Annotated in this window: 44 protein-coding genes, 1 tRNA gene and 2 rRNA genes (2 of these 47 cut by a window edge); 18 read left to right on the top strand and 29 right to left on the bottom strand. The window is 68.9% G+C overall.

Annotated features, from left to right (window positions below):
* On the bottom strand, positions 1-994 hold the 5' portion of the coding sequence (locus OOK40_RS33465) for a diaminobutyrate--2-oxoglutarate transaminase family protein (RefSeq protein ID WP_266489141.1). It extends 383 nt beyond the left edge of the window; 994 of the gene's 1,377 nt are visible here — the first part of the coding sequence; its start codon is at positions 992-994; its stop codon lies beyond the left edge, outside the window.
* 297 nt (positions 995-1,291) lie between these two features.
* On the opposite strand from OOK40_RS33465, the gene OOK40_RS33460 reads away from it, so the two are divergent.
* Together OOK40_RS33460 and OOK40_RS33455 are read left to right on the top strand one after the other, a co-directional pair.
* Positions 1,292-2,467, top strand: a complete 1,176-nt coding sequence (locus OOK40_RS33460; RefSeq protein ID WP_266489139.1) for a serine protease — start codon at positions 1,292-1,294, stop codon at positions 2,465-2,467.
* Positions 2,468-2,718: 251 nt separating this feature from the next.
* Positions 2,719-3,876 (top strand): serine protease, encoded by a 1,158-nt coding sequence (locus OOK40_RS33455; protein WP_266489138.1) that lies wholly within the window; start codon positions 2,719-2,721, stop codon positions 3,874-3,876.
* Positions 3,877-3,961: 85 nt separating this feature from the next.
* On the opposite strand, the gene hflX is transcribed toward OOK40_RS33455, so the two are convergent.
* The 6 genes from hflX to miaA all read right to left on the bottom strand — a co-directional run bounded on the left by hflX (position 3,962) and on the right by miaA (position 11,834).
* The gene (hflX, locus tag OOK40_RS33450; RefSeq protein WP_266489135.1) at positions 3,962-5,452 is read right to left on the bottom strand and encodes a GTPase HflX; all 1,491 of its coding nucleotides are present in this window, start codon (positions 5,450-5,452) and stop codon (positions 3,962-3,964) included.
* 166 nt (positions 5,453-5,618) lie between these two features.
* A complete protein-coding gene (locus OOK40_RS33445; protein ID WP_266489133.1) occupies positions 5,619-7,079 on the bottom strand; it encodes a M1 family metallopeptidase in 1,461 nt (486 codons plus the stop codon).
* Positions 7,080-7,145: 66 nt separating this feature from the next.
* A complete protein-coding gene (locus OOK40_RS33440) occupies positions 7,146-9,224 on the bottom strand; it encodes a bifunctional (p)ppGpp synthetase/guanosine-3',5'-bis(diphosphate) 3'-pyrophosphohydrolase (protein WP_266489131.1) in 2,079 nt (692 codons plus the stop codon).
* Between the two features lie 188 nt (positions 9,225-9,412).
* Positions 9,413-10,315, bottom strand: coding sequence for a diaminopimelate epimerase (gene dapF, locus OOK40_RS33435; RefSeq protein ID WP_266489128.1), 903 nt, complete (start codon positions 10,313-10,315; stop codon positions 9,413-9,415).
* A 34-nt stretch (positions 10,316-10,349) separates the two neighbouring features.
* Positions 10,350-10,790, bottom strand: a complete 441-nt coding sequence (locus tag OOK40_RS33430) for a hypothetical protein (protein ID WP_266489125.1) — start codon at positions 10,788-10,790, stop codon at positions 10,350-10,352.
* 105 nt (positions 10,791-10,895) lie between these two features.
* Positions 10,896-11,834 (bottom strand): tRNA (adenosine(37)-N6)-dimethylallyltransferase MiaA, encoded by a 939-nt coding sequence (gene miaA / locus OOK40_RS33425; RefSeq protein WP_266489123.1) that lies wholly within the window; start codon positions 11,832-11,834, stop codon positions 10,896-10,898.
* Positions 11,835-12,017: 183 nt separating this feature from the next.
* On the opposite strand from miaA, the gene OOK40_RS33420 reads away from it, so the two are divergent.
* Positions 12,018-12,347, top strand: a complete 330-nt coding sequence (locus OOK40_RS33420; RefSeq protein WP_266489121.1) for a hypothetical protein — start codon at positions 12,018-12,020, stop codon at positions 12,345-12,347.
* A 31-nt stretch (positions 12,348-12,378) separates the two neighbouring features.
* Positions 12,379-12,633: an antitoxin gene (locus OOK40_RS33415; RefSeq protein WP_266489118.1), complete on the top strand. Its 255-nt coding sequence runs from the start codon at positions 12,379-12,381 to the stop codon at positions 12,631-12,633.
* An 81-nt stretch (positions 12,634-12,714) separates the two neighbouring features.
* Here OOK40_RS33415 and OOK40_RS33410 read toward each other — a convergent pair whose 3' ends face one another.
* Together OOK40_RS33410 and miaB are read right to left on the bottom strand one after the other, a co-directional pair.
* The gene (locus OOK40_RS33410) at positions 12,715-13,419 is read right to left on the bottom strand and encodes a class III extradiol dioxygenase subunit B-like domain-containing protein (RefSeq protein WP_266489115.1); all 705 of its coding nucleotides are present in this window, start codon (positions 13,417-13,419) and stop codon (positions 12,715-12,717) included.
* 45 nt (positions 13,420-13,464) lie between these two features.
* A complete protein-coding gene (gene miaB / locus OOK40_RS33405; protein ID WP_266489113.1) occupies positions 13,465-14,955 on the bottom strand; it encodes a tRNA (N6-isopentenyl adenosine(37)-C2)-methylthiotransferase MiaB in 1,491 nt (496 codons plus the stop codon).
* Between the two features lie 99 nt (positions 14,956-15,054).
* Here miaB and OOK40_RS33400 point away from each other — a divergent pair, with 99 nt between their 5' ends.
* A complete protein-coding gene (locus OOK40_RS33400; protein WP_266489112.1) occupies positions 15,055-16,050 on the top strand; it encodes a TAXI family TRAP transporter solute-binding subunit in 996 nt (331 codons plus the stop codon).
* Here the strand turns inward: OOK40_RS33400 and OOK40_RS33395 are convergent.
* Both OOK40_RS33395 and OOK40_RS33390 read right to left on the bottom strand, forming a co-directional pair.
* Positions 16,040-17,431 (bottom strand): HAMP domain-containing sensor histidine kinase, encoded by a 1,392-nt coding sequence (locus OOK40_RS33395; protein ID WP_266489110.1) that lies wholly within the window; start codon positions 17,429-17,431, stop codon positions 16,040-16,042. The genes OOK40_RS33400 and OOK40_RS33395 overlap by 11 nt on opposite strands.
* Before the next feature lie 15 nt (positions 17,432-17,446).
* Positions 17,447-18,154 (bottom strand): response regulator transcription factor, encoded by a 708-nt coding sequence (locus OOK40_RS33390; protein WP_266489109.1) that lies wholly within the window; start codon positions 18,152-18,154, stop codon positions 17,447-17,449.
* A 261-nt stretch (positions 18,155-18,415) separates the two neighbouring features.
* Between OOK40_RS33390 and OOK40_RS33385 the strand changes: the two genes are divergently transcribed.
* From OOK40_RS33385 to OOK40_RS33355, 8 genes are all read left to right on the top strand, one after another.
* The gene (locus OOK40_RS33385) at positions 18,416-19,198 is read left to right on the top strand and encodes an amino acid ABC transporter ATP-binding protein (protein WP_266489108.1); all 783 of its coding nucleotides are present in this window, start codon (positions 18,416-18,418) and stop codon (positions 19,196-19,198) included.
* 58 nt (positions 19,199-19,256) lie between these two features.
* Complete coding sequence (locus OOK40_RS33380; protein WP_266489106.1) at positions 19,257-20,087, top strand: glutamate ABC transporter substrate-binding protein; 831 nt, start codon at positions 19,257-19,259, stop codon at positions 20,085-20,087.
* Positions 20,088-20,161: 74 nt separating this feature from the next.
* A complete protein-coding gene (locus tag OOK40_RS33375; RefSeq protein ID WP_266489104.1) occupies positions 20,162-20,836 on the top strand; it encodes an amino acid ABC transporter permease in 675 nt (224 codons plus the stop codon).
* Entirely contained in the window at positions 20,833-21,759 is a 927-nt protein-coding gene (locus OOK40_RS33370; RefSeq protein WP_266489102.1) for an amino acid ABC transporter permease, read from the top strand. Before OOK40_RS33375 ends, OOK40_RS33370 begins: the two co-directional genes overlap by 4 nt.
* A 255-nt stretch (positions 21,760-22,014) precedes the next feature.
* A complete protein-coding gene (locus OOK40_RS33365; RefSeq protein ID WP_266489101.1) occupies positions 22,015-23,610 on the top strand; it encodes an FAD-dependent monooxygenase in 1,596 nt (531 codons plus the stop codon).
* A gap of 32 nt (positions 23,611-23,642) precedes the next feature.
* Positions 23,643-23,729 carry a putative leader peptide gene (locus OOK40_RS35505; protein ID WP_319285218.1) on the top strand — a complete coding sequence of 29 codons (87 nt, stop codon included), beginning with the start codon at positions 23,643-23,645 and terminating at the stop codon, positions 23,727-23,729.
* A gap of 70 nt (positions 23,730-23,799) precedes the next feature.
* Complete coding sequence (locus OOK40_RS33360) at positions 23,800-24,351, top strand: cysteine dioxygenase (RefSeq protein ID WP_266489099.1); 552 nt, start codon at positions 23,800-23,802, stop codon at positions 24,349-24,351.
* A complete protein-coding gene (locus OOK40_RS33355) occupies positions 24,348-24,734 on the top strand; it encodes a rhodanese-like domain-containing protein (RefSeq protein WP_266489097.1) in 387 nt (128 codons plus the stop codon). Before OOK40_RS33360 ends, OOK40_RS33355 begins: the two co-directional genes overlap by 4 nt.
* A 106-nt stretch (positions 24,735-24,840) precedes the next feature.
* On the opposite strand, the gene recX is transcribed toward OOK40_RS33355, so the two are convergent.
* From recX to OOK40_RS33335, 4 genes are all read right to left on the bottom strand, one after another.
* Entirely contained in the window at positions 24,841-25,413 is a 573-nt protein-coding gene (gene recX, locus OOK40_RS33350; protein ID WP_266489095.1) for a recombination regulator RecX, read from the bottom strand.
* Between the two features lie 3 nt (positions 25,414-25,416).
* A complete protein-coding gene (recA, locus tag OOK40_RS33345) occupies positions 25,417-26,544 on the bottom strand; it encodes a recombinase RecA (RefSeq protein ID WP_266489093.1) in 1,128 nt (375 codons plus the stop codon).
* A 196-nt stretch (positions 26,545-26,740) separates the two neighbouring features.
* Positions 26,741-27,925 (bottom strand): AI-2E family transporter, encoded by a 1,185-nt coding sequence (locus OOK40_RS33340; protein ID WP_323136144.1) that lies wholly within the window; start codon positions 27,923-27,925, stop codon positions 26,741-26,743.
* A gap of 359 nt (positions 27,926-28,284) precedes the next feature.
* Positions 28,285-28,479 (bottom strand): DUF3046 domain-containing protein, encoded by a 195-nt coding sequence (locus tag OOK40_RS33335; RefSeq protein ID WP_142213313.1) that lies wholly within the window; start codon positions 28,477-28,479, stop codon positions 28,285-28,287.
* A gap of 78 nt (positions 28,480-28,557) precedes the next feature.
* Here OOK40_RS33335 and OOK40_RS33330 point away from each other — a divergent pair, with 78 nt between their 5' ends.
* The gene (locus OOK40_RS33330; RefSeq protein WP_266489089.1) at positions 28,558-29,493 is read left to right on the top strand and encodes a hypothetical protein; all 936 of its coding nucleotides are present in this window, start codon (positions 28,558-28,560) and stop codon (positions 29,491-29,493) included.
* Positions 29,494-29,497: 4 nt separating this feature from the next.
* On the opposite strand, the gene OOK40_RS33325 is transcribed toward OOK40_RS33330, so the two are convergent.
* Entirely contained in the window at positions 29,498-31,357 is a 1,860-nt protein-coding gene (locus OOK40_RS33325; RefSeq protein ID WP_266489086.1) for a TIR domain-containing protein, read from the bottom strand.
* A gap of 243 nt (positions 31,358-31,600) precedes the next feature.
* Here OOK40_RS33325 and OOK40_RS33320 point away from each other — a divergent pair, with 243 nt between their 5' ends.
* From OOK40_RS33320 to OOK40_RS33310, 3 genes are all read left to right on the top strand, one after another.
* Complete coding sequence (locus OOK40_RS33320) at positions 31,601-36,220, top strand: ATP-dependent helicase (RefSeq protein ID WP_266489083.1); 4,620 nt, start codon at positions 31,601-31,603, stop codon at positions 36,218-36,220.
* A 371-nt stretch (positions 36,221-36,591) separates the two neighbouring features.
* Positions 36,592-37,401, top strand: coding sequence for an Fpg/Nei family DNA glycosylase (locus OOK40_RS33315; RefSeq protein WP_266489082.1), 810 nt, complete (start codon positions 36,592-36,594; stop codon positions 37,399-37,401).
* Positions 37,402-37,451: 50 nt separating this feature from the next.
* The gene (locus OOK40_RS33310; RefSeq protein WP_266489080.1) at positions 37,452-38,225 is read left to right on the top strand and encodes an SDR family NAD(P)-dependent oxidoreductase; all 774 of its coding nucleotides are present in this window, start codon (positions 37,452-37,454) and stop codon (positions 38,223-38,225) included.
* On the opposite strand, the gene OOK40_RS33305 is transcribed toward OOK40_RS33310, so the two are convergent.
* The 10 genes from OOK40_RS33305 to OOK40_RS33260 form a co-directional block, all read right to left on the bottom strand.
* Positions 38,173-38,442 carry a hypothetical protein gene (locus OOK40_RS33305; protein ID WP_266489078.1) on the bottom strand — a complete coding sequence of 90 codons (270 nt, stop codon included), beginning with the start codon at positions 38,440-38,442 and terminating at the stop codon, positions 38,173-38,175. The genes OOK40_RS33310 and OOK40_RS33305 overlap by 53 nt on opposite strands.
* A 175-nt stretch (positions 38,443-38,617) precedes the next feature.
* The gene (locus OOK40_RS33300; RefSeq protein WP_266489075.1) at positions 38,618-39,088 is read right to left on the bottom strand and encodes a Dps family protein; all 471 of its coding nucleotides are present in this window, start codon (positions 39,086-39,088) and stop codon (positions 38,618-38,620) included.
* Positions 39,089-39,234: 146 nt separating this feature from the next.
* Positions 39,235-39,618 carry a helix-turn-helix domain-containing protein gene (locus OOK40_RS33295; protein ID WP_019889909.1) on the bottom strand — a complete coding sequence of 128 codons (384 nt, stop codon included), beginning with the start codon at positions 39,616-39,618 and terminating at the stop codon, positions 39,235-39,237.
* 109 nt (positions 39,619-39,727) lie between these two features.
* On the bottom strand, positions 39,728-40,237 hold the full coding sequence (locus OOK40_RS33290; RefSeq protein ID WP_266489070.1) for a CinA family protein: 510 nt from the start codon (positions 40,235-40,237) through the stop codon (positions 39,728-39,730).
* Positions 40,234-40,899, bottom strand: a complete 666-nt coding sequence (gene pgsA / locus OOK40_RS33285; protein ID WP_266489068.1) for a CDP-diacylglycerol--glycerol-3-phosphate 3-phosphatidyltransferase — start codon at positions 40,897-40,899, stop codon at positions 40,234-40,236. The genes OOK40_RS33290 and pgsA overlap by 4 nt, the downstream gene beginning before the upstream one ends.
* Entirely contained in the window at positions 40,896-42,353 is a 1,458-nt protein-coding gene (gene rimO, locus OOK40_RS33280) for a 30S ribosomal protein S12 methylthiotransferase RimO (protein WP_266489066.1), read from the bottom strand. The genes pgsA and rimO overlap by 4 nt, the downstream gene beginning before the upstream one ends.
* A gap of 71 nt (positions 42,354-42,424) precedes the next feature.
* Complete coding sequence (locus tag OOK40_RS33275; RefSeq protein ID WP_266489064.1) at positions 42,425-43,258, bottom strand: helix-turn-helix domain-containing protein; 834 nt, start codon at positions 43,256-43,258, stop codon at positions 42,425-42,427.
* A 189-nt stretch (positions 43,259-43,447) separates the two neighbouring features.
* On the bottom strand, positions 43,448-46,210 hold the full coding sequence (locus OOK40_RS33270; protein WP_266489061.1) for a DNA translocase FtsK: 2,763 nt from the start codon (positions 46,208-46,210) through the stop codon (positions 43,448-43,450).
* A gap of 114 nt (positions 46,211-46,324) precedes the next feature.
* Entirely contained in the window at positions 46,325-47,005 is a 681-nt protein-coding gene (locus OOK40_RS33265; protein ID WP_266489058.1) for a two-component system response regulator, read from the bottom strand.
* A 244-nt stretch (positions 47,006-47,249) separates the two neighbouring features.
* On the bottom strand, positions 47,250-52,733 hold the full coding sequence (locus OOK40_RS33260; RefSeq protein WP_266489055.1) for a HAMP domain-containing protein: 5,484 nt from the start codon (positions 52,731-52,733) through the stop codon (positions 47,250-47,252).
* 268 nt (positions 52,734-53,001) lie between these two features.
* Here OOK40_RS33260 and OOK40_RS33255 point away from each other — a divergent pair, with 268 nt between their 5' ends.
* Positions 53,002-55,656, top strand: coding sequence for a SpoIIE family protein phosphatase (locus tag OOK40_RS33255; RefSeq protein WP_266489052.1), 2,655 nt, complete (start codon positions 53,002-53,004; stop codon positions 55,654-55,656).
* A gap of 46 nt (positions 55,657-55,702) precedes the next feature.
* On the opposite strand, the gene OOK40_RS33250 is transcribed toward OOK40_RS33255, so the two are convergent.
* The 3 genes from OOK40_RS33250 to OOK40_RS33240 all read right to left on the bottom strand — a co-directional run.
* Positions 55,703-55,775: transfer RNA gene (locus OOK40_RS33250), tRNA-Thr, on the bottom strand.
* Positions 55,776-55,953: 178 nt separating this feature from the next.
* Positions 55,954-56,070 (bottom strand): 5S ribosomal RNA (rrf, locus tag OOK40_RS33245).
* Positions 56,071-56,162: 92 nt separating this feature from the next.
* Positions 56,163-57,671, bottom strand: a 23S ribosomal RNA gene (locus tag OOK40_RS33240); it runs 1,615 nt beyond the window's last position.

Here is a 57,671-nt window from a genome sequence, read left to right as displayed (position 1 = left end):
TCTCGCGCACGAAGGCGAGGGTGGCCGCGCCCGCCGCCATCGCGAGCTGGTTGCCGCGGAAGGTGCCGGCGTGGGCGCCGGGCTGCCAGGTGTCGAGTTCGGACCGGTAGACGATCACAGCAAGCGGAAGGGAGCCGCCGATCGCCTTGGAGAGGACCATGACATCGGGCACGACGCCGCTGTGCTCGACCGCCCAGAAGGTGCCGGTTCGGCCGACCCCTGTCTGCACCTCGTCGGCGATCAGGGGGATGGACCGGGCAGCTGTGATCTGCCGCATCCTGCGCATCCAGGTGTCGGGGGCAGGGATGACTCCACCCTCCCCCTGCACGGGTTCCAGGATCATGCCCGCAGGCAGGGGCACCCCGCCCTTGGCGTCGTCGAGGAGGCTCTCGGTCCAGCGGGCGCCGAGTTCGGCTCCTCGCTCGCCGCCGATCCCGAAGGGGCAGCGGTAGTTGTGCGGGAACGGCAGCCGGGTCACCCGTACGTCGGTGGCGCCGCCCGAGGCGTCGAGCGCTCCGGCCGTCATGCCGTGGTAGGCGCCGGTGAAGGAGAGGAGGCCGTTGCGGCCGGTCGCGGTGCGGACGAGTTTGAGGGCCGCCTCGACCGCGTCCGTGCCTGCGGGCCCGCAGAACTGGATGCGGGCGTCGTCGGCCAACTGCCGTGGCAGCGTGGCGAACAGCTCGGTGGTGAAGGTGTCCTTGACCGGTGTGGCGAGGTCCAGGACATGCAGCGGCGCCCCCGAGTCGATGACCTTCTTGATCGCTTCGAGGACCACAGGATGGTTGTGTCCGAGTGCCAGAGTCCCGGCACCCGAGAGGCAGTCGAGATAGCGCCGCCCGTCCGCTCCCTCGATCGTCAGCCCGCGCGCCCGTACGGGAACGATGGGCAGCGAGCGCGCGTACGTACGGGCCGCGGACTCGCGCAGCGACTGCCGCCGCAGGATCCCCTCGTGTGCGGCGGGTGGTGCCACCGGAGCAGGTTCGGTCACGGCCACGGCTGTTGGTCCTCCCGCTGTAACAGTTGCGTTCCACATCGGTACAGCGCTCGCACGCCGCCCGGCCGGGCTGAATGCTGACCTTGCGTACCCCGTACGTACCAACGACGCCGGAAGCCGGGGATCACGGGGCAATCGGAAGATCCTTGCGGGGACGGAACCGCGGACCTGGTGCGCGCCGTCCCCATCGGCACCGGCATAGTGGGGAGCCGCGCTCCGGCTCGGGCACCCGACGCCGGAGGCACGTCAGTTGGTCAAGTCAGCTCAGCAGTACTGAAGTCCCAGGGGGATCACGACATGCGACCCATTCGCCCGACGCTGGCAGCGGCTTCCATCGCCGCCGTCATCGCGCTGGCTGCCACCGCCTGCGGTCCGAGCGAGGACAACGCGGGCGACAAGCCGAGCGCACCGGCCAGCCAGTCCGCCGACGGCAAGATCACTATCCCGGACGATCTCAAGGACCGGCTCAAGGAGCACGGGATCGACCTGGACAAGTGGAAGAACGGCGAGTGGAAGAACTGGGACAAGGACAAGTGGCTGCGTGAGGCCAAGGACTTCGTCAACCCGATCATCGAGGATCTGTGGGACACGGACCGGATGCGCGACGCCGAGAAGCCGCCGGAGAAGCCCGTCGACAACGACATCTCGGGCGACGAGGGTGTCACCGACCCGACGCCCGCGCCGGTCAACGCGCAGGCTGTGAAGGCTCCGTACCACTCCAACGCCGCTGAGGCCGGGAAGGTCTTCTTCGACGGGCCCGAGGGTTCGATGGTCTGCTCCGCGACCGTGGTGAAGGACCCTGCCCACCCCGGCAAGTCCAACCTGGTCTGGACGGCGGGCCACTGTGTGCACGCGGGCAAGAAGGGCGGCTGGTACCGCAACATCATGTTCGTGCCCTCGTACAACGACAGCGCCAAGCCCATCTCCGAGCTGAGGAAGGCGCCCAAGGAGGAGGTCGCCCCGTACGGCACGTGGTGGGGCGACTGGGCGCAGACCTCCGAGCAGTGGATCTCCCAGGGCGCGGCGACCGGCGGCCAGGGCGCTCCGTTCGACTTCGCCGTGATCCATGTCATCCCGGAGAAGGGCGGCACCGGCAAGTCCCTTGAGGAGACGGTCGGTTCGGCGCTTCCGGTGGACTTCAACGCACCGGCCGCGCCGAAGATCGCCAACATGACCGCCACGGGTTACCCGGCGGCGCCGCCGTTCGACGGCCAGAAGCTGTTCCAGTGCGCCGACAAGCCGGGCCGGCTCTCCATCACGGCCGACCAGCCGACGATGTACCGCATCGGCTGCACCATGACCGGCGGTTCGTCCGGCGGCGGCTGGGTGGCCAAGGGCTCGGACGGCAAGCGTGCACTGGTCTCCAACACCTCGATCGGCCCGGTCACGGCCGGCTGGCTGGCGGGTCCGCGCCTGGGCGAAGAGGCCAAGGGCGTCTACAACGCGGTCAGCAAGAAGTACGCGAGCCAGTAGGCGAGTTGCCCCCATGGGGCAGCGCGCTGACGGAAGGACAGGGGCCCGCGGCCGGGTGGCCGCGGGCCCCTGTCTGTTTCCTCGTGGAGACTCCGTGCAGGTGGGACCCCCGTCTCAACGGCACGCCGAGGCAGCCGCCTAGAGTGGTGCCGCAGCAAGGGGCGGCCCCGGAAGGCCGCCCTTTCGCGTGACACGTTCATGGCATAAATCCATTGCACATCAGGCATTGCGCATCAGGGGGAATCGTTTCCATGCGATCCATACGTCCACTGCTGGCTGCCACCGGCATCGCCGCGGCGCTCGCGCTGACGGCCACCGCCTGTGGCCCGGGCGAGGACAAGGGCGCCGGCAAGCCCGCCGCTTCCAGCACCGCTGCCGACAAGGGCGCCGACCTTCCCGGCCTGGCCGACAAGCTCAAAGAGCACGGCATCGACCTGGACAAGTGGAAGAACGGCGAGTGGAAGAACTGGGACAAGGACAAGTGGCTGCGTGAGGCGCAGGACTTCGCCAACCCGGTGATCGACGGCCTGTGGAAGACCGAGCGGATGAAGGAGGCCAAGGACCCCTCGAAGACGCTCGCCACGAAGGACGCCCCGGTCGACTCCGGCACCGACCCGGAGCCCGCGCCGGTCAAGGCCGAGCCGGAGAAGCTCCCTTACCACGACTACGCGGCTCCGGTTGGCAAGGTCTTTTTCGACTCCCCCGAGGGTTCGATGGTCTGCTCCGGCACCGTCGTGAAGGACCCGCGCAACCCCGGCAAGTCCAACCTCGTGTGGACCGCGGGCCACTGTGTGCACGCCGGTCAGAAGGGCGGCTGGTACCGCAACATCGTCTTCGTGCCCGCGTACAACGACAAGGGCAAGTCGGCGGCCCAGCTGGCGAACGCGCAGCCGCAGGAGATCGCCCCGTACGGCTCCTACTGGGCGGACTGGGCCTCGACGTCCAACGAGTGGATCAGCGCGGGCGGCCCGACGGGCGCCGGCGGTGCCCCGTACGACTACGCCGTGCTGCACGTGAAGCCCGAGAGGGGCACCAAGTCCCTGGAGGAGACGGTCGGCAACGCCCTGACGGTCGACTTCTCCGCTCCGGCGGCCTCCACCGTCAGCGCGATGGGCGCGTGGGGCTACCCGGCCGCTCCGCCCTTCAACGGCCTGATCATGCACAAGTGCATCGACCGTCCCGGCCGTCTGACGGTGGTCCCGGGCACGCCCGCGATGTACCGCATCGGCTGCACCATGACGGGCGGTTCGTCCGGCGGCGGCTGGTTCCGGGTCCAGGGCAAGAACACCGTCCTGGTCTCCAACACCTCGATCGGCCCGGTCACCAGCGGCTGGCTGGCCGGCCCCCAGCTGGGCAAGGGCGCCGAGCAGCTCTTCACCGTGATGAGCGAGAAGTACGGCGACAAGTAGCCGGCCTGATGGCGTGAACGCTTGAGGCCCGCCCCCCGAGCGGGGTGCGGGCCTCAAGCTTTGCGACAGTTGCGCCAGGACGAGGTCAGCGAGTCACGGGTAGATACGGCGCCAGCGCGGCGGCCAGCTCCTCATGCACCTGAGCCTTCAGCAGCGTGCCCTCCGTGGTGTGCTCCTCGGAGAGAACCTCGCCCTCGGCATGCACCCGCGAGACCAGCCCGCCCTGGGTGTACGGCACGAGGACCTCGATCTCGACCTCGGGCCGCGGCAGTTCGCCATCGATCAGCGCGAGCAGCTCGTCGATGCCCTTGCCGGTACGGGCCGACACCGCGATCGCGTGCCGCTCAATGCGCATCAGCCGCTGCAGGACGAGCGGATCGGCCGCGTCCGCCTTGTTGATCACCACGATCTCGGGCACGTCCAGAGCGCCCACATCGCGGATCACCTCACGCACTGCGGCCAGCTGCTCCTCCGGTGCCGGATGCGACCCGTCGACCACATGCAGGATCAGATCGGATTCGCCGACCTCCTCCATGGTGGAGCGGAACGCCTCGACGAGGTGGTGCGGCAGATGCCGTACGAACCCGACGGTGTCGGCCAGGGTGTAGATCCGGCCGCTCGGTGTCTCGGCTCGGCGGACAGTCGGGTCCAGGGTGGCGAACAGCGAGTTCTCCACCAGGACGCCGGCGCCCGTGAGGCGGTTGAGCAGCGAGGACTTTCCCGCGTTGGTGTAACCGGCGATCGCGACCGAAGGCACCTTGTTGCGCCGGCGCTCCTGGCGCTTGATCTCGCGGCCGGTCTTCATTTCCGCGATCTCCCGGCGCATCTTCGCCATCTTCTCGCGGATCCGGCGCCGGTCCGTCTCAATCTTGGTCTCACCGGGGCCACGGGTGGCCATGCCGCCACCGCCGCCGCCACCCATCTGCCGGGACAGCGACTGACCCCAGCCACGCAGCCTCGGCAGCATGTACTGCATCTGCGCGAGCGCGACCTGCGCCTTACCCTCTCGGGACTTGGCATGCTGGGCGAAGATGTCGAGGATCAGGGCGGTCCGGTCGACCACCTTCACCTTGACGACGTCTTCGAGTGCGATGAGCTGACCGGGGCTGAGCTCACCGTCGCAGACGACGGTGTCGGCGCCGGTTTCGAGCACAATGTCGCGCAGTTCCCGCGCCTTGCCCGAGCCGATGAAGGTGGCCGGGTCAGGCTTGTCACGGCGCTGGATGACGCCGTCCAGCACCAGCGCGCCCGCCGTCTCGGCGAGGGCTGCCAGCTCCGCGAGGGAATTCTCCGAGTCCTGCACCGTGCCCGAGGTCCATACGCCGACCAGCACCACACGCTCAAGGCGCAGCTGCCGGTACTCGACCTCGGTGACGTCCTCGAGCTCGGTCGAGAGGCCCGCCACACGCCGCAGAGCGGCGCGCTCGGTGCGGTCGAACTGATCGCCGTCCCGCTCTCCGTCGATCTCGTGGCTCCAGGCGACGTCCTCTTCCATCAGGGCATCGGCCCGAAGGCTCTCGGTGCGCGTCTCCGCGAAGCTCTGCTCGTCCTGGGAAGGGGATGAAGAGGAGGTCATTGGATCCTTTACGTCGATGGGAAAAAGCAAGATCAGTGCCGGAGGGAAGTCCGGTACACCAGTCACAACGCGTAACGGATCCGGATGATTCCCGAGGGGTTCCGGCCCCGGCCGCGTCGCCGACCTGTTGATGGTCGCACGCCCCCGCCCGGCCGTCACCCGGGTTTCAGCCCCCCACGGGGGGCGTGGGAACCGTGCTTCGCCAGTCCGGGTGCCCGGGCATCGGCGGCGTCCGCTCCGCGTACAGCCAGGCGTCGAAGAACGCCGACAGATCACGCCCCGCGATACGCGAGGCGAGCGCCGCGAAGTCCGCGGACGTGGCCGCAGCGTCCCGGTACTCCCGTACCCAGTGCCGCTCCAGCTTCCTGAACGCCTCCGTCCCGATCGTCTGCCGCAGCGCATAGAGGACCAGTGCGCTGCCGTCGTACACCACCGGCCGGAAGAGGCTGATCTTCTGTCCCGGCACCGGACGCTTCGGTGCCGCGGGCGGGCCGCCGTCCGTCCGCCACTGGTCGGACCGCTCGTAGGCCCCTCTCATCCGCGTCTCCATCGGCCGCTGCGCCTTCTCCTCTGCGTACAGGGCCTCGTACCAGGTGGCATGCCCCTCGTTGAGCCACAGATCGGACCAGTTGCGGGGCGAGACGCTGTTGCCGAACCACTGGTGGGCCAGCTCGTGCACCATGACCGAGTCGACGTACCACTCGGGGAAAGCCGTGGTGGTGAAGAGCGAGCGCTCGAAGAGCGAGAGGGTCTGCGTCTCCAGCTCGAACCCCGTGGATGCGTCGGCGATCAGCACTCCGTACGTCTCGAAGGGGTAGCGGCCGACCTTCTGCTCCATCCACTCCAGATGCGCCGGTGTCTTCTTCAGCCAGGGCTCCAGCTTCTCCCGGTCCACGGCGGGCACCACATCGCGTACGGGCAGCCCGCCCGGCCCCAGGCGCTTCACCACGGCCGAGCGGCCGATCGAGACCTGGGCCAGCTCGGTGGCCATGGGGTGCCGGGTCCGGTACGCCCACGTGGTGGTGGAGCCCCTCCGCGCCTTCGCCGTCCGTACACCGTTGGCGACCACCGTGTAATCGTTCGGCGCGGTGACACGGAAGGTGAAGTACGCCTTGTCGGCGGGGTGGTCGTTGGAGGGGAAGACCCGGTGTGCGGCGTCGGCCTGGTTCGCCATCGCCAGCCCGTCGCCGGTGCGCACCCAGCCCCCGGCGGTCGGCGGGCCGCTCGGGTCGCTGGTGTGGGTGACCGTGATGTTCATCCGGGAGCCCGATGCGACGGCTGCGTCCGGCTCGACCACCAGGTCTTCTCCGGCGGTGGTGAAGGTGGCCGGGTGGCCGTTCACATCGACCGTACGGACCGTGCCGTGCGTGAAATCGAGGTTGATCCGCTCCAGTCGCTCCGTCGCCCGGGCGCCGATCCTGGTGACGGCGTCCAGCGGCTTGCTGTTGCTGCCGCCGTAGGTGAGGGCGATGTCGTAGGTGAGGACGTCGTAACCGGGATTGCCCAGCTGCGGGAAGAGCGCGTCACCGATGCCGAGCGGTGCGGGCGGAGGCAGGGCCGCGGCGACGAGGGTGGCCGAGGCGGCGGCCAGCAGGGCGGCCCGCAGGCGCCGAGAAGTGAGCAGCATGCCCTACGGCTATCAGCGCGCCCGGCGAAGACCGTGACGGCGCGCGTCGCGCGCACTCGAACGAGGTCAGGCGGTGGCAGCCGGGTGCTGGGCACGGCTCACGTCGTACACCCCCGGAACATCGCGCATGGCCCGCATCAGGGCGAGAAGTCCTGCGGAGTCCGGGAGTTGAAGGGTGTACGTGTGCCGCACGCGCTGCTGGGTCGGCGGTTCGACCGTCGCCGAGACGATGGCCGCGCCCTGGGCCGCGATGGCTTCGGTGAGGTCGGCGAGCAGCCGGGGGCGGCCGAAGGATTCGGCGATCAGCGTGACTCTGCACTCGGCCGAGTCGCCCCAGGTCACCGGGATGGGCTCACGGTCGAGTGACTTCATGCGGGCCACGGCGGGGCATTCCTCGCGGTGAACCGTCACCGTGCCGCCGCGGACCGCGAAGCCGGTGACGGCGTCCGGCGGCACGGGTGTACAGCAGCCGGCGAGCCGGACGGTGGCGTCCGGGAGGTCGACGACGGCGTTGGCCGCGGCGGGCCGGTCGGCGGTGACGGGGGCGGGTCTGCGAGGGGCGGCGGCCGGAATCTTCGTGCCCTCCGGATGGGCCGCGAGCCAGGAGGTGATGGCGATGCGTGCGGCGGGTGTGCGGGCGTGGTCGAGCCAGTCGGGCGAGGGGCCGGACGCGGCGTCCTGGGCCACCAGCAGATGCACGGTGTCGCCGTCGCTCAGCACCGTACTCAGCGTCGCCAGGCGGCCGTTGACGCGTGCGCCGATACAGGCGTGCGCCTCCTCGCCGTACTGGGCGTACGCGGCGTCCACACAGCTCGCGCCGGCCGGAAGTCCGAGCGTGCCGCCGTCGGCGCGGAAGACGGTGATCTCGCGGTCCTGCGCCAGTTCGGCGCGCAGGGAGGTCCAGAAGGTGTCGGGGTCCGGGGTGGACTCCTGCCAGTCCAGCAGGCGGGAGAGCCAGCCGGGGCGCGTCGGGTCGGCGCGCTCGCCGTCGGCCGGCTCTGCGCCCTCGACGGGCACGTAGGGGTTGCCGAGGGCGATCACTCCCGCCTCGGCGACCTTGTGCATCTGGTGCGTACGGATGAGGACTTCGGCGACCGCGCCGTCCGGGCCCGCGACGGCCGTGTGCAGCGACTGGTACAGGTTGAACTTGGGCGCGGCGATGAAGTCCTTGAACTCGGAGATCACGGGGGTGAAGCAGGTGTGCAGCTCGCCCAGGACGCCGTAGCAGTCGGCGTCCTCGCCGACCAGCACGAGGAGCCGCCCGAAGTCGGTGCCGCGCAGCTCGCCGCGCTTGATGCGGATGCGGTGCACGGAGACGAAGTGCCGTGGCCTGATCAGCACTTCGGCCGCGATGCCGGCGTCCCGGAGCACTGTCCGGAAGTTCTCCGCGATGGCGTCGAGCGCGTCCCAGGCGGTCGCATTCTCCGCGATGAGGGCGCGGGTGCGTTCGTACTCCTCCGGGTGAAGGATCGCGAAGACCAAATCTTCCAGCTCGGTCTTGAGTGCCTGGACGCCGAGGCGTTCGGCGAGGGGGATGAGGACGTCGCGGGTGACCTTGGCGATGCGTGCCTGCTTCTCGGGCCGCATGACGCCGAGCGTGCGCATGTTGTGCAGCCGGTCGGCGAGTTTGATCGACATCACGCGGACGTCGTTGCCGGTGGCGACGAGCATCTTGCGGAAGGTCTCGGGCTCGGCCGCCGCGCCGTAGTCGACCTTCTCCAGCTTGGTGACGCCGTCGACGAGATAGCAGACCTCGGCGCCGAACTCCGCCCGTACCTGATCGAGCGTCACCTCGGTGTCCTCGACGGTGTCGTGGAGGAGAGAGGCCGTCAGGGTCGTTGTCTCCGCGCCCAGTTCGGCGAGGATCAGGGTGACGGCAAGGGGATGCGTGATGTACGGCTCGCCGCTCTTGCGGAACTGCCCGCGGTGGGAAGACTCAGCCAGGACATACGCCTTGTGCAGGATGGCGAGGTCCGCCTCCGGGTGGTGCGCGCGGTGCGCATCGGCGACATGGCCGATCGCGTCCGGCAGCCGGTCACGGCCTGCGGGCCCGAGAAGCGCGGCGCGACCCAGTCGGCGGAGGTCGATCCTGGGACGGCCGCGCCTGCGACTGTGGGCACCAGGGTTCGTGGCCTCTGCACTCATGGGCACCTCCGGCAGCTTCGACCGGCGGTGGAGGAGCAGGCGTGCCCTCCGGGCCGGTGCTTGATGCTACCGAGCCCACCACGTGGCGCAGTCCGGCTCTCGCTCAGCGTGAAACGGATCACCCATTCGAGCGAAGCTCTATGCGATCACGGTTTCGGTCCGAGCGAGGAGAAGCTACGCCCGAAGGGCTACGCCAGAGGGGGCCGCTGAGCGAGCAGCGCCGGTTCGATGTGGCCCTCGGCGACGATCACCGCGGGGCCGGTCATCTCGATCTCGCCGTCCGGATGCTCCGTGATCACGAGCCGCCCGCCGGGCAGATCCACGGTGTACGCGACGGGGGCGCCGGTGACCGAGGGGTCCAGGCCGTCCCTGCGGGCCGCCGCGACGGCGACGGCGCACGCGCCCGTGCCGCACGAGCGGGTCTCGCCGGAGCCTCGCTCGTGCACACGCATGGCGACATGGCGCTCGCCGCGGTCGACGACGAACTCGACGTTCACGCCGTCCGGATAGACCGACGCCGGGCTGTAGGGCGGTTCGCGGAACAGGTCGCCCGCGTGGTCCAGGTCATCGACGAAGGCGACCGCATGGGGATTGCCCATGTTCACATTGCGGGCGGGCCAGCTGCGGCCGTCGACCGTGACCGTGACGCCCTCCCGCGGGAACTGCGCGCGGCCCATCGAGACCGTGATGTCACCCGCGGCGGAGCCGCTGACGGACTCGGCCTTGGCGAGGTGCACCTTCTTGACGCCGCCGCGGGTCGCCACCGCCAGGTCGCCCTCCTCGACGAGTCCCGCACGCTGGAGATACCGCGCGAAGACGCGCACGCCATTGCCGCACATCTCGGCGATCGATCCGTCCGCATTGCGGTAGTCCATGAACCACTCGGCCTCGTCGGCCATGGCGTGTGCTTCGGGGTGAGCCGCGGAACGTACGACATGCAGCAGGCCGTCGCCGCCGATGCCGGCCCGGCGGTCGCAGAGTCTGGCGACGGCGGAGGCGGGCAGGTCGATGGCGTTGTCCGGGTCCGGAACGATCACAAAGTCGTTCTCGGTTCCGTGGCCCTTGAGGAAGGCGATCTGCGAGGTGCTCACGGATCAACTGTACGAGAGCCCGCCGACAACGCGGTCAGCGGAGGCGGGCCACACGCCAGACGGCGAGTGCGACGAGCGCGGCACCCACCCCGACATACATCGCGATCACTCGCCAGTCGGGGCGTTCGCCGGAGCCGAGGGGCGGCAGACCGGGCCAGGTGTGACCGACGCGGCGGGCGGCCATCAGACCCCAGCCCGCGGCGCAGCAGCTGATGAGCAGGCCCAGCATGGCGACGACGGCGCCGCCGTCGCCGGTGCCGAAGGCGAGGGGGAACGCGAACATCAGCGAGCCGACAGCGGCGAGCCCCACGATGGGGGCGAGCTGCCAGATCCGCAGCCTGCGCTGCGGCCGCAGTTCGACCTCGACCTCGTCCGGAATCACGTCCTGCTCATCAGGACCGTCGGGACTGAGACGGGACGCGATCTGCGCTGCGTCCCGTGCTTCCTGTGCTCTGTCGCGAGGGCCGGCCTCCATCGCCACGCGCCTCCCAACTCGGACTCCACGTCGATCGATGCTGCGATGATGGCACGCTCCAGGGTGCCGAAATGACGGGCAGTGCGTCCCGATGCCATCACGTGATCAGGCTGTGACCGCTCGTTCGACCAACGTCAGCGCCAGGTGCGGAAGTTCCGCCCGGTCCTCGGCGGCGCCGCTCAGCCAGTGCACACGCGGGTCCCGGCGGAACCATGAATCCTGGCGGCGCGCGAAGCGCTTCGTGGCGCGCACGGTCTCCTCACGCGCCTGAAGTTCGGTGCACTCCCCCGCGAGCGCCGTGAGCACCTGTTGGTAGCCGAGCGCGCGCGATGCCGTGCGCCCCTCCCGCAGACCCTGCGCCTCCAGCGCGCGCACCTCGTCGACGAGACCCGCCTCCCACATCCGGTCGACGCGCAGCGCGATGCGCTCGTCGAGCTCGGGGCGGGCCACATCGACGCCGATCTGAACGGTGTCGTAGACGGCGTCATGTCCGGGGAGGTTGGCCGTGAAGGGCTTGCCGGTGATCTCGATGACTTCGAGTGCCCGCACGATGCGGCGGCCGTTGCTGGGCAGGATCGCTTTTCCGGCCTCCGGGTCGGCGGCGGCCAGCCGGGCGTGCAGGGCACCCGAGCCACGCACCGTCAGCTCCTCCTCGATCCGGGCGCGGATCACCGGGTCGGTGCCGGGGAATTCGAGGGCGTCGATGGCGCCGCGTACGTACAGCCCGGAGCCGCCGACGAGGACAGGTGTACGGCCTTCGGCGAGCAGCCGGTCGATCTCCGCCCTGGCCAGCCTCTGGTACTCGGCGACGCTCGCGGTCTCGGTGACGTCCCAGATGTCCAGCAGTCGGTGCGGGACACCGCCGCGCTCCTGGGTCGTCAGTTTGGCGGTGCCGATGTCCATCCCTCGGTAGAGCTGCATGGAGTCGGCGTTGACGACTTCGCCGCCCAGTCGCTGGGCCAGGAAGACGCCCAGATCGGACTTTCCGGCCGCGGTGGGACCGACGACGGCGATGACCCGCGGTGCGGGAGCTGCACTTCTCACTGCCCCAGTCTCGCAAACCCGCGGGCATGTCCCCGAACGAGCGAGGTGACGGCACGGGACAAGGTTCGTTGCCTGTTGCGAGGTTCCGAACGCCGGTTTCTCGACCGGGTGCCCGCGGGCGGCGCAATGGAACGCTCCGGGCGACGCGGAACTTCGTCCACACGAGTAGCCTATGGAGCAGATATGGGTGTTTTTTCACGGTTTCGTCGTAAGTCCAGCACGACTGTCGAGGCGTCAACCGAGGAAGCGACCGCCGGGACACTGACGGCCGAGTCCTCGGTCGATTGCGGTTCCGACGCCGGTACCGAGAAGGCGGGTACCGACAGCGGTTCGGTGTCCGGGTCCGATGCGGGTCCGGAAGCGGAAGCGCCGAAGGACGCGGCGGCGAAGGTCACCGAAGCCGAGGAGGCCGCGGTTGTCGAGAACGCGGTCGCCGAGAGCGTGGAGATCCCCAAGCAGCAGTCGGCGGATGAGGCGGCGGACAACGAAGCCGACGAGGGCGCCCGCAAATAGTCCCGCAGTCCCCCACGAGGGAAGGTGACCCATGGGCTTCATGGACTCGTTGAAGGTCAAGCTCGCCCCGGCCAGGAACAAGGTCTCCGACTTCGCGCTGCAGCACGGGGACACGATCGAGCACCGGTTGGACAAGGCCGCGAGAGCGGTCGACGCCAAGACCAAGGGCCGGTACAGCAGCAAGATCGAGTCTGGCACCGGCAAGGCCAAGGACGCCCTGGACCGCATTGCTCACAAGGCCGACACCGCACACAAGGACGACGGCACCACTCCGCCGCCCGCCTGACACATCAAGCACATCGACGGACGGCCGCGGAACGCTTGTTCCGCGGCCGTCCGCCGTTGCCGCCCGGCCGTTGCCCCTCCGCTACGACCAGGCGGCCACGAAGTAGCCGACGCCATAAGGAGCGTCCTCGTAGAGCAACTGCCCTGCCAGGCCCGCCCCCTCGGCCGCCCCCGCAAGAACCTGCCAGGGCGCGCGGCCCGCCGCCTTGAGTTCGTACGCCAGGGACTCGTCCAGCGCCTTGAGCGCCTCCACGTCGGCCGCTCCCAGCGCGCGAGCGGCCTGCGCGTCGAAGTCGGCCGCCCGCTCGTCCAGATAGCCGGGCGCCTTCAGCGTGCGGCAGGCGCTGCCGTCGCCCATCACCAGCAGCGCGACACGCTCTGCCCGGGCGCCGAGCTCCCGGCCTACGGCAAGGCAGCGCTCCGGGGCGAGTGGCTCGCCGACGCCGATGCCCTCCACCGGGGAATTCCACTGGGCTCGGGTCAGCAGCCAGGCTCCGACGGCGAGGGACGGCGGCAGCGGCCGCTCCTGGCCCTCGCCCGTCCCCAGCGTCACGTCGATGTCGACACCGAAGCCGTGGAAGGAACCGGTCGCGCCCGCCGCATACGGACCGTTGCTGTGCTGTTCGGCGGGCCCGATCACGACCAGCAGATCGGGACGGGCGGCGGCGAGCACCCCGAGGGCGTCGGAGCACGCGGTACGCGCCGCGTCGAGTTCCGGCGCCGCGCCGGCGGCGACGTCGGGCACGAGCAGCGGCGGGCAGGGGCACACGGCGGCGGCGACAAGCATGATCGGCAGCCTAATGCGTGTTCACGGGTGCCTCACCGACGCCGGTCAGTGGCTGCCGCACGCGGGCGCGGCAGCGGCCGGCAGCGGCTCAGGAACGCCGATCTTCGGCAGCCCCAGCATCACACCGGCAGGCTTCGCGGCCGCCTCGGCGTTGCGCTTCTCCCAGGCGTCGCCCGCGCGGGTGCGCCGTACGGATGTCGCAGCGCCCTCCGCGAGCAGGTGGTGCGGTGCGGCGTAAGTGATCTCGACCGTCACCACATCGCCGGGGCGCACGTCCTCGTCCGGCTTCGCGAAGTGGACGAGACGGTTGTCGGGCGCACGGCCCGAAAGCCGGTGCGTGGCCCCGTCCTTGCGGCCCTCGCCCTCCGCGACCATGACCTCCAGCGTCCGGCCGACCTGCTTCTTGTTCTCCTCCCAGGAGATCTCCTCCTGGAGGGCGACCAGGCGCATGTACCGGTCCTGGACGACCTCCTTGGGGATCTGCCCCTCCATGGTCGCCGCGGGGGTGCCGGGGCGCTTGGAGTACTGGAAGGTGAAGGCGTTCGCGAAGCGCGCCTGCCGCACGGTGTGCATGGTCTGCTCGAAGTCCTCCTCGGTCTCGCCGGGGAAGCCCACGATGATGTCGGTGGAGATGGCGGCGTGCGGAATCGCGGCGCGCACCTTCTCGATGATCCCGAGGAATCGCTCCTGCCGGTACGAGCGGCGCATCGCCTTGAGCACGGTGTCCGAGCCGGACTGCAGCGGCATGTGGAGCTGTGGCATGACGTTCGGCGTCTCGGCCATCGCGGCGATCACATCGTCCGTGAAGTCGCGGGGGTGCGGCGAGGTGAAGCGGACCCGCTCCAGGCCCTCGATCTTTCCGCAGGCGCGCAGCAGCTTGCTGAAAGCCTCGCGGTCACCGATGTCGGAGCCGTACGCATTGACGTTCTGTCCGAGCAGGGTGATCTCACAGACGCCCTCGGCGACGAGCGCCTCGACCTCGGCCAGGATGTCGCCGGGCCTGCGGTCCTTCTCCTTGCCGCGCAGCGCCGGCACGATGCAGAAGGTGCAGGTGTTGTTGCAGCCGACCGAGATGGACACCCACGCGGCATACGCCGACTCACGGCGGGTCGGCAGCGTCGAGGGGAAGGCCTCGAGCGACTCCGCGATCTCGACCTGTGCCTCTTCCTGGATGCGGGCGCGCTCCAGCAGGACCGGCAGCTTGCCGATGTTGTGCGTGCCGAAGACGACGTCGACCCACGGCGCCTTCGTGACGATGGTGTCGCGGTCCTTCTGGGCCAGGCAGCCGCCGACGGCGATCTGCATCCCCGGCCGCTTGGTCTTCATCGGCGCGAGCCTGCCGAGATTGCCGTAGAGCTTGTTGTCGGCGTTCTCCCGCACCGCGCAGGTGTTGAAGACGACGACGTCGGCGTCACCGTCGGCGCCCTCGGGCGCACGGACATAGCCCGCGTCCTCCAGGAGGCCCGACAGGCGCTCGGAGTCGTGGACGTTCATCTGGCACCCGTAGGTGCGCACCTCGTAAGTTTTCGCACTCATCGCGCCAACCAGGGTACGGGGTCGCACTGACGCTCCGCCTCGCCCGTCCGCGAGCCGGGGCCTGGCCATCACAGGGAGTGAGCTGGCAGGATCGCGGCCATGTTCCCGGCCCCGTCCCGCATCAGCCGAAGCCGCGCCCTGCAGGCGTCCGCGGCCGCCCTCGTGGTGTTCGGGCTGCTGGCGTGGTGGCTGCTGCCCATCGGAGAGTCCTCCCCGAAGGGGAAGCTGACTTTCAGCACGGGCGTGCAGAGCGGGGTCTACCAGCGGTACGGCGCACTGCTCAAGGAAGCTCTCGCCCAAGACATGCCGGATGTGAAGATAGATCTGCGCACCAGCGAGGGCTCGCAACAGAATCTCGCGCGCGTGGCCACCGGCGAGGCCGACTTCACCATCGCCACGGCCGACGCGGTCGCCAAGTACAGGCGGGACAGCAAGCCGGGCGCCGACCGGCTGCGTGGCTGCGCCCGGCTGTACGACGACTATGTGCAGCTCGTCGTACCCCGCTTCTCCCAGGTGAAGTCCGCCCGCGATCTGCGCGGCAAGCGGGTGGGTATCGGGCCGGCGAGGTCGGGTGTACGGCTGATCGCCGAGCGGCTGCTCACGGCCTCGGGGATCGATCCGGCGCGAGACATCACTCCGGTCGCGGCCGGGATCGACACCGTGCCTGCCCGGCTGGAGGCCGGCGAGCTCGATGCCTTCTTCTGGTCGGGCGGGCTGCCCACCAGCACCATTCAGGAGTTGTCGGAGCGCTTCGAGATCAAGCTCATCCCGCTGGCGGCCGATCTCGTCGACAAGCTGCACACCGCGGGCGACACCAGCTACTATCGCGCCGCCGTGATGCCCGCCGACGCCTATCTCCAGGCGCAGAGCGGGGTGCCCGTGCCGACGGTGGCGGTGGCGAATCTGCTGGTCACCACAGACCGGATGGATCCGGCGATGACCGAGGGCTTCACCCGTACGGTGATCAAGAGCCGGGACCGGATCGGCAACACCGTCCACCCCGCGCAGCTGGTGGATCTGCGGACCGCCGTCTACACGGATCCGCTGCCACTGCACGAAGGAGCCCGGCGCTACTACCGCTCGGTCAAGCCGTAGGAGACGTACGCGGGACGGTCACGGTCACCCGCAGTCCGCACGGCTCGTGGTGCTCGTACGCGATCGAGCCGCCGCCAGCGGTCAACAGTGCGCGCGAGATCGACAGGCCCAGACCCGAGCCCTTGATGTTCTGATGGCGGCCGCTGCGCCAGAAGCGGTCGCCGATACGGGCGAGCTCCTCGTCGGTCAGGCCGGGACCGCGGTCGGTGATCACGACCGTCGAGGTGGCCCCGTTGGAGGCGACCGAGACGGTGACCTCCTCGCCGCTCGGGGTGAACTTCAGGGCGTTGTCGATCACCGCGTCCAGGGCGCTGGAGAGCGCGACCGGGTCGGCCCAGGCCGTGACCGCTGCGCGGTGCTCGGTCAGACGGACGCCCTTCTCCTCGGCAAGCGGACGCCAGGCGGCGACCCGTTCCGCTGCGAGTTCGCCGATGTCGGTGAGCCGGAGGTCGGCGCAGGCGTGCTCGGCCAGCGCCAGGTCCAGCAGGTCGTCGAGGACCTGGGCCAGGCGCTTGCCCTCGGTGCGGACCGAGGCGATCTCCTCGTTGCCCTCGGGGAGTTCCAGCGCGAGGAGCTCGATGCGCAGCAGCAGGGCGGCGAGGGGATTGCGCAGCTGGTGGGAGGCGTCGGCCACGAACGCCCGCTGCTGTTCCAGTACTTCTTCTACGTTGTCGGCCATCTCGTTGAACGAGCGGGCCAGGCGCCTGAGTTCCGGGGGTCCGCCCGCCGCTGCGACGCGCGAATTCATCTGCCCGGTCGCGATGTCGTGGGTGACCGCGTCCAGGATGCGTACGGGCCGCAGGACCCAGCCGGTGAGGCGGAAGGCGGCGCCGACGGCGACCAGCATCGCCGCGCACTCGCCGGCCGCGATCAGCAGCCAGCCCTTCAGGACGCGTGAACGCAGCTGGGCGGTGGGCGAGTCGGTGAACACGACGGCGACGACGTCCCCGTCCCGTACGACGGGTGAGGCGACGACGAGCCGGGCACCCTGCTGCCACGGCCAGACCTGCCCGGGGTCCTGGCTGCGCCGGCCGGTGAGCGCTTCCTGGAATGCCTCCCGGCCCTCGCCGCTGCGCGGCACGGACCAGCCCTCGGGGGCACTCGCGATGTTGTCGCCGTCGCGGTAGAAGACGCCCGCCTTGATGCCGTACGTGTCGTGATAGCGGTCGAGCTGCTCCTGGAGCGTGGAGCGCCGCTCGTCCATTCCCGGGCCCTCGGTGACGAACTGCGCCAGCGCCGCGAAGCGCACCGTGTCGTCGATCCGGTCCACGACGACCCGCTGCTGCTGCGCGGCCGCCACGCTCACGGCGAGCGGGAAGCCGAGCGCGAGCAGCACGCCCGCCATGAGGACGATGAGCAGCGGGAGAAGTCGGGTACGCACCGGGGTGTACGGGCCTTACGGGGCCGTGGGCGCGACGAGCCGGTAGCCGACTCCGCGCACGGTCTCGATCAGGGCGGGCATCCGCAGCTTGGAGCGCAGGGACGCCACATGCACCTCGAGGGTGCGGCCGGTCCCTTCCCAGCTGGTGCGCCACACCTCGCTGATGATCTGCTCCCGGCGGAATACGACGCCCGGCCGCTGCGCGAGCAGCGCCAGAAGGTCGAACTCCTTCCGGGTCAGCTGAACCGTCTCACCGTCGACGCTGACGCGCCGCGTGGGCAGCTCGATGGTGACCTGCCCCAGGCGCAGCGCGTCCTCGGACCCGGCCGCGGCGGCATCGTCACCGCTCGCGGTGCGGCGGCTGACGGCGTGGATGCGGGCCAGCAGCTCCCCGGTGTCGTACGGCTTGGTGACATAGTCGTCGGCCCCGAGGTTGAGCCCATGGATCCGGGAGCGGACGTCGGCCCGCGCGGTCACCATGATCACGGGTGTGGAGGTGAGCTTCCGGATCTTGCCACACACCTGATAGCCGTCCTGGTCGGGCAGCCCCAGGTCGAGGAGCACGACTCCGAACGGCGGTTTTTCGGGATGCGTGGCGGGCAGCACGGCCTGCAGCGCCTCCTCGCCGTTGCGGGCGTGGACGACCTGAAAACCGTGCCTGGCGAGCACCGCGGACAACGCGGCGGCGACATGGTCGTCGTCCTCGACGAGCAGCAGCCTCATGGCCCCCCTACGGTCAAACGGTCATGGATCCGGTCAAGGATGTACCAGGGCATCAAGGCCGATGTGCACCCGGCCAGTCAAGGGGGTTCCCGATACCTGCCCGTTTCCGTTACCCACCCGGTACGCCGATCATCACCCTGTTCACGCATAGTGTCCAGGTGCAGCCGGATCGTTATCCTCAATTTCCGCTCAGATGTAATGACACTGGTCGCAAGGCGTGATTAACGTCCTCCCAACCGAGGAGGACGGAGCAAGAAGCCGATGAGCGGAGTTTCAGTGACCAAGGGCGTCGAGGACGCTGTACCCGCGGGCGACCTGGTCGTGCTGAGCAACGTCAACAAGCACTTCGGCGCGCTGCATGTGCTCCAGGACATCGACCTGACGATCGCCCGTGGCGAGGTCGTGGTCGTCATCGGACCCTCCGGGTCCGGCAAGTCCACGCTGTGCCGCACCATCAACCGCCTGGAGACGATCGACTCCGGCGCGATCTCGATCGACGGCAAGCCGCTACCCGCCGAGGGCAAGCAACTCGCCCGGCTGCGCGCCGACGTCGGAATGGTCTTCCAGTCTTTCAACCTCTTCGCACACAAGACGGTGCTGGAGAACGTGATGCTGGGCCAGATCAAGGTCCGCAAGGCCGACAGGAAGGCCGCCGAGGACAAGGCGCGCTCACTGCTCGACCGGGTGGGCGTCGGCTCGCAGGCCGACAAGTACCCGGCGCAGCTGTCCGGCGGCCAGCAGCAGCGTGTCGCGATCGCGCGTGCACTGGCGATGGGGCCGAAGGTCATGCTCTTCGACGAGCCGACGTCGGCCCTCGACCCCGAGATGATCAACGAAGTTCTCGAGGTCATGCAGCAACTTGCGCGCGATGGGATGACGATGGTGGTTGTCACCCACGAGATGGGCTTCGCCCGCTCTGCCGCCAACCGTGTTGTCTTCATGGCGGACGGCAGGATCGTCGAGGAGGCCACGCCGGACGAGTTCTTCAGCAATCCGCGCAGCGACCGTGCTAAGGACTTCCTGTCGAAGATCCTGCACCACTGACGACCGGCGCGCCCGCACAACCGACGACCGGCGAGTTACGACACAAGGGATGTTCATCATGAAGCTGCACAAGGCAAGCGCGGCGGCCGCCGCGGTCCTCGTCCTCTCCCTGACCGCGACCGCCTGTGGTGGCGACAGCGACTCGGGCGACGGGGGCGGCAAGAAGATCACCGTCGGCATCAAGTACGACCAGCCGGGCCTCGGCCTGAAGACGCCGGACGGCAAGTTCACCGGTTTCGACGTCGATGTCGCCACGTACATCGCGAAGGAGCTCGGCTACGACGCCAAGGACATCACCTTCAAGCAGGCCCCCAGCGCCGAGCGCGAGAACCTGATCAAGAACGGTGACGTCAAGTTCGTCGCCGCCACCTACACGATCAACGACAAGCGCAAGGCCGAGGTCGACTTCGCCGGTCCGTACTTCCTGGCCCACCAGGACCTGCTGGTCCGCGCGGACGACAACTCCATCACCAAGGCCACCGACCTCAACGCCAAGAAGCTGTGCTCGGTGACCGGCTCGACCTCGGCGCAGAACGTCAAGGAAAAGCTCGCGCCCAAGGCCGACCTGCAGGAGTACGGCGGCTACTCGGAGTGCATCACCGGCCTGGAGAACAAGGCCGTCGACGCGCTAACCACCGACAACTCCATCCTGGCCGGCTTCGCCGCGCAGAAGGAGCACCAGGGCAAGTTCAAGCTGGTGGGCCTCAACCTGAGCGACGAGCCCTACGGCATCGGTCTGAAGAAGGGCGACAAGGACCTTCAGACCAAGATCAATGCGGCTCTCAAGAAGATGGTCGACGACGGCTCCTGGGACAAGTTCGTGAAGGCGAACTTCGGCCCGGCCAACTACAAGACCGAGCCTGCCCCGAAGGTCACTGAAGGCAGCTGAGTCAGCACTGACGCGCCGTCGGCCGAGGCCGGCGGCGCGTCCCCACCAGCCAACCGGGGAGAGCGCGGGGCAACGTGTTCGATTTTCTTGATTCCGGGCAGTACGACGTGCTCGGGGCCTTCTGGGTGACGGTTCAGCTCACCCTCTACTCCGCCATCGGGTCTCTCATCTGGGGCACGATCCTGGTGGGCATGCGGGTCAGCCCGGTTCCGCTGATGCGGAGCTTCGGCACCCTGTACATCAACCTCGTCCGCAACACCCCGCTGACGGTGATCATCGTCGCCTGCTCGCTGGTCCTGAACCAGACGTTGGGCTTCGCACTGGGCGGCGACAACTTCAAGGACATCGGCTTCCGGCTGGCCGTCCTCGGATTCATCGCCTACACCGGCTGCTTCGTGTGTGAGGCCATCCGGTCCGGTATCAACACCGTGCCCGTCGGCCAGGCGGAGGCGGCCCGTGCGATGGGGCTGAGCTTCTTCCAGGTGCTGACGCTGATCGTCCTCCCCCAGGCGTTCCGTTCGGTCGTCGCGCCGCTCGCGAACGTGCTCATCGCACTGACGAAGAACACAACGGTGGCCGCGGCGATCGGTGTGGCCGAGGCGGCATCCCTGATGAAGACAATGATCGAGAACGAGGCCGATGCGCTCTTCGCCGTCTTTGCGATCTTCGCATTGGGGTTCATCGTTCTCACCCTCCCGACCGGTCTGCTGCTCGGCTGGGTGGCCAAGCGCGTGGCGGTGAAGCGATGACCTCCGTTCTCTACGATGCCCCCGGCCCCCGCGCCAAGCGGCGGAACATCATCTACACGATCGTGTTCCTCGTCGCACTCGGTCTTGCCATCTGGTGGGCGCTGTCGGTCATGGCCGACAAGGACCAGCTGACCTCGGAGAAGTGGAGCCCGTTCGTCACGGACTCCCAGGTCTGGACGACCTATTTGCTGCCCGGTCTCTGGCTGACCGTCAAGGCGGCAGCGTTCGCCGTCGTGATCGCCCTGCCGCTCGGCGCGCTGCTCGGTATCGGCCGGCTCTCCGACCACAGGTGGATCCGCGTTCCGGTGGGTACTGTGGTCGAGTTCTTCCGCGCCATCCCGGTGCTCATCCTGATGGTTTTCGCCGCCCAGCTGTTCGTGCAGTTCACGGACCTCGAATCGGAAGTCCGGCCGATTTACGCCGTGGTGACCGGTCTCGTGCTCTACAACGCCTCGGTTATCGCCGAGATCGTCAGGGCGGGCGTCCTCTCGCTGCCCCAGGGCCAGACCGACGCCGCAAAGGCGATCGGCATGCGCAAGGGTCAGACCCTGTCGTTCGTCCTGCTGCCGCAGGCCGTCACGGCGATGCTTCCGGCCCTCGTCAGCCAACTCGTGGTCATCGTCAAGGACACCGCGCTGGGCGGCGCGCTGCTCGGTCTCGCCGAGCTGCTGTCGCAGGCCCGCACGATCCCTGCGAACTACGGCGCGAACACCATCGCCACGCTCACCGTGATCTCGCTGATCTACATCGCTCTCAACTTCCTGCTCACCACGCTTGCGAGCTGGCTGGAGGGCAGGGCGCGCCGCACCAAGAAGGGCACCGGCGCGGTCCTTGGCGCCGATGAGGCGCAGGAGCTCAACGCGCCCGGCCATGCGGCGGGCGACCAGACCGGAGGCGGCATCGCCGGCGGCGGCGCGATCTGACGGCATCGGGCCCGGCAGCAGAACACGAGGGGGCAGCGGCCTTGGCCGCCGCCCCCTCACCGTATGGCCGCATATCGAGGGGCACGTCGGCGGGCCGACACGGCGCTGCACAGGGGAAGCGTGCGGGCGGAGCACCGGCGCCGGCCCCCGTCACTTGACGCAAGCACCGGCAATGGGTTGCATACGTTCTGTGATCGCGCACCGGGCTCCCACCTCACCTTTCCGCCTGACCCTTCGGGCCCCAGGAGTCACGCCGTGGACCCGGTGATCATCGTCGGGGCCGGGCCTGTCGGGCTCGCGCTCGCGCTGGCCCTGGCGCAGCAGGACGTGCCCTCCGTCGTACTCGACGAAGCCGCCGGCAAGGACGAGACGCGGCCCGCTCGCACCGTCGTGCTGCGGTCCGACATGGCGGCCATGTTGGAACGGCTCGGCTGCGGCACTGTCCGTGACGAAGGCGCCCGCTGGGCCGGCTGGCGCTCGATGCGCCGGCGCCAGGACGTGCGGCAGCTCCCGCTCGGCGACCAGGCCGCACCCGCGCCGCTGCACATCCCCCAGCACGCCCTCACCCGCGGCCTGCGGGACGCCGTCGCCCGACAGGGGCTGATCCAGCTCGTCACCGACAGCCGCGTCGACTCGCTGGAGCAGGACGCGTGCGGGATCAGCGTGCACACCCGCGGGCCCGCGGCGACATGGTGGCGCGGAAGCCATCTGGTCGGGTGCGACGGCGCGAGGTCGACGGTCCGCAAGCTGCTCGGCATCCGTTTCCCGGGGCGCACCGCGGTGGAACGGCATGCGGTCGCCGCCCTGCGTACCGAACTCCCCTGGCCCGACGAGGCGTTGCTGCACCGTCAGCCGCCGTGGCGCACGGGGGGTGAGGAGGTCACCGCCAGGCCGCTCCCGGACGGCGTGTGGCGGCTCGACTGGCTGCTGGCGCCCCGCGGTGAACTGGTCACCCCCGACTCCCTGGTGGCCCGCCTGCGCGACACCCTGGCGGGCTGGTGCGGCGAGACACCTGCGTACGAGCTCCTCGACACCGGCGTCTACACCCTCCACCACCGGCTCGCGCGGCGCTGGCGGGTCGACCGGGCCTTCCTCGCGGGCGACGCGGCGCATCTGCTGGGGGCGCTCGGCACTCAGGGGCTCGACGAAGGGCTGCGGGACGCGGACAACCTGGCCTGGAAGCTGGCGCACAGCTGGCACCACGGCCCGTCCGAGCCGCTGCTCGACAGTTATCAGGCGGAGCGGCGGGCGGCAGTGGCCTCGCGGCTGCGCGCCGCCGACCAGTCGCTGCCGATACTGCGCGGCGGCAGCGCACTGCGTACGTACCTCCCGGGCGCCGCGCGCGGGCACGACATCCTGCTCACTGACGGCCATCTGGGGTACGGCCCGCTGGGCGCGCCCCCCGTATACACGCACTCCCCCCTGGCACCCCAGCACGCCCCTTCGCAGACCCTCGTCGGTACCGAGGCGGGTGCGCCCGTCGCGGATGTGCGGGTGACCGCCCCGGACGGGACGAGCGCGCTGCTACGGGACCGGCTGGGGCAGGGGCAGCTGCTGGTGATCCTCGTCGCACCCGGAACGGGGGTGTGGGACCGTCGGCACTGGGTGAGCGCGGGCGTGATGCCGCGACTGACGGCGGCGGTCAGCGCGCTGCCGGTGCGGGCGGAGCTGCTGGTCACGGAGGGCTACCCAGGGGCTTCGGCACACACGGTGCTGCTGGTGCGGCCCGACGGGCATCTGGTCGCGTCGTTCGCGGGGGTACGGCCCGCTGAGCTGTACTCGGCGGCGGACGCGGCGCGCGGAGGCGCCCCTTCAGCGGTGCGCAGTGACCGTACTGCGGACATCAATTGACCGTCGAAGGCGCACATGGTGTACTCCGGAGCGTGACTGACACCAATGTGCGCCTGTGGCGGAGGGTCCATATGGACCTCGTCCGCTACGCGGGCTGCGTGTGTCGTCCGTCCTGCTGAATTCGCCTTCCCCGCGCGCTGTGACCCGCTGAGCCGGCGCGCCTTCCCGCGAACTTCCAGGACGGTTTCCGTGTCCCAGCCTGTCTCCGCGCAGCCTGTCTCCCCATCTGTCGCCACCCGTGACTCGGGCGCGCCGACGGCCGCCGAGCTTCTCGACTTCGTACGGCGCTCAGCCGCCGACCAAGACCTCATCGCCTCGCTCCCCCTCGACCCCGAAGGGCGTACCTGGGTACGGCTCAAGGGCCCCGGCGGCAGCGAGGCCTGGCTGATCGGCTGGCCCCCCGGCACGGGTACCGGCTGGCACGACCACGCCGAGTCGCACGGCGCGTTCGCCACGGCCGCGGGCGAACTGAAGGAGAACTCCCTCGCCGTACGCCTGCCCGCGAGCGGCTGGAGGACCCTGGAGCTGAACGAAGGGGTCGACCGCGAACGGCAGTTGGGGCCGGGCAGGGGCCGGGCCTTCGGGAAGCATCATGTGCACGAGGTGCTGAACGAGTCGGTCAGCGAACACGCCGTCTCGGTGCACGCGTACTACCCGCCGCTACCGCTGATCCGCCGCTTCAGCCGGTCCGGTGAGGTGCTGCGTCTTGAGCAGGTTGAGCGTCCGGAGGACTGGCAGTGAGTGAGCAGGTGGGAATCGACGAACTTCTGGAACGGGTCCGCGAGGACCTCGACCGCGTCGAGCCGAAGGATGCCTTCGCGGCGGCTGCGGACGGCGCCCTCCTCGTGGACATCCGGTACGCGGCCCTGCGTGAGCGGGACGGTCTGATCCCTGGCGCGCTGGTCGTCGAGCGCAATGAGCTGGAGTGGCGTCTGGACCCCCGGGGCAGCCACCGCGCACCGGAGGCGGTGAGCCACGATCTGCGGGTCGTCGTGATCTGTAACGAGGGCTACGCGTCGAGCCTCGCGGCAGCGTCCCTGCGCCAGTTGGGCTTGCACCGCGCTACGGACCTGATCGGCGGCTTCCAGGCATGGAAGTCGGCGGGCCTCCCGGTGCAGCGGTGACGGTCCCGGCCTGACGGTTTCGCCCGACGGAGGCCGGGCGGGGGCGGCAACGGCGAGGCGGGTCGGTGGGACGCGGTTACCCCCCCCGTACCGCGCTCCCGCGACTCTAGATCCCGCCCTCCTCCGGCACGTCCCCCACGTCCTCGCCCTCTTCCTCCAGTGCGCGCTTGACCACCCTGAGGGCCATGCCCTCCGGGTAGCCCTTGCGGGCCAGCATGCCCGCCAGGCGGCGCAGTCGCCGGTCGCGGTCCAGGCCCCGCGTCGAGGCGAGCCTGCGGGCGATCAGCTCGCGCGCCGTCTCCTCCTCCTGATCGGAGTCGAGCTGCCCGACCGCCTCGTCGATCAGGGCGGAGTCCACACCCTTGGTACGCAGCTCTCGCGCAAGCGCGCGCCTGGCCAGGCCCCTGCCGTGGTGCCGGGACTCCACCCACGCGTCGGCGAAGGCCGCGTCATTGATCAGTCCCACGTCCTCGAAGCGCGAGAGGACCTCCTCGGCCACCTCCGAGGGGATCTCACGCTTGTGCAGCGCGTCCGCGAGCTGCTTACGGGTGCGCGGGGTTCCGGTGAGCAGGCGCAGGCAGATCGCCCGCGCCCGCTCGGCTGGGTCCTGGGGCGACAGCTCCTTCTCGGCCCTCGACGAGGAGGTGCTGTCGCCCGGCCATTCGGTTCGCCGGGCCATGGTCTAGCCCTTGGCCGCCGCCGACTTGGCCGACTTGGCCTTGGAGGCGGGCGCGGGCACCGACTTCGCCGGGTCCTCGGCCGCCGCCGCCGCACCGGCGGCATCCGCGCCCGGCTCGGCCGGCAGGGCCTCCGGCCTCACGCCGACGCCCAGCTTCTCCAGGATCTTCTTCTCAATCTCATTGGCGAGATCGGGGTTGTCCTTCAGGAAGTTGCGGGCGTTCTCCTTGCCCTGGCCCAGCTGGTCGCCCTCATAGGTGTACCAGGCGCCCGCCTTGCGGACGAAGCCGTGCTCCACGCCCATGTCGATCAGGCCGCCCTCGCGGCTGATGCCCTGGCCGTAGAGGATGTCGAACTCGGCCTGCTTGAAGGGCGGCGCGACCTTGTTCTTCACGACCTTGACGCGGGTACGGTTGCCAACCGCGTCGGTACCGTCCTTGAGGGTCTCGATGCGGCGGATGTCGAGCCGCACCGAGGCGTAGAACTTCAGCGCGCGGCCACCGGTCGTGGTCTCCGGCGAGCCGAACATCACGCCGATCTTCTCCCGGAGCTGGTTGATGAAGATCGCGGTGGTCTTCGACTGGTTCAGCGCGCTCGTGATCTTCCGGAGCGCCTGGCTCATCAGCCGCGCCTGCAGACCCACGTGCGAGTCGCCCATCTCGCCCTCGATCTCCGCGCGCGGCACGAGGGCCGCGACGGAGTCGATGACGATCAGGTCGAGCGCACCGGAGCGGACGAGCATGTCGACGATCTCGAGTGCCTGCTCGCCGTTGTCCGGCTGGGACAGGATCAGGTTGTCGATGTCGACGCCGAGCTTCTTCGCGTACTCGGGGTCAAGGGCGTGCTCGGCGTCGATGAAGGCCACCGAGCCGCCGAGCTTCTGGGCGTTGGCCACGGCGTGCAGCGTGAGGGTCGTCTTGCCGGAGGACTCCGGGCCGTACACCTCCACCACACGGCCGCGCGGAAGGCCGCCGACGCCGAGCGCGACGTCGAGCGCGGTCGACCCGGTGGGGATGACCTCGATGGGCTCGTTCGGCCGCTCGCCGAGGCGCATCACCGCGCCCTTGCCGAATTGCCGTTCAATTTGTGCGAGCGCGGCGTCGAGCGCCTTCTCGCGGTCGGTTCCTGCCATGGGTTCCACCCGATTTGCTTGAGTCGATCGCTTCACGTCAAAGACGCTAACCCCTGCCACTGACAATGGGCCCCGACGTCCGTCCAGCCTGTGGATAACTCCGGCGAACCGCTGGGAAACCTGGGGCCGGAATCCCATGAGAATGGATGTTCGATTTTGGTGTCAAGCGCACCACGCGAGGCACCGCGGGTGCGCCTCAGGGCCGGTCGTCGGTTCCGGAGGTCCCGGAGGTCCCGGACGCGGCGTCCTCCTCATCCCCGGACTCCCGGGTGTCCCTGCCACGCAGGAGGCCGCGCAGCCGGGCCAGCGCCTGCCCCCCGCCACTCCGCCGGTGGCCATGGACGCGCGGGTCGTCGGTCACGGCGTACCGCTTCACATAGGCACCCAGGAACGCCTGCAGAGTGGCCACCGCCGGAATCGCGATCAGCGCGCCGACCGCGCCCAGCAGCGCCGTTCCCGCGACCACGGAGCCGAAGGCCACCGCGGGATGGATGTCGACCGTCTTGGAGGTGAGCTTGGGCTGCAGCACATAGTTCTCGAACTGCTGGTAGATCACGACGAATCCGAGCACCCACAGCGCGTACCAGGGGTTGATCGTGAACGCGATCAGCATGGGCAGCGCGCCCGCCAGATACGTACCGATGGTCGGAATGAACTGGGAGACCAGCCCGACCCAGACGGCGAGCGCCGGGGCGTACGGCACGCCCAGGATCTCCAGCAGGATGTAGTGCGCGACACCCGAGATCAGCGCCATCAGGCCGCGCGAGTAGAGGTAGCCGCCCGTCTTGTCGACGGCGATCTCCCAGGCCCGCAGCACCTCGGTCTGCTTGGCGGGCGGCAGCAGAGAGCACAGCGTGCGGCGCAGCCGGGGCCCGTCGGCCGCGAAGTAGAACGCGAACAGGAAGATCGTCAGCAGTTTGAAGAGTCCGCCGAGGACGGTGGCGGAGATGTCCAGCACACCGCTCGCGCTGTTCTGGACGTACTTCCGCAGCCAGTCCGAGCGCAGCAGGCTTTCCTGGATCTCGACGCGCGAGAGCTCGGTACGGAAGGTGTCGTTGATCCAGCGGATCACCGAGTCGAGGTACTTGGGGAAGCCCTCCACCATGTCGACGATCTGGCCGGCCAGCATCGAGCCCAGGAGGAAGACGAAGCCTGCGGCCGCGATGAAGACCGCGAAGAAGACGATGAAGGTGGCGAGGCCGCGGCGCATGCCGCGCGCCGACATTCTGCCCACCGCCGGCTCGATCGCGAGCGCCAGGAAGAAGGCGATCAGGATGTTGATCAGCAGCCCGATGAGCTGGTGGAAAGCCCAACTGCCCAGCTGGAAGCAGGCGTAGAGCGCCAGTGCGAGCACCATGGCGCGCGGCAGCCACCGGGGCATGCGGACCGGCCCGACACCTCCGGCTCCGGGCGCGGGGGGCGGCGGGTTCGGCGGGGGCGCGTCGTGAGCGGGGGTGTCCGAAGCGGTCGTGTGCTGAGCGCTCGGGTCCGAAGCGCGCGCGTCTCCAGCGCTCGCATCCGAAGCGTTCGTGTCCTGTGTGCTGCTGTCCTGAGCGGCGGTGTTCCGAGCGGCGGTGTCCTCGGCGGTCACATCCGGCTCGGCCATACCCTGCTCGGTCTTGTCGGTCTGGGCCACCCGGCCAGTGTCGCCTACGGGTTCCGCTACCGGTCCCCCGGTCCCCGACCTGTCCCCGGCCCCCGGAGTTGAACGCCCGTCCCGCCCTCAGGCCGCTGCCGGTGTCACTGCTTCTCGGCCGGGACCCCGACCGCCGCGCAGACCCCGCGCCACACGTCCTTGGCCTCCCAGCCGGCGGCCAGGGCTTCGTGCACCGTACGCCCCCCGAGCTCGGCCATCACATGGTCGCGCGCGAAGGAGTCCGCGTAGGCCTGACCGAAGTGATCAGCCATGCGCTCCCAGAAAATCGTCAACCGCATGAAGCCAGTATCCCGCCCCTGGGGTGCAGCTTTGTCCGTCCCGCGTGCCGAAAGCCCTTTCCGCCCTACGGTCGGAACATGGCTGGAACCGGAGCAACCCCCGTGCCCTCACTCGCGTCACCGCTCGCCCGTGCAGAGCACTTCATCTGGCTGACCGCCCGCGTGCTGGAACAGCGGAGGTTCGCCTACCACTTTCTGGGCGGTGACTCGGACACCGTGGAAACCGCCCTCGCCGCGTATCTCAATGAGGACGGCGGCTACGGCCACGCTCTCGAACCCGATCTGCGCGGCCCGGTCAGCCAGCCGCTGCACACCGCGCATGCCCTGCGCATCCTCGACTCCATCGGACGCTGCAGCGGACTGCGCGTGGAGCGGATGTGCCGCTACCTCACCGAGGTGTCGACGTCCGACGGTGCGCTGCCCGCCATCCACCCCTCGCAGCGGGGATATCCGGCCGCGCCCTTCATCCCGATCGTCGACGATCCCCCGAGCGAACTGCTCGCGACGGGTCCGGTGGTCGGGCTGCTGCACCGTAATCAGGTGTGGCACGCATGGCTGTTCCGGGCCACGGACTTCTGCTGGGCCGCGGTCGACAGTCTCGATAAGTCGCATCCGTACGAGATCGAGGCCGCGGTGGCTTTCCTCGACGGGGTGCCGGACCGCTCACGCGCCGAAGCCGCGGCGGACCGGCTGGGACGACTGGTGCGCGAGCGGCACTTGGCGGTGCTCGACCCGGGACGACTCGAGGACTATCCGGTCTCGCCCGGCTATGCGCCGGGTGAGCACCACTTCCCGTACCACTACGCCCGCACGCCGCAATCGCTCGCCCGCTTCTGGTTCACGGACGAGGAAATGACGCGCTCTCTGGAGCATCTGGCGAGCGAGCAGCGCGAGGACGGCGGCTGGCCGATCAATTGGCGCCAGTGGGCGCCGGGCACGGCTCTGGAGGCGCGGCCGATCGTGACGATCGAGGCGCTGCGGACGCTACGCGCACACGGCCACGCCATTGACTGACCTCTCAGTCGAGCCACAGCTCGTACACGTAGATACCACCCACGGAGTCGTCGTCGAGAGGGCCGATCTTCTTCGCCCGGAACTGGAATCCCTGCTCTTTGAGGATCTGCTCGTACAGCGAACGTGACAGCTTGAAGTCACCCTGCTTTGCCAAGCCGGATTCGAGTGCCGCGGATTCCAGCTTGATCAGCTCCCGATGCGCGCGGGCCTGCTCCTCCTCGCCCCGGCTCTCATGCTCGGCAGCACGAGCAGCGGCAAATTCGATGATGTGACCGTGGTATCCGCGCAGGGCGGCCTGCCAGGCTTCGTTGTCGTTCGGGTCGTACTCCGGCAGGAACTCGTCGCCGATGACGATCCGGCCGCTCGGCGCAAGATTGTTCTTGATGTTCTCGAAATAGCGGCTCTTGTCCTCCAGCTTGATGTGGTGATCCGCGAAGGAGGAGAAGATGAACTGGAAACGCCCGTCGTCGCCACCCTCCCGGTAGGTGCGACTGTCGGCATTCACCGCGACCGCGTTCGACTGGGCACGAAGATTGCGCTCCAGCTTATTGCTGCACGCGAAGTCGATCTCGACCGCGACACAATCGACGTCGGGTTCATTCGCGAGACGGCGGGTGAAAATCCCCGTTCCGGCACCGAGTTCCAGCGCCTGACAACGTTCATGATCACGTGAATACCTACGGCCGCGCCGCGCGCGGAAGACGGCCAGCATTTCGGCCATCATCTCGACATAGTAGGCATGCCGTTCTTCGAACTCGTCATAGTCGTCGATCGCGATGTACAGCGACATCTCTGCCGTTTTGAGCATGAGCGGTGAGAGCTTCCAGTCTTCGAAGATCTGCTTACTTGCAGCCACAACTTTCCCTCGATCATCCGGGGCGATCGGGCGCGCCACGGCAACAATCCTATCCAATGCGCGTTCATGATCGATGACTTCGTCGACATCGGCGGAAAAGCGTATTACCTTTTCTCCCACCGGACCGGCATAGCTGCCGAGAACTCGGTCACCGTCCGCCTCGATGATCGAAAAATCTTTGCCGAAGGAGCTGAACTTAGCTACCAAGTGCTCATAGCTGATGGCATACACGCGATAGATGGCGGCATAGTACGTCAACGTCTCGAACATTCGATGAAAATCGCCGGACGAAGTGAATGCGAATACTCGAACGCTTTCCGGTTGAGCGCTTTCGTTGATGACCCTCCCGACGCCCTGCTGCCAGAATAGTTCCTCTTGGTCCACCAGCGCCAGCGCCTTGACGCGAGCCCGCAGGACATTCTGAGCAGAAATCAGATAGAACGGATACTGGGTGGCCGGCACCATATACTGCGAACCGGTCCCGATCGACTGGAGCTGACTTCCCATTTCACGTAACGACTGGCTGACGATGTGCTGAAAACATCTGTTGCTCTGGAAGTCGAGGTTCGCGCGAATCTGCTGAGCCGTGCTCTGCACCTCCTCAAGCCCCTCGGTGAACTCCTGAGGGGCGGGCGGCAGAAAGTTCAGCGTTTTGATCAAGTCACCCCAGGGGGCCGAATGCCGGCGGAAATCAAACCCGTGCAGCTGATCGAGCCGGGACGGGCGAGATGTCATCTCGAAGCGCAGTGGGAAAACCGGGACACCGACCCCCAGGGCATAAGCCCATTCCGATGCCACTTCCTCGGAAGTGCGCGCCGACTCGGTCAGAATCACAAGAATTGCCTGCGAAGACCTGATCAGCCGGAACAGTTCGGTGCGCCATTCCTGGCCGGCCTGGAGAGCATCCTGGTCCACGACAACGTCGAACCGAGCCGACCTCAGCTGCCGAATGACTCGCTCCGCGTATAATTTATCGGCATGACTGTACGAGATGAAGACCCGACCCATCGCCCCTCCAAGTCTACAAACCCAGCACGATAACTTTAGCAAGATCCAATATCGTTCTGGAAGCATTGAGAATTAAACCGGCTCCGATACTCAAATGACCGACCGCGTGTCCGGGGGCTCGGTTTACGCATTCCATGCCATAAGGGACAGGAGTCTCCTCCCGTCGCGGCTGTGGTGCCTGGTTTCACAGCGCCAGGGTTGCGGGAGCCCGCGTTGTCAGTGGTGCGGTGCACGATGGGGGGCATGACGGCTTCAGCGCTCGACGCCTTCTCCCCTGCGACCCGGAGCTGGTTCACGGGAGCCTTCAGCGCGCCCACCGCCGCGCAGGAGGGTGCCTGGCGGGCCATCGGCGAGGGCTCGGACGTGCTCGTGGTCGCCCCGACGGGCTCCGGCAAGACCCTGGCCGCATTCCTCGCGGCCCTGGACCGTCTCGCGTCCACGCCTCATCCCGCGGACCCGAAAATGCGCTGCCGTGTGCTGTACGTGTCGCCACTCAAGGCTCTTGCCGTCGATGTGGAGCGCAATCTCCGCAGTCCGCTGACCGGGATTCGCCATGAGTCCGTGCGGCTGGGTCTGCCCGAGCCGGATGTACGGGTCGGCATCCGCTCGGGCGACACCCCGGCCGCCGAGCGGCGGTCACTGGCCACCAAGCCGCCGGACATCCTGATCACGACACCCGAGTCGCTGTTTCTGATGCTCACCTCCTCGGCGCGGGACGCGCTGTCGGGAATCGAGACGGTGATCCTGGACGAGGTGCACGCCGTCGCGGGGACCAAGCGGGGCGCGCATCTCGCCGTATCGCTGGAGCGGCTCGACGAGCTGCTGCCGCGCCCCGCCCGGCGGATCGGGCTGTCGGCGACGGTGCGCCCGGTCGACGAGGTGGCCCGCTATCTGTCGCCGCAGCGCAAGGTGGAGATCGTCCAGCCGCCCTCGGGCAAGGAGTTCGACCTCTCGGTGGTCGTACCGGTGGAGGATCTGGGCGAGCTGGGCGGCTCCCCCGCGTCCGAGTCGGGCAATGGCGAGAAGCCCTCGATCTGGCCGCACGTCGAGGAGAAGATCGCCGACCTGGTCCAGGCGCACCGCTCCACGATCGTCTTCGCCAACTCCCGCCGCCTGGCGGAGCGACTGTGCAACCGCCTCAACGAGATCGCGTACGAACGGGCCACCGGAGAGGCTATGCCCGACGGGCCGCCACCGGCCGAGATCATGGCGCAGTCCGGAGCCGCGCACGGAGCACCCCCGCTCCTCGCCCGCGCGCACCACGGCTCGGTCTCCAAGGAGCAGCGCGCCCTGGTCGAGGAGGACCTGAAGGCAGGCCGGCTGCCCGCAGTCGTGGCCACTTCCAGCCTGGAGCTGGGCATCGACATGGGCTCGGTGGACCTGGTGGTCCAGGTCGAGTCGCCGCCGTCGGTCGCGTCCGGCCTCCAGCGGGTCGGCCGCGCCGGACACCAGGTGGGCGCTGTTTCCACTGGTGTCGTCTTCCCCAAGTACCGCGGCGATCTGGTGCAGTCGGCCGTCGTGACCGAGCGCATGCGCAGCGGCTCCATCGAGGCGCTGCGGATCCCGTCCAACCCGCTCGACGTGCTGGCCCAGCAGCTGGTCGCGATGGTCGCCCTGGACACCTGGCAGGTCGACGATCTGCTGGCGCTGGCACGCCGGGCCGCGCCCTTCGCCTCGCTGCCGGAGTCGGCCTTCACCGCCGTCCTCGACATGCTCGCCGGGCGATATCCCTCCGATGCCTTCGCCGAGCTGCGCCCACGCGTGGTGTGGGACCGCGTCGCCGGTACGGTCACGGGCCGGCCGGGAGCGCAGCGGCTCGCGGTCACCTCGGGCGGCACCATTCCCGACCGCGGACTGTTCGGCGTCTTCCTCGCCGGCGCGGACCCCAAGAAGGGCGGCGGCCGGGTCGGCGAGCTCGACGAGGAGATGGTGTACGAGTCCCGGGTGGGCGACGTCTTCACCCTCGGCACGACTTCCTGGCGGATCGAGGACATCACCCGCGACCGGGTGCTGGTCTCCCCCGCCCCCGGTGTTCCCGGCCGGCTTCCCTTCTGGAAGGGCGACCAGCTGGGCCGCCCACTCGAACTCGGCCGTGCGGTGGGCGCGTTCCTGCGCGAGGTGGGCGGGCTCACTCCCGAGGACGCCCGGCTGCGTCTGCTGGCCGCAGGCCTGGACGCGTGGGCCGCCGACAATGTCCTTGCCTATCTCGACGAGCAGCGCCGCGCCTGCGGCCATGTCCCCGACGACCGGACGATCCTCGTCGAGCGCTTTCGCGACGAGCTCGGCGACTGGCGGGTCGTGATCCACTCCCCCTTCGGCGCCCAGGTGCATGCCCCTTGGGCGCTGGCGCTCGGCGCCCGCCTGGCTGAGCGGTACGGAATGGACGCGCAGGTCATGCACGCCGACGACGGCATCGTGCTGCGGCTGCCCGACGCCGATCTGATGGGCCTTGACCTGCTCGACCAGGACCCGGTCCATCTCGACACGACCTACGACAGCGAGCAGGCTCCGATCGGCGCGGCGGACGCCGTCTTCGACAAGGGCGAGATCAATCAGATCGTCACCGACCAGGTGGGCGGCTCGGCGCTCTTCGCCTCCCGCTTCCGCGAGTGCGCCGCGCGTGCGCTGCTGCTCCCACGGCGCAATCCTGGCAAGCGCACGCCGCTGTGGCAGCAGCGCCAGCGCGCTGCCCAACTGCTTCAGGTGGCGAGCGAGTTCGGCTCCTTCCCGATCGTCCTCGAAGCGGTCCGCGAGTGCCTCCAGGACGTCTTCGACGTACCAGGGCTGACCGCCCTGATGGGCGACATCGAGTCCCGCCGGGTCCGCCTCGTCGAGGTCACAACACCCGAGCCCTCGCCCTTCGCCCGGTCGCTGCTGTTCGGTTACGTCGCCCAGTTCCTGTACGAGGGCGACTCACCGCTCGCCGAGCGGCGGGCCGCGGCCCTCTCCCTGGACTCGAGGCTGCTCGCCGAACTGCTCGGCCAGGCCGAACTGCGCGAGCTGCTCGACCCCGAAGTGCTGACCGAGCTGGAACGCGAACTGCGGTGGCTCACCGAGGACCGCCGGATCAAGGACGCCGAGAGCGTCGCCGACCTGCTGCGGATCCTCGGCCCGCTGACGGACGCGGAGTTGACGGAGCGCGGCGGGGACGAGCGGTGGCCCCGGGATCTGGCCGCATCGCGCCGGGCCATCCGGGTGCGGATCGCGGGCGCGGACCACTGGGCGGCGATCGAGGACGCGGGCCGGCTCCGGGACGCTCTGGGAACGGCGCTGCCGGTGGGCGTTCCGGAGGCATTCACGGAGCCGGTAAAGGATCCGCTCGGCGACCTGCTGGCACGGTTCGCGCGTACGCACGGTCCCTTCACCTCGACCCAGGCAGCGGCCCGCTTCGGCCTCGGCGCGGCGGTCACCGACGGCGCGCTGCACCGGCTCGCCGCGAGCGGACGGGTCGTCCAGGGAGAGTTCCACCCCTCGGGCATCGGCCAGGAGTGGTGCGACGCGGCCGTGCTGCGCAGACTGCGCCGCCGTTCGCTGGCCGCGCTGCGCCAGGAACTCGAGCCGGTCCCGCCCGCCGCCCTCGCCACGTTCCTTCCCCAGTGGCAGCACCTGGGCAGCAACAGCCTGCGCGGTATCGACGGACTCGCCCGCGCGATCGAGCAGCTCCAGGGGGCCGCGGTCCCTGCCTCAGCGCTGGAGAAGCTGATCCTCCCGTCGCGCGTCTCCGGTTATGCCCCCGGCCTGCTGGACGAACTGACCACGACGGGCGAGGTCATCTGGGCGGGAGCGGGCTCCCTCCCGGGCAAGGACGGCTGGATCTCCCTCTATCTCGCCGACGCCGCCCCGCTGCTCCTCCCCCAGCCCCACCCCCTGGAACTCAGCGCGCTCCACGAGTCGGTGCTCAACGCCCTCGCCCCCGGGTACGGTCTGTTCTTCCGCCAGATCGCCGACCAGATCCGGGCCACTACCCACCCCGACGCCACCGACCCCGAACTGGCCGACGCCGTCTGGGACCTTGCCTGGTCGGGACGGCTCACCAACGACAGTCTGGCGCCGCTCCGTTCGCTGCTCGGCTCGGGCCGCACCGCCGGGTCCACGGCTCATCGCGCCAGACGTACCGTGCCCCGCGGTCGGTACGGCAGCCTCACGGCCGCGGCCCGCCCCGCTTCCCGCACGGGCCCGCCGACGGTCAGCGGCCGCTGGTCGCTGCTCCCGGGCGGGGAGCCCGACCCCACCCATCGCGCGCACGCCATCGCACGCACGCTCCTTGACCGCCACGGCGTGGTGACCCGGGGGGCGGTGGCCGCGGAGGGTGTGGAGGGCGGCTTCTCCGCGACGTACCGCATCCTCTCCGCCTTCGAGGACAGCGGTCAGGCACGGCGCGGCTATGTCGTGGAGGGGCTGGGCGCGGCCCAGTTCGCGATGGACGGTGCGGTCGACCGCCTCCGGGCGGCGGCCACGGCCCGGGACCGGGCCGATGCGCAGACGGCACCGCAGGCCGTGGTGCTGGCCGCCGCCGACCCGGCCAATGCGTACGGCGCTGCGCTGCCCTGGCCGGAGCCGCCGACCGGCGCCGGCCACAAGCCAGGCCGGAAGGCGGGCTCCCTGGTGGTCCTGGTCGACGGCGAGCTGACCCTGTACATGGAACGCGGCGGCAAGACGCTGCTGGCCTGGGCCACCGACCCGGACTCACCTGTCCTCCACACGGCGGCGGGGGCGCTGGCGCAGGCGGCTCGCGCGGGGGCGTTGGGGACGGTGACGGTCGAGCGGACGAACGGCATACCGGCGCTGACGTCGCCGCTGGGCCGAGCGCTGGAGACGGCGGGATTCCACGCGACGCCGAGGGGGCTGCGGCTGCGGCCCTGACGGGGGTGCGGTGGGGTGCGGGTGCGCCTGCGGCGGGCCTTGCCCCCACCCCGCCCCTTCCCGTAACCGGGGGCGCCGCCCCGGACCCCCGCCCCTCAAACGCCGGCGAGGCTGATATCGCGTCCGGGACCGCGCCTCAAACGCCGGAGGGGCTGAAATGTGCGGCAGGGCCGCGCCTCCAGCCCGTCCGGCGTATGAGGACATGCGGCCGAAGGTCGCATACGGGGTCCGGGGCGAAGCCCCGTCGGGGGTCTGGGGGCTTGCCCCCAGTTCGGGATGGGGGTACCTCCCACGGCCGCCAGGCCGTAGGGGGAGGGCGGGGTGGGGAACAAGCCCGCCGCAGGCGACCGGCACCCCGCATCATGGATGCCATGCCCGAAGGAGACACCGTCTGGCAGACCGCCCAGCGCCTGCACACCGCCCTCGCAGGGCAAACCCTCACCCGGTCCGACCTCCGCGTCCCCCGCTTCGCCACCGCCGATCTCACCGGGCGGACCGTCCTGGACGTCACCCCGCGCGGCAAGCATCTGCTCACCCGCATCGAGGGCGGCCTGACCCTCCACTCGCATCTGCGGATGGAGGGCTCCTGGCAGGTGTACGCCTCCGGCGAGCGCTGGCGCGGCGGCCCAACTCACCAGATCCGGGCGATCCTCGGCAATGCCGCCCACACCGCCGTCGGCTACCGCCTGCCCGTCCTGGAGTTGCTGCGTACGGCCGACGAGAACCAGGCGGTCGGCCATCTCGGCCCGGACCTGCTGGGCCCCGACTGGGACCCGGACATCGCCGCCGCCAATCTGCTCGCGGACCCCTCCCGCCCCCTCGGCGAGGCCCTGCTCGACCAGCGAAATCTGGCGGGCATCGGCAATGTCTACAAGTCGGAGCTGGCCTTTCTGGCCCGGGTGACGCCCTGGCTGCCCGTCGGCGAGCTCCCCGCCGACACTCCCGCCCGCCTCGTCGCCACGGCCCACCGCCTCCTTGAAGCGAACAAGAACAGCTTCGACCGCCGCACCACCACCACTGCGGTCGGCCGCCGCCCCGGCGACCGGCTCCATGTCTACGGCCGCGAGGGGCGGCCGTGTCTGCGCTGCGGCACCGCGATCCGCAAGGCCGAGCAGGGCGACGGCAGCCGCGAGCGCCCCACCTACTGGTGCCCGGGCTGCCAGTCCGGACCCATTCCCTGATCCCGCCATACTAGTTGACGCCCCGTCAGATCCAGTCGTACGGTCCCCGCATGCCCCTCACGGCGTACGACCTCACCGGCCGCACCGCGTTCATCACCGGCGCGGCGAGCGGCATAGGCCGTGCCTGTGCCGTCCTGCTGGCCGAGGCGGGAGCCACCGTCCACTGCGCGGACGTCGACGAGAAAGGCCTCGACGAGACCCGGTCCCTGATCTCCGAGGCGGGCGGCACCGCGCACACCCATCCCCTCGACGTCAGCGAGCGTGCCCAGCTCAAGTCCGCGATCGAGTACGCCGCGAGCAGCGGCCGGCTGGACATCCTGGCCGCCGTCGCCGGAATCATGCACAGCAGCGCGGTCCTGGAGACGAGGGACGAGGACCTGGACCGCGTCCTCGCGGTCAATTTCAAGGGGATCCTGTACGCCTGCCAGGAGTCGGCGCGCCTGATGATCGCCGCAGGCACACCCGGTTCCATCGTCACCATGGCATCCGGCGCCGTGGATGCCGCGAGCGCTGGTCTGCTCTGCTACAGCGCTGCCAAGGCGGCCGTCGTCCAGCTCACCAAGACGCTCGCGACCGAACTCGGCCCGCACTCCATCCGGGTCAACGCCGTTGCCCCCGGCTGGATCCGCACGCCGATGACCGGCCGCCACGACGCGACGCTCCAGCACCAGGCCGAGGCGGCGATGGTCCGGCTGTCGCCGCTCCGCCGCGTGGGCGAGCCCGAGGACATCGCCCATACGGTGCTTCATCTGGCCTCGGACGCGTCCAGCTTCACGACGGGCCAGATCCTCCGCCCGAACGGCGGCGTCGCGATGCCCTGGTGATCCTGACCTCGCGCACCGCACCGATCCCGGCCGTGCTCCCGCGGGACGCTGTCACATGCACGGGCAGCAGGCTCAGCCCCCATCCGCCCGCTGCCACCGCGCCCTCCACAAGACCCGACTGCTCGGGCACCATCACCAGCCGCAGCACGGCCCACCACCACAGCCCGCCCGCCACCAGGCCCAGGGCGACCACCGGCGCGACCCCGCGTACTGCCATGGCTGCCTCCTCCGGTCCACGCTAGACCGGCGCAATCGCCCACGGGAGGGCGCACCGGAGCCCAAGCCGGCGCACAGTGCGCCGATCGCCTCTCTCCAGGGTGCGCCGGGACGCCAAAGCCCGCAGCCGCCCGAAGCCCGCCGGAAGCGAGACGCACGAAACCCGAAGCCCGGACCTATGCGCTCTCCGCCTGGAACATCCACGCGTGCTTCTCCAGATCCGCCGTCAGCCCGATCAGCACGTCCTGGCTCACCGGATCCGGATCCGCGGTCACCACGATCCGCTCCCGCATGCGCCCGATCACCGCCCCCAGTGCGTCCACCAGCGTCCGCACGGCATCCCCGTCCTTGATCCACCCCTCGGGCACCGCGCCGATCGCACTCTGCGCCGCCACCGTCGCGGCCCGCCCGTCCGGCGTCACCCCGATCGCCGACGCACGCTCGGCCACCGTGTCGGAGTGCTGTCGCGCGGTGTCCACCACCTCGTCGAGCTGCAGATGTACGGACCTGAAGCGCGGGCCCACGACATTCCAGTGGACCTGCTTCGCCACCAGCGCGAGATCCACCAGGTCGACGAGCGCACCCCTGAGCGCGTCGCCGACCGCCTTGAGGTCCGCCTCGGACAGAGAGCTCTTCACGACAGACATCCGTGTCCTCCACTCGGTTCGCAGCTACCCGCCCACGATTACACAGCCACCACAAACGGGACATCCAGGGCAAGCGAAAGCCCCGACCGGTACTCGCGTACCAGTCGGGGCTCAGCTGCAAACCAGGCCGTACAGAGCCGTACGGATCAGGCGGCGACGACGTCGACCGCCTCCGCAGGCGCCTTGATGGTCACCCGCTCCGTCGGCACACCCGCCACCGACGTCACGGAGACGGAATTGAGCATCGGGCGTACTGGCGCAGGCACCGGCTCGCTGGCCGCTGCCGACTCGGCCAGCTCGGCCAGCGACAGCTCGTCGCTCACTTCTCGCATGAGCTCGGACATCCGTACGTCAAGCGCGTCGCAGATCGCGGAGAGCAGCTCGGAGGAAGCCTCCTTCTGCCCCCGCTCCACCTCGGAGAGATAGCCGAGCGATACTCGGGCGGACGAGGAGACTTCGCGCAGAGTACGGCCCTGGCGCTGGCGCTGCCGACGCAGCACGTCACCCAGCAGGCGACGGAGCAGAATCATCGGTGGCTCCCTCCTCGGACCGCGTAGCCGCATCCTTCACGCCCCACCGTACCGCCTCGTGCCGCGGCCGTGCGGGGAGCGATGTCGTGTTCACTCAGGGCTGCAAACATCAAGTCCCCCCGTTCTGTTCCGTATCCTGTGTCCGCGCATTTTCATGGAGTTCGCCCGAGAGCAGTTCGAGCACGCTCCGTACACTCTCTCTACGGATGTCCACCCGGCCACCGTTCAATCGCAGAGCGGCCACCTTCCCGGCGCGGTCCGGTCCCGCGACCGCCACATAGACCGTCCCGACGGGCTGCCCGTCCTGCGGTTCGGGGCCCGCCACACCCGTGGTCGCGATGCCCCAGGAAGCGCCCAGCACCTCCCGCACACCGGCCGCCATCTGCTGTGCAACCTCGGGATCCACCGCGCCACGCTCCGCCAGAAGGGTCCCGTCGACGCCGAGAACATCCCTCTTCAGAGTGGTTGCGTACGCCGTCACGGAGCCGCGGAAGGTCTTCGAGGCTCCCGGTACGGCGGTCAGCTCGGCGGCCACCAGACCGCCGGTGAGCGACTCGGCGACGGCCAGCGTCTCGCCACGCTCCGCAAGCAGAGCAAGCACCCGAGCCGCGGTCGTCACCGCGTGTTCCCTGCCGCGGCCCGTTCCGCCGCCAGTCCCCTGCGCCTCAGCACAATCGCCTGTCGCACATAGTCGAGGCCCGTGAGAACCGTCAGCACGACGGCAACGGCCATCACCCAGAAGCGAAGAGTGGCCAGCGGCCCGGTCAGCGCCAGAACGTACATACCGACCGCCGTGCCCTGCGCGAGGGTCTTCATTTTGCCACCGCGACTGGCGGGAATTACTCCATGCCGGATCACCCAGAACCGCATCACCGTGATTCCGAGCTCCCGGAAGAGAATCACTCCGGTCACCCACCACGGCAGATCGCCGAGCGCCGACAGACAGATCAGCCCGGCCGCCATGATCGCCTTGTCGGCGATCGGGTCGGCGATCTTCCCGAAGTCGGTGACGAGGTTGTACGCCCGCGCCAGGTGGCCGTCGAAGATGTCGGTGATCATGGCCACGGCGAACGCCGCCCACGCCCAGGCCCGCCAGGCCGGGTCGTAGCCGCCGTCCTGGAGCATTAGCACGACGAAGGCCGGCACGAGCACCAGCCGCACCATGGTGAGGATGTTGGCGATGTTCCAGAGGCTGGCCTGATTGACGGCCGCAGCGCCCAGCTTGCCGCCGGGCGCCGGCCTACCCGTGCCGCCCCCCGCGGATGCCGGCACTCCGGTCATCTGCCTGCCTCCTCGGGAAGACATTCGGCCACCAGGTCGACGCCTTCCGTATCCACTGCCTTTGCCATGACGATACGGCCGGGCACAAGCCCGTCCCCCGTGGTGAAGACGACCTGGCCGTCGGTCTCGGGAGCCTGGTGCAGCGCACGGCCCACCGCACCGTCCTCGCCGTCCACCGACTCGACGAGCACCTCGAGCGTCTCGCCGAGACGCTCCTCGGCGCGCTGGGCGGTCAGCTCCTCCGCGAGCCGCGACAGGTGGTCGAGGCGCTCAGCGATGACGTCGGCGTCGAGCTTGTTGTCGTACGAGACCGCCTCGGTGCCGTCCTCGTCGGAGTAGCCGAAGACGCCGATGGCGTCCAGGCGCGCCTCGGTGAGGAAGCGTTCCAGTTCGGCGAAGTCCGCCTCGCTCTCGCCCGGGAAGCCGACGATGAAGTTGGACCGCACACCCGCCTGCGGAGCCTTGCCGCGGATGGTCTCCAGCAGCTCCAGGAAGCGTTCGGTGTCGCCGAAGCGCCGCATCGCGCGCAGCACGTCAGGCGCTGAGTGCTGAAAGGACAGGTCGAAGTAGGGGGCGATCTTCGGTGTCGAGGTGAGGACGTCGATCAGCCCCGGCCGCATCTCTGCGGGCTGCAGATAGCTGACCCGCACCCGCTCGATGCCGTCGACCTCGGCGAGCTCGGGCAGCAGGGTCTCCAGCAGGCGGATGTCGCCGAGGTCCTTGCCGTAGGAGGTGTTGTTCTCGGAGACGAGCATGACCTCCTTGACGCCCTGCTCGGCCAGCCAGCGCGTCTCGCCGAGCACATCGCTCGGCCGCCGCGAGATGAAGGAGCCACGGAAGGACGGGATGGCGCAGAACGAGCAGCGCCGGTCGCAGCCGGATGCCAGCTTCACGGAGGCGACAGGGCTGGTGTCGAGCCGGCGGCGCAGCGGGGCGCGAGGCCCGGAGGCGGGCGCGACGCCTTCCGGAAGATCCGCCGGCGCACCGTGCCCCGGCAGCGCCACGTCCATGCCGGCCTCCTGGCGCTCGACCGGGCTCAGCGGCAGCAGCTTGCGGCGGTCGCGCGGGGTGTGCGAGGCGTGGCTGCCGCCGTTGAGGATGGTCTGCAGGCGGTCGGAGATGTCGGCGTAGTCGTCGAAGCCGAGCACACCGTCCGCCTCGGGCAGCGCCTCGGCCAGCTCCTTGCCGTACCGCTCGGCCATGCAGCCGACGGCGACCACGGCCTGGGTCCGGCCGTGGTCCTTGAGGTCGTTGGCTTCGAGCAGGGCGTCGACGGAGTCCTTCTTGGCGGCCTCGACGAATCCGCAGGTGTTGACGACTGCGACATCCGCGTCGGAGGCTTCCTCGACGAGCTCCCAGCCGTCCGCTGCCAAGCGGCCTGCAAGCTCCTCCGAGTCCACCTCGTTACGGGCGCAGCCAAGAGTGACAAGGGCGACGGTACGGCGTTCGGGCATGGGCTCAAGACTACTTTGTCCTGACCCACGCCCCTGCCCCCAGGGTTCTGGGCCCCTCGACGCCTTGCGAGCTAGCCGACCTCGGGGTCGCCCTTGGTGTAGGAGAGCCGCTCGACCTGGCCCGTCTCGAACTCGTCCTCGACCTTCTTGCCGTTCACATACAGCTCGATCGCGCCGGCGTTCCCGAGGATCAGGTCGACCCGCTCGTCGTCCTGGAAGGTCTTGGACTCGCCTTTGAGGAGGGTTCCGTCGAAGAGCAGCTTGCCGTTGTGCGATTTGGCGGAGATCCAGCTCTTGTCGTCCAGGACGGAGAGCTTCACCGTCACCTTGTCCTTCGGCACCGCCGCGATGGCACTGTCGGAGGGGGTGGGATCGGCGGGCTTGGCCGGGGCGGGCTTTGTCGGCGTGGGCTTCTGGTCGGGCGCCGGGCCCTCCGCCACATGGTTGTCCTTGTTGCCGCTGTCGCCGCCGTTGACGAGCGTGAAGCCGACGAAGCCGATCACCGCGACGATCGCGGCGACCATGGCGGCGGTCCAGTTGGGACGGCCGCGTTCGGGACGGATGCGTTCGGCCTCGAAGAGCGGCGCGGCAGGTGTGGGGGCGGGACGGCCGCCGTGGTCCGCGTCGTACTGCGCGACGAGCGGATCGGGATCGAGCCCGACGGCACGCGCGATCGTGCGGATATGACCGCGCGCGTAGACGTCGCCGCCACAGCGGGAGAAGTCGTCCTCTTCGATCGCGTGCACGATCGGGACGCGCACCCGGGTGGAGGAGCTGACCTCGTCAACGGTCAGACCTGCGGCGGTGCGGGCTTCCTGGAGCGCACGTCCGATCGAAGGCCGGTCGTCCTCAGCCGGGGGTTCGACTGAAGGCCGGTCGTCTTCGGGGGAGTTGCCGATGGACACGGGGGCGCCTTTCGAGCGTGTAGCCACCTGCTGGAGGTTCAGTCTATGGGTGGTACGAAAGGGTGGGGCAACCGGGCGGAGGGAGTTTGTACGCCATCAGAATGGCGGGCTGTCCCGATGGTGGGACATATGGCTGTCCCTCCCTCCAACTTGACGTACGACCAAGGGAAACGGTTGCTCTCAGAAGGGTTACGACTCGGACTCCCCGCGTATCACGGCGAGCACTCCGTCCAGCTCATCAGGTTTCACGAGAACGTCGCGCGCCTTGGAGCCCTCGCTCGGCCCGACGATGCTCCGCGACTCCATCAGATCCATCAGTCTTCCCGCCTTCGCGAAGCCCACACGCAACTTCCGCTGGAGCATCGACGTCGACCCGAACTGGGTGGACACGACCAGCTCGGCCGCCTGGCAGAGCAGATCGAGGTCGTCGCCGATGTCCTCGTCGATCTCCTTCTTCTGCTTGGTGCCGACCACGACGTCCTCGCGGAAGACGGGCGCCATCTGATCTTTGCAGTGCTGGACGATCGCCGCGACTTCGTCCTCGGTGACGAAGGCGCCCTGCATACGGGTGGGCTTGTTGGCGCCCATCGGCAGGAAGAGGCCGTCGCCCTTGCCGATCAGCTTCTCGGCGCCGGGCTGGTCGAGGATGACCCGGCTGTCGGCGAGCGACGATGTCGCGAAGGCCAGCCGTGAGGGCACGTTCGCCTTGATCAGACCGGTGACGACATCGACGGACGGCCGCTGGGTCGCCAGAACCAGATGGATGCCGGCGGCGCGAGCCAGCTGGGTGATGCGGACGATGGCGTCCTCGACATCGCGCGGCGCGACCATCATCAGATCGGCGAGCTCGTCGACGATGACCAGCAGATAGGGATACGGCGTGAGCTCGCGCTCGCTGCCCTCCGGCGGCTTGACCTTGCCGTTCCTGATGGCCTGGTTGAAGTCGTCGATATGGCGGTAGCCGTACGCCGCGAGGTCGTCGTAGCGCAGGTCCATCTCGCGCACGACCCACTGAAGCGCCTCGGCGGCCCGCTTGGGGTTGGTGATGATCGGCGTGATCAGGTGCGGAATGCCCTCGTACGCGTTGAGCTCGACCCGCTTGGGGTCGACGAGCACCATGCGTACGTCCTCCGGGGTCGCCCGCACCATGACCGAGGTGATCAGACAGTTGATGCAGGAGGACTTTCCGGAGCCGGTCGCGCCCGCGACCAGGACGTGCGGCATCTTGGCGAGGTTGGCCATCTCGTAGCCGCCCTCGACGTTCTTGCCGAGGGCGACCAGCATGGGGTGGTCGTCCTCCGCCGCGTCGGCGAGGCGCAGCACATCGCCGAGCTTGACCATCTCGCGGTCGGAGTTCGGGATCTCGATGCCGACCGCGGACTTGCCGGGGATCGGGGAGATGATCCGTACGTCGGGGCTGGCGACGGCGTACGCGATGTTCTTGGTGAGGGCGGTGATCCGCTCGACCTTCACGGCCGGGCCCAGCTCCACCTCGTACCGCGTGACCGTCGGACCGCGGGTGAAGCCGGTGACCGCCGCGTCGACCTTGAACTCCATGAAGACGTTGCTGAGCGAGGCGACGACCGCGTCGTTGGCGGCGCTGCGCGTCTTGCCCGGGCCGCCGCGCTCCAGCAGGTCCAGGGAGGGCAGGGCGTAGGTGATGTCGCCGGAGAGCTGAAGCTGCTCGGCGCGCGCCGGCAGGGGCTGTGACTCCTCGGGCGCGGGCTTGGTCAGATCCGGTACGGATCCCTTCGACCCGCTCTGCTTCGGCTGGGGCTCCTCCGGCTCGCGCGCGCCGGGCACCGGGCTCGCCGCCCGTCGGCGCTCGGCGGTGACATCGCGCGTGAGGTCGGCGACGAGCGGGGAGGGCGGCATGCCGTTCAGTACGGCACCGTCGAGTGCGGCGGCTGCCGCCGCTGCCACGTCCACGGCGTCCATCGGGCGGTCCATGGCGGGCTGCACCGAGGGCCTGCGCGGCCGCCTGCGCCTGGACAGCGCCTCCTGCTCGGCGTGGTCCGGGTCGTAGTCCGCCGGGGCTTCGCTCCGGCGCGCGGAGGAGCGGCGCGCACGCCCGGGCACAGCCTCGCGCCACTGCTCGTCGTAACGCTCGTCGTCGGTGGCATCGCCGTCCGCCCCCGGCTCGTACACGGGGTCGACGATGCCCAGCTTGGATCCGAGCAGCCGCAGCCGCTGAGGAATCGCGTTGACGGGGGTCGCGGTGACGACGAGCAGCCCGAAGATCGTGAGCAGTACGAGCAGCGGTACGGCGAGCACCTCGCCCATGGTGAAGATCAGCGGCTTGGACGCGGCCCAGCCGATCAGCCCGCCCGCGTCCTGCATCGCCTCGGTGCCTTCCCCGCGGCCTGGCGAGCCGCAGGCGATATGAACCTGGCCGAGCACACCGACGACGAGCGCGGACAGACCGATCACGATCCGGCCGTTCGCCTCGGGCTTCTCGGGATACAGGATCAGCCGTACAGCGATCGCGGCCAGCAGTATCGGCACGAGCAGATCGAGCCGGCCGAAGGCTCCGGTCACCAGCATCTCGACGAGATCGCCGACCGGGCCGCTCAGATTGGACCAGGTACCCGCGGCGACGATCAGGCCCAGGGCGAGGAGCAGCAGCGCCAGGCCGTCCTTGCGGTGCGCGGGGTCCAGACCCTTGGCGCCCCGCCCTATGCCGCGGAACATGGCGCCCACGGCGTGGGCGAGACCGAGCCAGAGGGCGCGCACCAGGCGGTACACGCCCCCCGTGGGGGACGGTGCGGGCTTCGGCGCGGCCTTCTTGGCCGCCGCCTTCTTCGCGGGTGCTTTCTTCGTGGGCACGGTCTTCTTCGCGGCGGCTTTCTTGGCGGGCGCCGCCTTCTTCGCGGCACCGGTCGTACGGCCGGCGCGCGGTTTCGCGGTGCCCGCCGCGCCCTGGGAACCCTTGCCGGACGTACGTGAGGCCATGATGGTGAGGTTACCGGTGTCGACCGCAGTGGACACGTGTGCCTACTGCTTCACCCGTTCGTGTCGTCGTCCGGGGGCCGGAGACTGACGGTCCCTCAAGCTCCCGGTGCCGGTTCAGTTCTGCGAGGGCAGCGTCGGCGTACCACCGCCGGCGCCCGGCTCCAGCGCGTCGAGCGCCCGGCGCAAACCCGTGAGTTTGCGTTCGAGATGGGCGGCGGTGGCTACGGCGGCGGCATCTGCCGAGTCGTCGTCAAGCTGCTTGGACAGCGCCTCGGCCTGTTCCTCAACTGCCGCGAGCCGTGCGGAAAGCTCGGCGAGCAGCCCCGCGGGCTCCTTGCTGTTCCCCGCCGGGTGTCCGCCGCCCTCCAGCTGGAGGCGCAGCAGCGCGGCCTGCTCACGCAGTTGGCAGTTCTTCATGTAGAGCTCGACGAAGACCGAGACCTTCGCGCGCAGTACCCACGGGTCGAAGGGCTTGGAGATGTAGTCGACCGCACCCGCGGCGTAACCCCGGAAGGTGTGGTGCGGGCCGTGGTTGATCGCGGTGAGGAAGATGATCGGGATGTCCCGGGTCCGCTCCCGCCGCTTGATGTGTGCGGCCGTCTCGAATCCGTCCATGCCGGGCATCTGGACATCCAGCAGAATGACCGCGAAGTCGTCCGTCAGCAGCGCTTTGAGCGCTTCCTCCCCTGACGATGCCCGCACCAGTGTCTGATCGAGCGCGGAGAGGATCGCCTCCAGCGCGAGCAGATTCTCCGGCCGGTCATCGACCAGGAGGATCTTGGCCTTCTGCACCATGGCCCGTCCTCCTCGCCCCGGAAGTGCACCGGGCGCCGCCCCAGGGGACGACTCCCTTGCGTCGCCCGTCCTTGTGCCGGTCATGGTAGCCGCACCCCGCCTGTCGCCACACCCTGTCACCGTGATGTCACTGTGCACGTAGCAGAAACGTAGCGGGAGACCAGAAGGTTCCCCGAATACCGCCGCCTCACACGCCTTCGGCCACAGTCAGTCAGCAACTCGCGGCGATCCGGGCAGGCATCGCTCACTCCCCGCGCATCCATTGCTCCATCACCGAGAGCAAATGGTCAGGATCAACCGGCTTGGTGACATAGTCGGAAGCGCCGGACTCGATGGCCTTCTCGCGGTCGCCCTTCATCGCCTTCGCGGTCAGCGCGATGATCGGCAGACCGGCGAACTGCGGCATCCTGCGGATCGCCGTCGTCGTGGCGTACCCGTCCATTTCCGGCATCATGATGTCCATCAGTACGACCGTCACATCGTCGTGCTGCTCCAGGACTTCGATGCCCTCCCGGCCGTTCTCCGCGTACAGCACCGACAGGCCGTGCTGCTCCAGCACGCTGGTGAGGGCGAAGACATTACGGATGTCGTCGTCGACGATGAGCACCTTCTCGCTGTCGAACACGAAGGTGCGCCTCGCCTCCGACGCCTCCTGGCTGCCGTTCGCCGCGGCCCACTGCTCCGAGCCGGGCGCCGCGCCCTGGCGCCCGGGCAGCGCGTGCCGCTGCTCCACGGAGCCGAGAGCGTTGCGCCGGCGCCGGAACAGAGCCGCGGGACCCGCGTGGGCGTCCAAAGGCCCCGTCGGCTCCTGGTGCCCCTGCGGGATGAAGTCCTCCCCACCGTCGTCGGCGCCGCCGCGCATCGGATCGGCGGCGCCGGGGGCGAGCTGCGGGTAGCCCTGCGGCGGCAGTTCGCTCGGGTGAAGGGGCAAGTAGAGAGTGAAGGTCGAGCCGCGGCCCGGTTCGCTCGCCGCGTGGATCTCACCGCCGAGCAGCCGGGCGATCTCCCGGCTGATCGACAGACCCAGGCCCGTACCGCCGTACTTGCGGCTGGTCGTGCCGTCCGCCTGCTTGAACGCCTCGAAGATCACCCGCATCTTGCCGGCCGCGATCCCGATCCCGGTGTCCGTGACGGAGAAGGCGATCAGATCGCCGTCCGCGTCGCGCAGCGAGCCCGCCTCCAGCAGCTGCTCGCGGATCGACTGCGGCACATCGGCGCTCGCCGGCCGGATCACCAGCTCGACCGCGCCGCTGTCGGTGAACTTCACCGCGTTGGACAGGAGATTGCGAAGCACCTGCAGCAGTCGCTGCTCGTCGGTGTGCAGCGTCGCGGGCAGCTCCGGCGACACCCGGACGGAGAAGTCGAGACCCTTCTCCGCGGTCAGCGGCCGGAAGGTCGCCTCCACATAGTCGACGAGCTGCACCAGAGCGATACGGGTCGGGCTGACGTCCATCTTGCCCGCCTCGACCTTCGACAGATCGAGGATGTCGTTGATCAGCTGCAGCAGATCGGAACCCGCGCCATGGATCGTCTCGGCGAACTCCACCTGCTTCGGCGAGAGATTGCCCTCGGCGTTGTCCGCGAGCAACTTGGCCAGGATCAGCAGGGAGTTGAGCGGCGTACGCAGCTCGTGCGACATGTTCGCCAGGAACTCCGACTTGTAGCGCATCGAGACCGCGAGCTGCTCGGCCCGCTCCTCCAGCACCTGCCGCGCCTCTTCGATCTCGGTGTTCTTCACCTCGATGTCGCGGTTCTGCTGCGCCAGCAGCTCGGCCTTCTCCTCCAGCTCGGCGTTGGAGGCCTGCAGCGCCTTCTGCCGGTTCTCCAGCTCCGCCGAGCGCTCACGCAGCTGCTCGGTCAGCTCCTGCGACTGCTTGAGCAGCACCTCGGTCTTCGTATTGACGCTGATGGTGTTGACGCTCGTCGCGATCATCTCGGCGATCTGGTTGAGGAAGTCCCGCTGGATCTGGGTGAAGGGCTGGAACGACGCCAGCTCGATCACACCGAGGACCTTCCCCTCGAAGAGCACCGGCAGCACGATCACATACGCCGGTGAGGCCTCCCCGAGCCCCGAGGAGATCTTCAGATAGCCAGGCGGCACATTCACCTGGATGGTCCGCTTCTCCTCGGCCGCGGTGCCGATCAGGGTCTCGCCGGGACGGAACGACGTCGGCATCAGACCGGCGGAGTAGCCGTAACTGCCGCGCATGCACAGCTCGTACGACAGCTCCCCGCCCCCCGGCACATCCGCGCCGCCGCCCGTCGGCATCGCCAGGAAGAACGCGCCGTGCTGCGCCGAGACGACCGGCGTGAGCTCGCTCATGATCAGCGAGGCCACGTCGTCGAGGTCGCGGCGGCCCTGCATCAGACCGGAGATACGGGCCAGGTTGCCCTTGAGCCAGTCCTGCTCCTCGTTGGCGAGGGTGGTGTCGCGGAGGTTCGCGATCATCGTGTTGATGTTGTCCTGCAGGACCTGGATCTCACCAGCCGCGTCCACGTCGATCTTGAGGTTCAGATCGCCGCGGGTCACCGCCGTCGCCACGGCCGCGATCGCGCGCACCTGACGGGTCAGGTTCCCGGCCATCTCGTTCACCGACTCGGTGAGGTCGCGCCAGGTGCCGTCGACGTCCCGGACCCGGGCCTGACCGCCCAACTGCCCGTCCGTGCCGACCTCGCGGGCCACGCGGGTGACCTCTCCGGCGAACGAGGACAGCTGGTCGACCATCGTGTTGATGGTGGTCTTCAGCTCCAGGATCTCGCCCCGGGCGTCGATGTCGATCTTCCGGGTGAGGTCGCCCTTGGCGATGGCGGTGGTGACCGTTGCGATCTGGCGCACCTGACCGGTCAGATTGGAGGCCATCGAGTTCACGGACTCGGTGAGGTCCTTCCACGTACCGGAGACGCCCGGCACATGGGCCTGGCCGCCCAGTTCGCCCTCGGTGCCCACCTCGCGCGCCACCCGGGTCACCTCGTCGGCGAACGACGACAGCGTCGTCACCATCGTGTTGACAGTCTCGGCCAGCTCGGCGACCTCGCCGCGCGCCTCGACCGTCACCTTCTTCGTCAGATCACCGTTGGCGACCGCCGCGGAGACCCGGGCGATGTTACGCACCTGATTGGTGAGGTTGTTGGCCATCAGGTTGACGTTGTCGCTGAGGTCCTTCCAGATGCCGGTGACGCCACGGACCCGCGCCTGGCCGCCCAGCACACCTTCCGTACCCACCTCACGGGCGACCCTGGTCACCTCGTCGGCGAAGTCGGACAGCTGGTCGACCATCGTGTTGACCGTCGTCACCAGCTCCAGGATCTCGCCCTTGGCGTCGACGGTGATCTTCTTGGAGAGGTCGCCCTTGGCGACCGCCGTCGTCACCTCGGCGATATTGCGCACCTGCGAAGTCAGGTTGTTCGCCATGAAGTTGACGGACTGGGTGAGGTCCTTCCACGTGCCGGAGACACCCTGCACCTCGGCCTGGCCGCCCAGGATGCCCTCGGTGCCCACCTCGCGTGCCACCCGCGTGACCTGCTCGGCGAAGTTTGAGAGCTGGTCCACCATCGTGTTGAGGGTGTTCTTCAGCTCCAGGATCTCGCCCCGGGCATCCACGTCGATCTTCTGCGACAGGTCGCCGCGGGCCACCGCCGTGGCGACCTGCGCGATGTTACGGACCTGACCGGTGAGATTCTCGGCCATTCCATTCACCGAGTCGGTCAGATCACGCCATACCCCGGCGACGCCCGGCACCTGCGCCTGGCCGCCGAGGCGGCCCTCCGTACCCACGTCCCGCGCCACCCGGGTCACCTGCTCGGCGAAGGCCGAGAGCTGGTCGACCATCGTGTTGATGGTGTTCTTCAGCTCCAGGATCTCGCCCCGGGCATCAACGTCGATTTTCTGCGACAGGTCGCCGCGGGCCACCGCTGTCGTCACCTGAGCGATCTGCCGCACCTGTGAAGTCAGGTTCCCCGCCATGAAGTTGACGGAGTCGGTCAGTTCCTTCCACGTACCGCTGACGCCGTCGACCCGCGCCTGGCCGCCCAGGATGCCCTCCGTGCCCACGTCCCGCGCCATCCGCGTGACCTGGTCGGCGAACGAGGACAGCTGCGACACCATCGTGTTGACGGTGTTCTTCAGCTCCAGCATCTCGCCCGCGACATTGACCGTGACCTTCTGCGACAGATCACCATTGGCGACCGCCGTCGTCACCTGGGCGATGTCCCGCACCTGGCCGGTGAGGTTACGGAACGCGGTGTTCACCGAGTCCGTGAGGTCCTTCCAGGTGCCTGCCGCGCCCGGCACTCCGGCCTGCCCGCCGAGGCGGCCCTCGACGCCGACCTCCCGGGCCACTCGCGTCACTTCGGAACCGAAAGCCGAGAGCTGGTCCACCATCGTGTTGACGGTGTTCTTCAGCTCCAGCATCTCGCCCGCGACATCCACCGTGACCTTCTGCGACAGATCACCATTGGCGACCGCCGTCGTCACCTGGGCGATGTCCCGCACCTGGGTGGTCAGATTGCGGAAGACGGTGTTCACCGAGTCGGTGAGGTCCTTCCACGTCCCGGCCGCTCCCGGCACCTGCGCCTGCCCACCGAGCAGACCCTCGGCCCCGACCTCGCTCGCCACTCGCGTGACCTCGTCCGCGAACGTACGCAGCGTCTCGGTCATCTGATTGATGGTCTCGGCGAGCTGCGCCACCTCACCGCGCGCGCTCACCGTGACCTTCTGCGACAGATCGCCGTTGGCGACAGCAGTCGTGACCTCGGCGATGCCGCGTACCTGCGAGGTCAGATTGCCGGCCATGGTGTTCACCGAATCGGTGAGGTCCTTCCACACACCCGCCACACCGGGCACCGTCGCCTGGCCGCCGAGTTCGCCCTCCGTACCGACCTCCCGGGCCACCCGGGTGACCTCGGAGGAGAAAGAGGACAGCTGGTCGACCATCGTGTTGACGGTGTTCTTCAGCTGAAGCATCTCGCCGGCCACATGGACAGTGACCTTTCGTGACAGATCACCCTTGGCCACGGCCGTGGTAACGAGAGCAATGTCACGTACCTGAGCGGTCAACCGGTACGCCATGGTGTTGACCGAATCCGTGAGGTCTTTCCACGAACCGGACATACCGCGCACCTGTGCCTGGCCGCCGAGCTTGCCCTCAGTACCGACCTCCAGCGCCACCCGCGTCACCTCGTCGGTGAACGCCGACAGCTGGTCGACCAGGTTGTTGACGGTACGTGCGACCTTCAGGAATTCGCCGCGCAGCGGCCGTACCGACCCGTCCGTGCCGTCCGGGGCGTGCGAGCGCAGCTCCATACGCTGCTCCAGGTCGCCCTCGGCGACCGCTGAGAGGACCCGCCCCACCTCGGACACCGGGCGCGCCAGATCGTCCACCAGCGCGTTCGAGGCGTCGATGGCGGCCGCCCAGGAGCCCTCACAGGCCCCCGTCTCCAGCCGCTCGGTCAGCTTCCCCTCGCGCCCGACCATCCTGCGTACGCGTGCGAGCTCACCCGTAAGGTGCAGATTCCGGTCCGCCACCTCGTTGAAAACGGCGGCGATCTCGGCCATCACGCCGTCGCCGGACACCGTCAGGCGCCTACGGAAGTTCCCGTCCCTCATCGACACCAGAGCCGCCAGCAGCCTGTTCAGGGCCGCCGAATCGACTTCGGTTGTCCCATTGTTCCGGGACCGTCCGCCTTTTGCGCGCGTGTTGTTGGCACGCGCCGCCACGCCAGACTCCACCGTGTCCCTCCCGCAGGGGTTGACCGTACTGCCCGGGCTGTCTCCGGAAGCCTGCCCAGTGTTTCACCATGGCCGAACCAGGCCATAACAGTTCGGCAGCTTCGCATAGCGTCCCCACCCCCGGTAGGCGGAAACAGCATCGACCGGCATCCGCCCGGACAGCGAAGGTAAGTAACCTGGCATCCGGCTGTCCAACCGCCCCGTCCGCCCGGCGGGGGCGGTGTGGAGCGAGTACTGGCACCGGGCACCGGGAGGGGCAGGCCGCATCATGGCAGAGCCGGGCGTCGAAACGCGTACGAGGAGTTCCGTGATCACCGCGCGGGCGGCTGCCACCTTCGACCCTGTCGGGCGGTCCGTCGCGACCGCCCGCGCCTTCGTCCGCGACACACTCCAGGGGTGGGGGCACGCCGACGTCGTGGACGACGCGGTCGTCCTCACCAGCGAGCTCGTCACCAACGCCGTCGTGCACGCGGGCACAGCCGCCGATGTCCTGTGTCTGCGCACGGACGACGGCGTACGCGTCGAAGTCGGCGACCGCTACCCGGAACGGGAGATCCCGCTCCAGGGCAGCGGCCGTGTCATCGTCAGCCCCGACCGCGAGAACGGCCGCGGTCTGCTTCTGTGCGCGGCTCTCGCCTCCCGCTGGGGCGTCGAGTACACCCCCACCCACAAGCAGGTGTGGTTCCAACTCGACCTCCCCCAGCGCCCGGTGGGCACCCGCTCCGCCGGCCCGGTCCTGCCCGTGGCCCTGCTCCCGGTCGCCGACGAACGCGTACGCGTCGCCGTCATCCAGATCGACCGCTCCGGCTCGATCTCCGTCTGGAACGAGGACGCGGAGCACCTCTTCGGCTACCCGGCCGACCAGGTCATCGGCAAGCCCCTCACCGACGTCGCCGCCTGGCCGCACACGCCCGGCATCGGCACCGGCATCGCCGACGCGCTGCGACTCTCACGCTGGGAAGGCAGTTACGGCATCCGCGGCACCGACGGCCGGGTCGTCCCCGTCTACGCGTCGCACCTTCGCGTACGGGACACCAACGGCGAGCCCTCCACCGTCTGCCTTCTCGTACGTGACGACGAACGCGCCATCCTGCAGACTCCGCAGCGCGCCCCCGTGACCGAAACCGGCGCCGAGAGCCGCAGCACCGACCCCTTCGAGATCTTCATCGGCTCCCCCGCACCCGACGACCTCGACGGCCTCCTCCAGCGCACCGTCGAACGCGCCCGCGACATGCTCGACGGCGACGCCGCTTTCCTGCTGCTCGCCACCGACGACGAGACCGAGCTGGAGGTACGGGCCACCACCGGACTGCCCTCCGCCCGCCAGCGGTTCGCCCGCGTCCCCGTCGAAGCCGGCACCGGCCGCTACGGCTCCGCCCGTATGCCCGCCGTCCACGAGGACCTCACCGCCGTCCCCGGGGCCGTCCCGCTCCTCAACTCCACCGGCATGCGCTCGGTCGTCACCGTCCCCCTCAAGGTCGAGGGCCGCCTCACCGGCTCCCTTGGCGTCGCCGCCGAATCCGCGGGCCGCTACTCCAACGAGGAGGCCCTGCGCCTCCAGTTCGCCGCCGACCGCATCGCCCTGGCCGTCGAATCGGCGCGCCTCGGCGAACTGGAACGACTGCGCCGCGGCTCCCTCTCCTTCCTCGTCGAGGCCTCCGACCTACTCGCCGGAACACTCGACCGCGACCAGACCCTGGCCCTGATGGCCCAGATGACGGTTCCGACACTCGCCACCTGGTGCGCCGTCTACACGATTGCCGACCCGGCCTCCGAGCCGTATCTCAGCTACGTACTCCACGAGGACGAGGAGAGGATCGACGGCCTCAAGGCCCTCCTCTCCAAGATCGACCCGCCCGACCCGGTGACGACCCCCGGCGCCCGCGTGTGGACCGCGCCGGCCGACGCCGCCCACCGGGCCGCCCTGCGCACCTCCCGGCGCGAACTCGGCCTGGGCTCAAGCCCGCCGGTCTCCTCCGGCATCGGCGCCACCCTCGCCACGGCCGCCGCGGTCGGCGGCGAGACAGTCGTCCTGCCGCTTGTCGCCCGCAACCGCGTCATCGGCATGCTGACCCTCGGCAAGCCCTCGGACGACCACTTCCGCCAGGAGATCCTGGAACTCGCCGAAGACCTCTCCCGCCGAGCGGCCCTCGCCCTCGACAACGCCCGCCTGTACTCCGAGCGCGTGGCGATCAGCCAGTCCCTCCAGCGCAGCCTGCTCCCGCCGGAACTCCCCCATGTCCCCGGCGTGGAGGTCGAAGTCATCTACCGGGCGGCGGGCGAAGGCAACGAAGTCGGCGGTGACTTCTACGATCTCTTCCCGATCCGCGACGGCGCGTACGGCTTCGCCATCGGCGACGTCTGCGGTACGGGCCCGGAAGCCGCGGCCGTCACCGGCCTCGCCCGCCACGCCCTGCGTCTGCTCGCCCGGGAGGGCTTCGGAGGCCCCGCCGTCCTGGAGCGGCTGAACGCCGCGATCCTCGACGAGGGAGCCCGCAGCCGCTTCCTCACCCTCCTCTATGGCGAGTTGTGGCCACAGGAAGACGGCAGTGCGATCCTCAAGGTCGTCTGCGCCGGCCACCCGCTCCCGCTGCGCCTGCGCCAGGACGGCAGCGTCGAAGCGGCTGCCGAACCCCAGCCCCTCCTCGGCGTCATGGACGACCTGGAGCTGTACGAGCAGATGGTGACCCTCGACCCGGGCGACGTCCTGCTCTGTGTCACGGACGGCGTCACCGAACGCCGCGAGGGCACCCGCATGCTGGGCGACGACGGTCTGATCGACGTCCTCACCAACTGCACGGGCCTCACCGCGGGCGCGGTCGCCTCTCGCGTCCTGCGCGCTGTCGAACGCTTCGCCGCCGAGCCCGCGTCCGACGACATGGCGATCCTGGCGATGCGCGTCCCGGAGCCCCACAGGTCCTGAACACGCCGAAGGCCCCCGCCAGTTGGCGAGGGCCTTCGTCTGTACGAGCCCCAATACGGAATCGAACCGTAGACCTTCTCCTTACCATGGAGACGCTCTACCGACTGAGCTATTGGGGCGTGCTGCGCGGCGGCAACGAGATAGATCATACACCGAACAGACGGGTGCTTCGAACCGCCGCACCCGGTCCGCAGCCTTGGTCCACGTACTAAGGTCCACGTGGACGCCGGCATCAGCACCCTGAACGCAAAAATGCCTCAACCCCCGGACAGAGTCCGGGGGTTGAGGCTAAAAATTGTTCGGCGGCGTCCTACTCTCCCACAGGGTCCCCCCTGCAGTACCATCGGCGCTGAAAGGCTTAGCTTCCGGGTTCGGAATGTAACCGGGCGTTTCCCTGACGCAATGACCACCGAAACACTGTGAAGTTATCGATTCCGGAATCCCCCGGGCCATGGGGGACTCGACAGTTCGTTACTTCAGAACTGACACAGTGGACGCGAGCAACTGAGGACAAGCCCTCGGCCTATTAGTACCAGTCAGCTCCACCCCTTGCGGGGCTTCCACATCTGGCCTATCAACCCAGTCGTCTACTGGGAGCCTTAACCCCTCGAAGGGGGTGGGAGTCCTCATCTCGAAGCAGGCTTCCCGCTTAGATGCTTTCAGCGGTTATCCTTTCCGAACGTAGCCAACCAGCCATGCCCTTGGCAGGACAACTGGCACACCAGAGGTTCGTCCGTCCCGGTCCTCTCGTACTAGGGACAGCCCTTCTCAAGACTCCTACGCGCACAGCGGATAGGGACCGAACTGTCTCACGACGTTCTAAACCCAGCTCGCGTACCGCTTTAATGGGCGAACAGCCCAACCCTTGGGACCGACTCCAGCCCCAGGATGCGACGAGCCGACATCGAGGTGCCAAACCATCCCGTCGATATGGACTCTTGGGGAAGATCAGCCTGTTATCCCCGGGGTACCTTTTATCCGTTGAGCGACGGCGCTTCCACAAGCCACCGCCGGATCACTAGTCCCGACTTTCGTCCCTGCTCGACCCGTCGGTCTCACAGTCAAGCTCCCTTGTGCACTTACACTCAACACCTGATTGCCAACCAGGCTGAGGGAACCTTTGGGCGCCTCCGTTACTCTTTGGGAGGCAACCGCCCCAGTTAAACTACCCATCAGACACTGTCCCTGATCCGGATCACGGACCCAGGTTAGACATCCAGCACGACCAGAGTGGTATTTCAACGACGACTCCACCTGAACTGGCGTCCAAGCTTCACAGTCTCCCACCTATCCTACACAAGCCGAACCGAACACCAATATCAAACTGTAGTAAAGGTCCCGGGGTCTTTCCGTCCTGCTGCGCGAAACGAGCATCTTTACTCGTAGTGCAATTTCACCGGGCCTATGGTTGAGACAGTCGAGAAGTCGTTACGCCATTCGTGCAGGTCGGAACTTACCCGACAAGGAATTTCGCTACCTTAGGATGGTTATAGTTACCACCGCCGTTTACTGGCGCTTAAGTTCTCAGCTTCGCCACACCGAAATGTGACTAACCGGTCCCCTTAACGTTCCAGCACCGGGCAGGCGTCAGTCCGTATACATCGCCTTACGGCTTCGCACGGACCTGTGTTTTTAGTAAACAGTCGCTTCTCGCTGGTCTCTGCGGCCACCCCCAGCTCAAGGAGCAAGTCCTCTCACCAGTGATGGCCCCCCTTCTCCCGAAGTTACGGGGGCATTTTGCCGAGTTCCTTAACCATAGTTCACCCGAACGCCTCGGTATTCTCTACCTGACCACCTGAGTCGGTTTAGGGTACGGGCCGCCATGAAACTCGCTAGAGGCTTTTCTCGACAGCATAGGATCATCCACTTCACCACAATCGGCTCGGCATCAGGTCTCAGCCTCAATGTGTGACGGATTTGCCTGCCACACGGCCTACACCCTTACCCCGGGACAACCACCGCCCGGGCTGGACTACCTTCCTGCGTCACCCCATCGCTTACCTACTACCACCTTG

It is taken from the genome of Streptomyces sp. NBC_01481, from assembly GCF_026339995.1.
Classification (GTDB): Bacteria; Actinomycetota; Actinomycetes; order Streptomycetales; family Streptomycetaceae; genus Streptomyces.
The sequence above is the reverse complement of the archived record's forward strand: the minus strand, read 5'-3'. Positions and strand labels throughout refer to the sequence as shown.

Bases quoted from the DNA above. Each gene is read 5' to 3' on its own strand.
- OOK40_RS33410 (WP_266489115.1), bottom strand. From the start codon at position 13,419: ATGCTTGTCGCCGCCGCCGTGTGCCCCTGCCCGCCGCTGCTCGTGCCC.
- OOK40_RS33420 (WP_266489121.1), top strand. From the start codon at position 12,018: ATGGGTGTTTTTTCACGGTTTCGTCGTAAGTCCAGCACGACTGTCGAG.
- hflX (WP_266489135.1), bottom strand. From the start codon at position 5,452: ATGACCTCCTCTTCATCCCCTTCCCAGGACGAGCAGAGCTTCGCGGAG.
- OOK40_RS33460 (WP_266489139.1), top strand. From the start codon at position 1,292: ATGCGACCCATTCGCCCGACGCTGGCAGCGGCTTCCATCGCCGCCGTC.
- OOK40_RS33455 (WP_266489138.1), top strand. From the start codon at position 2,719: ATGCGATCCATACGTCCACTGCTGGCTGCCACCGGCATCGCCGCGGCG.
- OOK40_RS33315 (WP_266489082.1), top strand. From the start codon at position 36,592: ATGCCCGAAGGAGACACCGTCTGGCAGACCGCCCAGCGCCTGCACACC.
- OOK40_RS33295 (WP_019889909.1), bottom strand. From the start codon at position 39,618: ATGATTCTGCTCCGTCGCCTGCTGGGTGACGTGCTGCGTCGGCAGCGC.
- OOK40_RS33385 (WP_266489108.1), top strand. From the start codon at position 18,416: ATGAGCGGAGTTTCAGTGACCAAGGGCGTCGAGGACGCTGTACCCGCG.
- OOK40_RS33320 (WP_266489083.1), top strand. From the start codon at position 31,601: ATGACGGCTTCAGCGCTCGACGCCTTCTCCCCTGCGACCCGGAGCTGG.
- miaB (WP_266489113.1), bottom strand. From the start codon at position 14,955: ATGAGTGCGAAAACTTACGAGGTGCGCACCTACGGGTGCCAGATGAAC.
- OOK40_RS33415 (WP_266489118.1), top strand. From the start codon at position 12,379: ATGGGCTTCATGGACTCGTTGAAGGTCAAGCTCGCCCCGGCCAGGAAC.
- OOK40_RS33330 (WP_266489089.1), top strand. From the start codon at position 28,558: ATGGCTGGAACCGGAGCAACCCCCGTGCCCTCACTCGCGTCACCGCTC.
- OOK40_RS33370 (WP_266489102.1), top strand. From the start codon at position 20,833: ATGACCTCCGTTCTCTACGATGCCCCCGGCCCCCGCGCCAAGCGGCGG.
- OOK40_RS33335 (WP_142213313.1), bottom strand. From the start codon at position 28,479: ATGCGGTTGACGATTTTCTGGGAGCGCATGGCTGATCACTTCGGTCAG.
- OOK40_RS33445 (WP_266489133.1), bottom strand. From the start codon at position 7,079: ATGCTGCTCACTTCTCGGCGCCTGCGGGCCGCCCTGCTGGCCGCCGCC.
- OOK40_RS33390 (WP_266489109.1), bottom strand. From the start codon at position 18,154: ATGAGGCTGCTGCTCGTCGAGGACGACGACCATGTCGCCGCCGCGTTG.
- OOK40_RS33265 (WP_266489058.1), bottom strand. From the start codon at position 47,005: ATGGTGCAGAAGGCCAAGATCCTCCTGGTCGATGACCGGCCGGAGAAT.
- recX (WP_266489095.1), bottom strand. From the start codon at position 25,413: ATGGCCCGGCGAACCGAATGGCCGGGCGACAGCACCTCCTCGTCGAGG.
- OOK40_RS33305 (WP_266489078.1), bottom strand. From the start codon at position 38,442: ATGGCAGTACGCGGGGTCGCGCCGGTGGTCGCCCTGGGCCTGGTGGCG.
- OOK40_RS33380 (WP_266489106.1), top strand. From the start codon at position 19,257: ATGAAGCTGCACAAGGCAAGCGCGGCGGCCGCCGCGGTCCTCGTCCTC.
- OOK40_RS33340 (WP_323136144.1), bottom strand. From the start codon at position 27,925: ATGCCCCGGTGGCTGCCGCGCGCCATGGTGCTCGCACTGGCGCTCTAC.
- rimO (WP_266489066.1), bottom strand. From the start codon at position 42,353: ATGCCCGAACGCCGTACCGTCGCCCTTGTCACTCTTGGCTGCGCCCGT.
- recA (WP_266489093.1), bottom strand. From the start codon at position 26,544: ATGGCAGGAACCGACCGCGAGAAGGCGCTCGACGCCGCGCTCGCACAA.
- OOK40_RS33400 (WP_266489112.1), top strand. From the start codon at position 15,055: ATGTTCCCGGCCCCGTCCCGCATCAGCCGAAGCCGCGCCCTGCAGGCG.
- pgsA (WP_266489068.1), bottom strand. From the start codon at position 40,899: ATGACCGGAGTGCCGGCATCCGCGGGGGGCGGCACGGGTAGGCCGGCG.
- OOK40_RS33270 (WP_266489061.1), bottom strand. From the start codon at position 46,210: ATGGCCTCACGTACGTCCGGCAAGGGTTCCCAGGGCGCGGCGGGCACC.
- OOK40_RS33300 (WP_266489075.1), bottom strand. From the start codon at position 39,088: ATGTCTGTCGTGAAGAGCTCTCTGTCCGAGGCGGACCTCAAGGCGGTC.
- OOK40_RS33255 (WP_266489052.1), top strand. From the start codon at position 53,002: ATGGCAGAGCCGGGCGTCGAAACGCGTACGAGGAGTTCCGTGATCACC.
- OOK40_RS33440 (WP_266489131.1), bottom strand. From the start codon at position 9,224: ATGAGTGCAGAGGCCACGAACCCTGGTGCCCACAGTCGCAGGCGCGGC.
- OOK40_RS33310 (WP_266489080.1), top strand. From the start codon at position 37,452: ATGCCCCTCACGGCGTACGACCTCACCGGCCGCACCGCGTTCATCACC.
- OOK40_RS33325 (WP_266489086.1), bottom strand. From the start codon at position 31,357: ATGGGTCGGGTCTTCATCTCGTACAGTCATGCCGATAAATTATACGCG.
- OOK40_RS33430 (WP_266489125.1), bottom strand. From the start codon at position 10,790: ATGGAGGCCGGCCCTCGCGACAGAGCACAGGAAGCACGGGACGCAGCG.